The 56794-nt window shown below is 65.3% G+C and carries 52 protein-coding genes (1 of these 52 cut by a window edge); 24 read left to right on the forward strand and 28 right to left on the reverse strand.

Annotation, left to right across the window (positions count from 1 at the left end; genetic code table 11):
• Positions 1–234: 234 nt before the first annotated feature.
• Positions 235–522: a DUF3653 domain-containing protein gene (locus IMX13_RS03775; protein ID WP_193395777.1), complete on the forward strand. Its 288-nt coding sequence runs from the start codon at positions 235–237 to the stop codon at positions 520–522.
• 64 nt (positions 523–586) lie between these two features.
• Here the strand turns inward: IMX13_RS03775 and IMX13_RS03780 are convergent, their stop codons facing one another.
• The 9 genes from IMX13_RS03780 to IMX13_RS03815 all read right to left on the reverse strand — a co-directional run bounded on the left by IMX13_RS03780 (position 587) and on the right by IMX13_RS03815 (position 10996).
• The gene (locus tag IMX13_RS03780; protein WP_193395778.1) at positions 587–1210 is read right to left on the reverse strand and encodes a nucleotidyltransferase family protein; all 624 of its coding nucleotides are present in this window, start codon (positions 1208–1210) and stop codon (positions 587–589) included.
• Positions 1186–2247: an XdhC/CoxI family protein gene (locus IMX13_RS03785; protein WP_193395779.1), complete on the reverse strand. Its 1062-nt coding sequence runs from the start codon at positions 2245–2247 to the stop codon at positions 1186–1188. Before IMX13_RS03785 ends, IMX13_RS03780 begins: the two co-directional genes overlap by 25 nt.
• An 8-nt stretch (positions 2248–2255) precedes the next feature.
• Entirely contained in the window at positions 2256–4460 is a 2205-nt protein-coding gene (gene paoC / locus IMX13_RS03790) for an aldehyde oxidoreductase molybdenum-binding subunit PaoC (RefSeq protein ID WP_193395780.1), read from the reverse strand.
• Complete coding sequence (locus tag IMX13_RS03795) at positions 4460–5410, reverse strand: xanthine dehydrogenase family protein subunit M (RefSeq protein ID WP_053515781.1); 951 nt, start codon at positions 5408–5410, stop codon at positions 4460–4462. Before IMX13_RS03795 ends, paoC begins: the two co-directional genes overlap by 1 nt.
• Positions 5407–6054: an aldehyde dehydrogenase iron-sulfur subunit PaoA gene (paoA, locus tag IMX13_RS03800; protein WP_065182255.1), complete on the reverse strand. Its 648-nt coding sequence runs from the start codon at positions 6052–6054 to the stop codon at positions 5407–5409. Before paoA ends, IMX13_RS03795 begins: the two co-directional genes overlap by 4 nt.
• Before the next feature lie 1577 nt (positions 6055–7631).
• On the reverse strand, positions 7632–7931 hold the full coding sequence (locus IMX13_RS18840) for a hypothetical protein (protein WP_227255271.1): 300 nt from the start codon (positions 7929–7931) through the stop codon (positions 7632–7634).
• 590 nt (positions 7932–8521) lie between these two features.
• Positions 8522–8737 (reverse strand): hypothetical protein, encoded by a 216-nt coding sequence (locus tag IMX13_RS03805; protein ID WP_193395781.1) that lies wholly within the window; start codon positions 8735–8737, stop codon positions 8522–8524.
• 427 nt (positions 8738–9164) lie between these two features.
• Positions 9165–9494, reverse strand: coding sequence for a hypothetical protein (locus IMX13_RS03810; protein WP_227255272.1), 330 nt, complete (start codon positions 9492–9494; stop codon positions 9165–9167).
• Between the two features lie 305 nt (positions 9495–9799).
• Positions 9800–10996: a GAF domain-containing sensor histidine kinase gene (locus IMX13_RS03815; RefSeq protein WP_193395782.1), complete on the reverse strand. Its 1197-nt coding sequence runs from the start codon at positions 10994–10996 to the stop codon at positions 9800–9802.
• Positions 10997–11194: 198 nt separating this feature from the next.
• Here IMX13_RS03815 and IMX13_RS03820 point away from each other — a divergent pair, with 198 nt between their 5' ends.
• The 4 genes from IMX13_RS03820 (at position 11195) to IMX13_RS03835 (ending at position 15450) form a co-directional block, all read left to right on the forward strand.
• On the forward strand, positions 11195–12046 hold the full coding sequence (locus tag IMX13_RS03820) for a helix-turn-helix transcriptional regulator (protein WP_193395783.1): 852 nt from the start codon (positions 11195–11197) through the stop codon (positions 12044–12046).
• Positions 12047–12249: 203 nt separating this feature from the next.
• The gene (locus IMX13_RS03825) at positions 12250–14556 is read left to right on the forward strand and encodes a TonB-dependent siderophore receptor (protein ID WP_193395784.1); all 2307 of its coding nucleotides are present in this window, start codon (positions 12250–12252) and stop codon (positions 14554–14556) included.
• A gap of 53 nt (positions 14557–14609) precedes the next feature.
• The gene (locus tag IMX13_RS03830; protein WP_193395785.1) at positions 14610–15071 is read left to right on the forward strand and encodes a hypothetical protein; all 462 of its coding nucleotides are present in this window, start codon (positions 14610–14612) and stop codon (positions 15069–15071) included.
• Positions 15052–15450: a hypothetical protein gene (locus IMX13_RS03835; protein ID WP_111186954.1), complete on the forward strand. Its 399-nt coding sequence runs from the start codon at positions 15052–15054 to the stop codon at positions 15448–15450. Before IMX13_RS03830 ends, IMX13_RS03835 begins: the two co-directional genes overlap by 20 nt.
• A gap of 99 nt (positions 15451–15549) precedes the next feature.
• Here the strand turns inward: IMX13_RS03835 and IMX13_RS03840 are convergent, their stop codons facing one another.
• The 5 genes from IMX13_RS03840 to IMX13_RS03860 form a co-directional block, all read right to left on the reverse strand.
• On the reverse strand, positions 15550–16647 hold the full coding sequence (locus tag IMX13_RS03840) for a hypothetical protein (RefSeq protein ID WP_193395786.1): 1098 nt from the start codon (positions 16645–16647) through the stop codon (positions 15550–15552).
• 176 nt (positions 16648–16823) lie between these two features.
• Positions 16824–17810: an MDR family oxidoreductase gene (locus tag IMX13_RS03845; RefSeq protein ID WP_193395787.1), complete on the reverse strand. Its 987-nt coding sequence runs from the start codon at positions 17808–17810 to the stop codon at positions 16824–16826.
• Between the two features lie 78 nt (positions 17811–17888).
• Positions 17889–18527: a TetR/AcrR family transcriptional regulator gene (locus IMX13_RS03850; protein ID WP_193395788.1), complete on the reverse strand. Its 639-nt coding sequence runs from the start codon at positions 18525–18527 to the stop codon at positions 17889–17891.
• Positions 18528–18646: 119 nt separating this feature from the next.
• Positions 18647–19273, reverse strand: coding sequence for a LysE family translocator (locus IMX13_RS03855; RefSeq protein WP_193395789.1), 627 nt, complete (start codon positions 19271–19273; stop codon positions 18647–18649).
• Positions 19270–20298, reverse strand: coding sequence for a glutathione S-transferase C-terminal domain-containing protein (locus tag IMX13_RS03860; RefSeq protein ID WP_193395790.1), 1029 nt, complete (start codon positions 20296–20298; stop codon positions 19270–19272). The genes IMX13_RS03855 and IMX13_RS03860 overlap by 4 nt, the downstream gene beginning before the upstream one ends.
• Here IMX13_RS03860 and IMX13_RS03865 point away from each other — a divergent pair.
• From IMX13_RS03865 to IMX13_RS03875, 3 genes are all read left to right on the forward strand, one after another.
• Positions 20297–21292 carry a LysR substrate-binding domain-containing protein gene (locus IMX13_RS03865; RefSeq protein WP_227255273.1) on the forward strand — a complete coding sequence of 332 codons (996 nt, stop codon included), beginning with the start codon at positions 20297–20299 and terminating at the stop codon, positions 21290–21292. The genes IMX13_RS03860 and IMX13_RS03865 overlap by 2 nt on opposite strands.
• Positions 21293–21761: 469 nt before the next feature.
• Positions 21762–22118 (forward strand): hypothetical protein, encoded by a 357-nt coding sequence (locus IMX13_RS03870; RefSeq protein WP_193395791.1) that lies wholly within the window; start codon positions 21762–21764, stop codon positions 22116–22118.
• Between the two features lie 187 nt (positions 22119–22305).
• Positions 22306–22584 carry a hypothetical protein gene (locus IMX13_RS03875; RefSeq protein ID WP_053515798.1) on the forward strand — a complete coding sequence of 93 codons (279 nt, stop codon included), beginning with the start codon at positions 22306–22308 and terminating at the stop codon, positions 22582–22584.
• 12 nt (positions 22585–22596) lie between these two features.
• Here IMX13_RS03875 and IMX13_RS03880 read toward each other — a convergent pair whose 3' ends face one another.
• Both IMX13_RS03880 and IMX13_RS03885 read right to left on the reverse strand, forming a co-directional pair.
• The gene (locus IMX13_RS03880; protein WP_193395792.1) at positions 22597–23415 is read right to left on the reverse strand and encodes a trypsin-like serine protease; all 819 of its coding nucleotides are present in this window, start codon (positions 23413–23415) and stop codon (positions 22597–22599) included.
• A gap of 116 nt (positions 23416–23531) precedes the next feature.
• Complete coding sequence (locus tag IMX13_RS03885; RefSeq protein ID WP_193395793.1) at positions 23532–25214, reverse strand: ABC transporter ATP-binding protein; 1683 nt, start codon at positions 25212–25214, stop codon at positions 23532–23534.
• A gap of 138 nt (positions 25215–25352) precedes the next feature.
• Between IMX13_RS03885 and IMX13_RS03890 the strand changes: the two genes are divergently transcribed.
• The 4 genes from IMX13_RS03890 to IMX13_RS03905 are packed head-to-tail and all read left to right on the forward strand — an operon-like array spanning position 25353 to position 31260.
• Positions 25353–27716, forward strand: coding sequence for a TonB-dependent receptor (locus IMX13_RS03890; protein ID WP_227255274.1), 2364 nt, complete (start codon positions 25353–25355; stop codon positions 27714–27716).
• A gap of 5 nt (positions 27717–27721) precedes the next feature.
• Positions 27722–29185 (forward strand): DUF3526 domain-containing protein, encoded by a 1464-nt coding sequence (locus IMX13_RS03895; RefSeq protein ID WP_193395795.1) that lies wholly within the window; start codon positions 27722–27724, stop codon positions 29183–29185.
• Positions 29182–30540, forward strand: coding sequence for an ABC transporter permease subunit (locus tag IMX13_RS03900; protein ID WP_193395796.1), 1359 nt, complete (start codon positions 29182–29184; stop codon positions 30538–30540). Before IMX13_RS03895 ends, IMX13_RS03900 begins: the two co-directional genes overlap by 4 nt.
• A 9-nt stretch (positions 30541–30549) precedes the next feature.
• On the forward strand, positions 30550–31260 hold the full coding sequence (locus IMX13_RS03905; protein WP_053515807.1) for an ABC transporter ATP-binding protein: 711 nt from the start codon (positions 30550–30552) through the stop codon (positions 31258–31260).
• Here IMX13_RS03905 and IMX13_RS03910 read toward each other — a convergent pair.
• The 3 genes from IMX13_RS03910 to IMX13_RS03920 form a co-directional block, all read right to left on the reverse strand.
• Positions 31257–33098: an asparagine synthase-related protein gene (locus tag IMX13_RS03910; protein WP_193395797.1), complete on the reverse strand. Its 1842-nt coding sequence runs from the start codon at positions 33096–33098 to the stop codon at positions 31257–31259. The genes IMX13_RS03905 and IMX13_RS03910 overlap by 4 nt on opposite strands.
• Before the next feature lie 13 nt (positions 33099–33111).
• Positions 33112–33813 (reverse strand): lasso peptide biosynthesis B2 protein, encoded by a 702-nt coding sequence (locus tag IMX13_RS03915; RefSeq protein WP_180875187.1) that lies wholly within the window; start codon positions 33811–33813, stop codon positions 33112–33114.
• A 78-nt stretch (positions 33814–33891) separates the two neighbouring features.
• Positions 33892–34053 carry a hypothetical protein gene (locus IMX13_RS03920; RefSeq protein WP_180875215.1) on the reverse strand — a complete coding sequence of 54 codons (162 nt, stop codon included), beginning with the start codon at positions 34051–34053 and terminating at the stop codon, positions 33892–33894.
• A gap of 192 nt (positions 34054–34245) precedes the next feature.
• On the opposite strand from IMX13_RS03920, the gene IMX13_RS03925 reads away from it, so the two are divergent.
• Positions 34246–35172, forward strand: coding sequence for a hypothetical protein (locus tag IMX13_RS03925; RefSeq protein ID WP_193395798.1), 927 nt, complete (start codon positions 34246–34248; stop codon positions 35170–35172).
• Between the two features lie 131 nt (positions 35173–35303).
• On the opposite strand, the gene IMX13_RS03930 is transcribed toward IMX13_RS03925, so the two are convergent.
• On the reverse strand, positions 35304–36305 hold the full coding sequence (locus IMX13_RS03930; RefSeq protein WP_193395799.1) for a glycoside hydrolase family 43 protein: 1002 nt from the start codon (positions 36303–36305) through the stop codon (positions 35304–35306).
• A 105-nt stretch (positions 36306–36410) separates the two neighbouring features.
• On the opposite strand from IMX13_RS03930, the gene IMX13_RS03935 reads away from it, so the two are divergent.
• From IMX13_RS03935 to IMX13_RS03985, 11 genes are all read left to right on the forward strand, one after another.
• Positions 36411–37340: a 2-dehydro-3-deoxygalactonokinase gene (locus IMX13_RS03935; RefSeq protein WP_193395800.1), complete on the forward strand. Its 930-nt coding sequence runs from the start codon at positions 36411–36413 to the stop codon at positions 37338–37340.
• A gap of 104 nt (positions 37341–37444) precedes the next feature.
• The gene (locus IMX13_RS03940) at positions 37445–38587 is read left to right on the forward strand and encodes an aldose epimerase family protein (RefSeq protein WP_193395801.1); all 1143 of its coding nucleotides are present in this window, start codon (positions 37445–37447) and stop codon (positions 38585–38587) included.
• Positions 38588–38703: 116 nt separating this feature from the next.
• Positions 38704–39852 carry a cellulase family glycosylhydrolase gene (locus IMX13_RS03945; protein WP_193395802.1) on the forward strand — a complete coding sequence of 383 codons (1149 nt, stop codon included), beginning with the start codon at positions 38704–38706 and terminating at the stop codon, positions 39850–39852.
• Positions 39853–39927: 75 nt separating this feature from the next.
• On the forward strand, positions 39928–42639 hold the full coding sequence (locus IMX13_RS03950) for a TonB-dependent receptor (protein ID WP_193395803.1): 2712 nt from the start codon (positions 39928–39930) through the stop codon (positions 42637–42639).
• Positions 42640–42732: 93 nt separating this feature from the next.
• Positions 42733–43455, forward strand: coding sequence for a FadR/GntR family transcriptional regulator (locus tag IMX13_RS03955; RefSeq protein WP_053515824.1), 723 nt, complete (start codon positions 42733–42735; stop codon positions 43453–43455).
• Between the two features lie 10 nt (positions 43456–43465).
• Positions 43466–44101 carry a 2-dehydro-3-deoxy-6-phosphogalactonate aldolase gene (locus IMX13_RS03960; RefSeq protein ID WP_193395804.1) on the forward strand — a complete coding sequence of 212 codons (636 nt, stop codon included), beginning with the start codon at positions 43466–43468 and terminating at the stop codon, positions 44099–44101.
• Complete coding sequence (gene dgoD, locus IMX13_RS03965; protein ID WP_065182278.1) at positions 44098–45246, forward strand: galactonate dehydratase; 1149 nt, start codon at positions 44098–44100, stop codon at positions 45244–45246. The genes IMX13_RS03960 and dgoD overlap by 4 nt, the downstream gene beginning before the upstream one ends.
• 5 nt (positions 45247–45251) lie before the next feature.
• Complete coding sequence (locus IMX13_RS03970; RefSeq protein WP_111186937.1) at positions 45252–46016, forward strand: SDR family oxidoreductase; 765 nt, start codon at positions 45252–45254, stop codon at positions 46014–46016.
• Positions 46013–46948 (forward strand): SMP-30/gluconolactonase/LRE family protein, encoded by a 936-nt coding sequence (locus IMX13_RS03975; protein ID WP_193395805.1) that lies wholly within the window; start codon positions 46013–46015, stop codon positions 46946–46948. Before IMX13_RS03970 ends, IMX13_RS03975 begins: the two co-directional genes overlap by 4 nt.
• Positions 46945–48504 carry a sodium/sugar symporter gene (locus IMX13_RS03980; RefSeq protein WP_180875196.1) on the forward strand — a complete coding sequence of 520 codons (1560 nt, stop codon included), beginning with the start codon at positions 46945–46947 and terminating at the stop codon, positions 48502–48504. Before IMX13_RS03975 ends, IMX13_RS03980 begins: the two co-directional genes overlap by 4 nt.
• Before the next feature lie 5 nt (positions 48505–48509).
• On the forward strand, positions 48510–49562 hold the full coding sequence (locus tag IMX13_RS03985) for a sialidase family protein (RefSeq protein WP_193395806.1): 1053 nt from the start codon (positions 48510–48512) through the stop codon (positions 49560–49562).
• An 11-nt stretch (positions 49563–49573) separates the two neighbouring features.
• On the opposite strand, the gene IMX13_RS03990 is transcribed toward IMX13_RS03985, so the two are convergent.
• The 8 genes from IMX13_RS03990 to IMX13_RS04025 form a co-directional block, all read right to left on the reverse strand.
• Positions 49574–49996: an H-NS histone family protein gene (locus tag IMX13_RS03990; protein ID WP_193395935.1), complete on the reverse strand. Its 423-nt coding sequence runs from the start codon at positions 49994–49996 to the stop codon at positions 49574–49576.
• A gap of 77 nt (positions 49997–50073) precedes the next feature.
• Entirely contained in the window at positions 50074–51555 is a 1482-nt protein-coding gene (locus tag IMX13_RS03995) for a porin (protein ID WP_193395807.1), read from the reverse strand.
• A 32-nt stretch (positions 51556–51587) separates the two neighbouring features.
• Positions 51588–52628 carry an alpha/beta hydrolase gene (locus tag IMX13_RS04000; RefSeq protein WP_193395808.1) on the reverse strand — a complete coding sequence of 347 codons (1041 nt, stop codon included), beginning with the start codon at positions 52626–52628 and terminating at the stop codon, positions 51588–51590.
• 59 nt (positions 52629–52687) lie between these two features.
• Positions 52688–53947: a serine hydrolase domain-containing protein gene (locus IMX13_RS04005; protein ID WP_193395809.1), complete on the reverse strand. Its 1260-nt coding sequence runs from the start codon at positions 53945–53947 to the stop codon at positions 52688–52690.
• Positions 53948–54067: 120 nt separating this feature from the next.
• Positions 54068–55018, reverse strand: coding sequence for a DUF2268 domain-containing putative Zn-dependent protease (locus IMX13_RS04010; protein WP_193395810.1), 951 nt, complete (start codon positions 55016–55018; stop codon positions 54068–54070).
• A 19-nt stretch (positions 55019–55037) separates the two neighbouring features.
• Positions 55038–55721, reverse strand: coding sequence for a hypothetical protein (locus IMX13_RS04015; protein WP_111186930.1), 684 nt, complete (start codon positions 55719–55721; stop codon positions 55038–55040).
• An 11-nt stretch (positions 55722–55732) separates the two neighbouring features.
• Positions 55733–56329: an NADPH-dependent FMN reductase gene (locus tag IMX13_RS04020; protein WP_193395811.1), complete on the reverse strand. Its 597-nt coding sequence runs from the start codon at positions 56327–56329 to the stop codon at positions 55733–55735.
• An 81-nt stretch (positions 56330–56410) separates the two neighbouring features.
• Positions 56411–56794: the final stretch of a hypothetical protein gene (locus IMX13_RS04025; protein WP_193395812.1), read on the reverse strand. The gene runs 840 nt beyond the window's last position; the window shows 384 of its 1224 coding nt (coding positions 841–1224); its start codon lies off the right edge, out of view; the stop codon is at positions 56411–56413.

Below are 56794 nucleotides of genomic sequence, written 5' to 3' on the forward strand. Positions count from 1 at the left end.
GTGTGGCGGAAGCTCGCCGCGACCGCGATGGCGCTATGTCTGACTGTCGGGTTTGCTCTGCCCCACAAGGCGGCAGCAGCGGTGCCGGGCTTCGATAAGGCACAAGCTGTATACATTATGCGAAATGCTCTATAGGACGTTGGTTAGCTTCGTCGGCTCCGCATGGCAATGGCTGAGGCTCTGGCTTGGCTCTTGCCTCCCTGCTGGCTCCCCCGACAAGGATGAGCTTGCAGCATGATCGAGATCGATCCGCATAACCGAACTGACCTAACCGGTCCTTGGGCCGGTTTCGGCTTCCAAGCTGGGCACATGTTCACGCCTGAAGGTCACCAGCTGGAACCCTGCGATATGGCCTGGTGGTCTCTGACCCGCAACATTGCACGGGAATGGCGACTGATGATGGCCGATGCTCGCGAAAGTGCAACCGATCCAACACTGCCGACCGCCAAGCAATCCGCCACAACGAAATCCAGCGTGATCTACCTTACCGAAGCTCTCAGAATTCGCCGAGAACGGCGATAACCTCCAATGTGGTCTACATGAGCTGTGGCGCCATTGTCGGATTCCCGGCAGGTAAGCGCGCGACTCACTCAGTATCGATCCAGCCCGCATCGCGCGCACGCGCAAGATCTTCTGGCGTGTCGATGTCCAGGGCCAGTTCCGGTGCCTGTAGGACATGCACCGTATCGGCAGGAAGTTGCCGCAGGCGCGCTCCGAAGCCGCGGTCACCGGCTGCACCCACAGGGGTGAACCAGGCGCGCGGTACTACCGCGGGAACGCCAAGCGCACTCCCGTGACGGGTGCCCGCGCACGCTGATGCCGCGGCGCGGGCACCCGAAAGCAGCGCCTGCAGATGGGCGTGCTCGATTGCGGGCTGGTCGCATGCCACGACCATCACCGCGCTCACCGTCGGCAGCAGGTGTGCGCCGGCAACCTGCAGACTGCTCGCAAGGCCGCGTTCCCAGTGGTGGTTGGTTACCGGGGTGGCATCCAGCCCGGCAATGCTGGATGTCACAGCCTGTGCGTTTGCGCCTACTACGACCAGCACCTGCGCTGGCGCGAGCTCCAGCGCCAATCGGACCACGCGATGTACCAGGGTCTCGCCCTGCCGGGTTAGAAGCTGCTTGGGCTGGCCAAGTCGGGTGCTCCCGCCGGCAGCAAGCACGACGACCGCATGCGGGTCGGTCACCTGCCGTGCGCGCTTCGCCATTGCTGCAGCTGCGCGGCGATGCTGAGCGAAATCGCCTCTGGCCCTCGGCCGCCGATTTTCAGGCCAACCGGTGATCGAAGTCTCGGGGACAGGCGGTGGCGCTGATCCGGAGTCAGCAGTTTGAATAAGTCCTCGCGCCTTCGCTGCGGACCCAGCAGTCCAATGAACGCGACTTTGGTATCCGCCAGGGCCACCAGCGCCTCCCGGTCAAGTTCGAAATCGTGATGCATCACCAGTACCGCGTCGCACGGGTCGCCATGGAGGGCCTCGGCCGGGCTGGTCTGCAACTGTGCATCCGCGCCCTGCCCCGCTGAGGCCCAGCGCGCTCGCCGTTCGGCCACGCTGATCTGCCACCCCAGGCCACGCAGCAACGGAACCAGGAGGGGCGTTTCGGGACCGGCCCCCAGGATCAGGGCCCGCGGAAGCCGGGGCAGCGTCAAACGCCATGTGCCCTCGCCAAAGGACTGCGCCCCGTCCATCGGATGCAGCTGCCACGCCTGCTCGCAATTGCCTGCGCGGAAAACGATCTGCTCCGATGCGCGAAGCTCGCGCTGTAGTGGCACACCCTCGCGCAGCCATGCCTCGATGACAACGTCGATGCCGGCCATGGCACGTAATGGCAGGAGCGCAATCCGCAGCCGACCGCGGCACCCAAGTGCGGACCCACTCAGCAGGTCCTCGTCACTGCGCGTGTCGATCTCGATCCAATCGACCTGCCCTGCCACGCTTACCTGCTCTGCACGTCGCGCGAGCTCGGGCTCCAGGCATCCGCCGCTCAGCCAGCCGACCTGGCTGCCGTTGCAGAACAGCACCATGTCGCCGGCACCGGCGTAGGTGGAGCCATCGGTTTCCAGCACCAGCGCGAGCACGGCGTGCTGCCCCGCGCGCACGCGCGTCAAGGCCGTCTCGAGCACGCTCCGCGGGCTTCCTTCGGTGAGGAAGCCCGGCGCTGGGGGCAGGTCCCCGGCAAGATCGCCGGGCTCCCCTCCGCCTACCGCTGAAGCCTCCAGCGCGGGTGAGGCTACGGGTCGGTCCATGCGCAACCTCAGCCCACGTCGGGCAAGCCGGGCAACAGCTTGTCCAGGGTGATGGGATAGCTGCGTACGCGCACACCGGTTGCGTTGTAGACCGCATTGGCGATCGCGGCGCCGACCCCACAGATGCCCAGTTCACCCACGCCCTTGGCCTTCATCGGAGAGATCACCGGGTCAAGCGTATCGAGGAAGACCACTTCCTGGTACGGAATATCGGCGTGCACGGGAACCTCGTAGCCGGCCAGGTCGTGGTTGATGAACAAGCCAAGCCGCTTGTCGACCACCAGTTCCTCCATGAGCGTCGCACCCGCGCCCATCACCATCCCGCCGATGACCTGGCTGCGTGCGGACAGCGGATTGAGGATCCGGCCGCCATCGCATACGGCAAGCATGCGGCGAATGCGCGTCTCTCCAGTGTAGGCATGCACGGCGACCTCGCAGAAATGCCCTGCGTAGGTGCCGACGTCGTAGCCTTGTTTGAAGTCGCCGAAGGCAATGCCGTCCTCCGCCGACAGTGTCCCCGCCTCCGCCAGCTTGATGGTCCGCCCACCCGCCTGGATGCTGCCATTGGCGAAGTTTGCGGTGTCGCCGTCGAAGCCCAGTTTCTCGCCCACCTTGCGGCGCAGGCTGACGCACGCCGCGTACACGCCTGCGGTGGAGCTTGCCGCGCCCCACTGGCCGCCGGAACCGGCGGAGGCGGGATGACGAGAGTCGCCGAGGGTCACCTGGACCCGGTCCAGCGGCACGCCCATGGTCTCGGCTGCCGTCTGCGCGATGATCGTGTAGGAGCCCGTGCCGATGTCGGTCATGTCGGTTTCCACGATCACGCCGCCCTGGCCGTCGAGCCGCACCCGCGCCGCCGACTTCATCGTCGGTGCGCCGCGATAGCCCGCGGACACGCCCATGCCGACCAGCCAGTGCCCTTCCCTTACCTGCGCCGGCCTGGCATTGCGCTTGTTCCAGTTGAAGCGCTTGGCGCCTTCGCGCAGGCAGCGCACCAGGTTGCGGTCGGAGAACTTCTTGGACGGGTCGCCGGGTACGACCTCCGGCTCGTTGAGGATGCGGAACGCAATCGGGTCGAGGCCCAGCTTCTCGGCCATCTCGTCCATCGCCACTTCCAGCGCCATGTGGCCCGGCGCTTCGCCCGGCGCGCGCATTGCATTGCCTTCGGGCATGTCGAGCGTGGCGATGTAGTTGGCCACCAGGCGGTTGGCGCCCGCGTAGAGCTTGGGCGTCTGCAGGGTGCCGTTCTCGCCGTCCTCGCCGTTGATGTTGCCCGACCAGTTTTCATGGGCGATGGCGGAGATCCTGCCGTCTTTCGCGCAACCGATCCGGACGCGTTGAATGGTTGCGTGCCGGTGGGTGGTATTGTTGGCCATCAAAGGCCGTTGCAGCGCGATCTTCACCGGTCGCCCGACCTGCTTGGCCGCCAACGCGGCCAGCACCGCGTCGGCACGGATGAACAGCTTGCCGCCGAAGCCGCCGCCGATATAGGGCGAGTCCACGCGCACCTTGGCAGGATCGATGCCGAGGATCGCCGCCATGCCCTGCCTGGCCCAGTCGATCATCTGGTTCGCCGTCCACAGCGTGAGCGTGTCGCCCTCCCAGGCGGCGATGGTGGCGTGCGGCTCCATCATCGAATGACTTTCGTCGGAGGTGTGGTAGGTCTCGTCGAGTTTGACCGCGGCGCTCGCGTAGGCGGTGTCGAAATCGCCCAGCGCCTGCCGGTCGGGCTTGCCATCGCGCCCCTTTGCCAGCGGCGCGGACGGCGCCAGTGCGGGAAAATCAAAACGGCCCTTGCCGCGCTCATAGCGGGTGCGGATCAATGCCGCGGCGGCGCGGGCCTGCTCGAAGGTCTCTGCCACCACGCAGGCGATGGCCTGGTGGTAGTGGGCCACTTCGGGGCCGCCGAACAGCGGTGCATTGTTCCAGTTCGATTTGCCGACCGGCTTGGTCTCCGGTGCGGTGATGACCGCCAGCACGCCCGGGGCGGCGCGTGCGCGGGAGGCATCCATCGAAATGATGCGCCCCTTCCCGATGCCCGCGCCGACGATATAGCCGTAGGCCTGGTTCGGTGCCACGTCATGGCGCTCATACGCATAGGGGGCGGTGCCGGTGGTCTTGCGTGGGCCGTCGATGCGCGGCGTCGACTTGCCGACGACCTTCGCTTTGTCGAACAGGTTGTCACCGGCGGGGGCGTTGAATTCAAGGGGCATCAGTGCTCTCCTTCCACCAGCACGGCTGCGAGGGTGCGCTCGGCGAGAGCGATCTTGAACGCGTTCTCCCGCGTCGGACGGGCGCCGGCGAACACCTGCCGGGCCGCGGCCTTTACGCCGTCGCGCAGCAGGGGTTCGGCTGCCTCGATGCGCCACGGCTTCGGCGCAACTCCACCGAAGGCGAACCGCGCCGAGCCGTCTTGCTGCACGACCGCGGCGACCGACACCAGTGCGAACGCATAGGACGCGCGGTCACGTACCTTGTGGTACACGTGCCGACCGCCCAGGGGTTCCGGCAGCGTGACGTGGGTGATCAGCTCACCGCGCTGCAGCACGTTGTCCTGCTGCGGCCTGTCGCCGGGGGAACGATGGAAATCGGCGATCGGGATGCTGCGCGTACTACCGTCACCCCTGACGGTCTGGATCGAGGCGTCCAGCACCCGCAGGGCCACCGCCATGTCGCCCGGATAGGTCGCGATGCAGCTGTCCGAGGTGCCGATCACGCCCATCTGCCGGGAGAACCCTTCGAGCGCGCCGCAGCCTGATCCGGGCAGGCGCTTGTTGCAGGGAAGATGGGGGTCGTAGAAGTACGGGCAGCGCGTGCGCTGCAGCAGATTTCCGCCGGTGGTGGCTTTGTTGCGCAGCTGCCCGGAGGCGCCTGCCACGATCGCGCGGGTCAGCACCGCGTAGTCGCGGCGCACGCGTTCATGCGAGGCCAGTGCGGTATTGGTGACCAGCGTGCCGATGCGCAGGCCGCCCTCGTCGGTGGGTTCGATCCTGTCCAGGCCGATGTCCTGCACGTCGACCAGGTGCGTTGGCGTCTCGACCTCCAGCTTCATCAGGTCGAGCAGGTTGGTCCCTCCGGCCAGGAACTTCGCGCCCTCGGTACCGGCCACGGCTTTGGCGGCCTCGGCCGGGGATTTCGCGCGTTCGTAACTGAAGGCCCTCATGAGCGCCTCCCTGCAGAGGTCACGCCAGCGACCTCTTGCATTGCCTCGGCAATGTTGGAATAGGCGCCGCATCGGCAGAGGTTGCCACTCATGCGTTCGCGCATTTCCATGCTAGTGGCCTGGGGCAGTGCGCTGACGTCCGCCTGCACATGGCTGGGGACACCCCGCTTGATCTCGTCCAGTACCGCTACCGCCGAACAGATCTGCCCCGGCGTGCAATACCCGCACTGGTAACCGTCATGCTTGATGAAGGCGGCCTGCATCGGATGCAGGTCATCGGGGGTTCCGAGGCCTTCGATGGTGGTGATGGCATCGCCCTGGTGCTGCACCGCCAGGCTGAGGCAGGCATTGATGCGCTCACCGTTGACCAGCACGGTACAGGCACCGCATTGACCGTGGTCGCAGCCCTTTTTGGTCCCGGTCAGCTCCAGATGTTCGCGCAGGGCATCGAGCAGCGTGGTCCGCGTGTCGAGCTCAAGCTCCCGGCGCGCGCCGTTGACGGTCAACGCCACCGTGCTGATGACCGGCGGCCTGGGCGGCGGGGATGCCGCCAGCTCGGCGGCGAGCGATGACGCCCCCGGTGCGGCGGACATCGCCACGGTCGTGGCGCCGCCGGCGATCACCTGGCGACGCGTCAACTTCATTCCTTCATCCCAACTTGGCACAGTGACCTCCTGGCGTTCGGGGAAACCCCGTGGCTGGATGGACGCGCTCACACTACTCAGAGGGCACTATGCCCGTCTTCGGGGTACAGATTTGTGAAGCCGGTCGGAGGCATGCCGGCATCAACGGCCGAGCGTACTGGCCGGTCATCTTCAATGCCGTCTCTGGCAAGCGTGCGCCACAGACACTGATCTGCGCCACTGATCTGCCCCATCAGCGGAAGCCACGAGGGGATACTGAATCCCGATTGGAGATTCGTCTATGCCCGTCAACACCCGCCGCAGCTGGGTTGAGCTCAAACAAGGATTAAAACGTGGAGTCGCCTCGACGCTCGGATCTGATGCATCCGAGTCTTAACACGCCAACCTGCTGTGGATAGTCGAGATCCGGAATGGACTGCATCTGCCATGCGTAGGGCGGAAGTTTCAGTATTCGTCCTTGCAGTGGAGGAAATGTCTTCAGCTGCCGGCTTGAACCGGGAAGGCTCTAGTTTGGCCATGGAGATCGTGGCGCCGCGGTAGAGCTACGGTTCGATGAATCAGTGCCTCAGCTTTCCGCCAGATCTCTGCAACGAACACGATCACTCGGAAACTCCACCGTCAGGCCCATTTCGGCAGACAGCTGCTCTATCGCGTGCGCGGAAACTGACCTGCAGCGGCACTTCGCAGATGCGAAGCAAGAACTGGGTGGCACCGCCAGGGGCCAGCACCACATTGCTGCCGTGGGCTGGCAACGGCTTTGCCCCCTGGGGATGTGCCCCGTTCGGGCATCCTTCCTGGCTATCCACCTCGACCGCCAGCCGGAGACGATTGACGTGAAGGGGATCTCACATCAAAGAGCGGACACTGCAATCTCGCGGCTCTTCTCCGGTGCACAATCCTTTGCTCCCGTGTCCAGCCCCCCAAATGGCACGACCATGCACCCTCCCAACGCCTTCAGGGTCCATTCGATCCTGCCCCAGCTTGCGCTCAATGGCGCAATCATCCGACTGGATCAGGTGCGTTCAACCTGTAGAAGCTGTGGGCTGAGGTCGTCAATGACCAGGGGCGCAGGCTTTGAAACAGATCAGAAGGGAACCACCCTCACCTGCCCTGCATGCGGGGCCACAGGTCTGATGGACGAAATGGAGATCTGGCACCACTGGCTCGAGCAGTGCCGTCGTCAACAACTCTTGGCGCGCTCCAAGCAGATGATCCATTCGATATCGAGGACTAGAAGCGAGTGATGGACATGCCCGAAGGGCTGGATTGCCTCCGCCGCCGCGAAGGCTCCACTGAGGTCTGTCGCGGCTGCCTGAAAGTGATCGCGTGTGGGGCGCAAGGCTGTTGCTGCCGATCGCGCGCGGGCAGCTACCCGAGGCATGGATTCAGCTGCTGCCTGATTTCGCAGGATGTTCCGTCATTGCGCATGACCACGTTTGGGCCCGGAGGCATCGGCACCGCGCCGCGTGCAGCGTACGCAAAGTCTTTCGGCCGGCTGGGCTGGCCCTACGCCATGATCTCAGAGCGGCGGCGAACCCACCGGGAGAGTGATCCTCCAGTCCCGGAAACGGCGCGCTTCAGCCGTCGGCTGGATGTCTCCCGGCCAAACTTCCCATCGTAAAGGCGAATCCCGCCTCTTCCAGAAGCGCCCTCATGCGCAGTTCCACGCGACGAGGTGAGCGCAGCCCATTGGGCGCATAAAGGGCATACACGTAGCCAGCACCGTCAATGATCTCGCGGCGTACTGCGCACTCGGTCGATTCACTGGCTTCGCACCAGACAGACATCAGCCTGGCGGGGCTGATCGACTGTCCGTTCCGAAGACGGAAGAACAACCAGCGCACGCCTGGCGGTTGGGCTCGATCTACTCTAGCCATTGCGAGCCCCGGATCCGCCTCGACAGATCGCTGAGAACTTCAGGATCCAGGCGAGGGCGGTCATCTCTCGATGAGCGTGGCGGATCTATGCGCTCACCACCTCTCACCAGAGCGGGGAGATCGGACTGAAGGTCAATCCACCCCCCGGCAGGAAGGCGGAGCCACGTACCCGTTCGGTCGTAGATGCATATCGGGAAGTTCATAGCGTTGCTCCTGGATTTATCGAGCATACGCTTGCGCAATGTCAGGTCCGAATGCGACTACTCCAAGGCTGACGCATCGACTCTCTTTGCACAAATGAACACGCGTGCCTCGTCTCGCTGAACTTTCAGGAACGACTCAAGCCAGCAAAGAGCAGCGCCTCGATTGGCAATCACTCTTCCCAACTCTTCAGTCAAACACCGCGCACACTCCATTCCGCCAGGACTCTCGCCATGGCAGGCCCGGCACTGAGCCATCGTCGTCGTGCTGACCGGGCGCGACTGGTACATGATCTGAGACATCAAGGTCACAGCCTGATTGTGAGACGACATTCCAGCCTTCCTGTCGATGCCGAAGCAGCCGCGCTGGGCGCGGCCACCTCTGGGGCATCAACGCTGACTGTCGCGATCAACCCCCGCCTTTGGGTTCTGGCCAGGGCTTGGCTGTCCAGTCTCTGTTTCGCTTGGCTGCTGCTGTTGCTGCCCTTGCTGTCCGGCCAGATCCTCACCGCCGAGATCCTTGCCGTCCGCGTGGCCCTGCTGGCCGGGCTTCTTCTCGACACTCGAGTTGCGGCCATCATTCTGGTTCTGGGAAGTGTTGTTCATGTCTTGCTCCGATGCAGCCATCTGCTGCGACCCCACAGTGGGCTTCAGCGCGTTACGCAGCCGTGCCCGATTGGATCGAGTATGAACAAGCGCCATGAACAGGCCGCTGTCCTGAAGGGTGTACAGTGCATGTCCAACAGGAGCAAACCATGGAACGCACGAGGAACAAGGATTTCGTTGACGTCGAGCGTGAGCTCACCCATTGGGGCTTGGCATTCAACTCTGGCGCCCTGCCTGCTGTCAGCTTTCGCCATGAAGTTGACCCCGTTATCCGGCTCGCGTGTGACATCTACATCAGAGATCCGCACGGAATGCGCGAGGCATGGCTGGGCGCCCTCCAAGTCAGGCTTGCGGCTCGATCCAGTCTCCGCGGGCACCCCGGCGCAGCGGAGATCGCGACCCTATGCTGGTCACGACTCTCCTGCCCTTAGCAACGCCCCTCCTGCCCAGCCGCATCATTCCCTTCCCGCATCAGCTGATCATTCAGCACGTGGACGATGGACATGACAGCATCTGCAAGCGCCCGAGAGTCGCTGATCGAACCGTAGAAGTAGATCTTCGAGCCTTCAACCCGGACTTGCGCAAGCGAAAGCTGAGACGCCAGCGCCTCACACTTCATCAGGAACAGTTCAATCCAGCGAGCACCGGGGGCAAGATCCAGCAATGCAATGATGGCCTCGTCGGTAGATGAGTCGACATGCTCCTGTAGCCGTGGCACGTCGAAACCTACGATTCTTGGAAGCATGGAGGCGCTCAACGATCTGTCCTCTCGCTCAGGGGCAATCTCAGTATCGCCCACGGTACACAGATCTACAATCAAGCGTTCGAGAAGGGACTTCCCGACCAACCCAGCAAGGAGGCACGATCCACGCTGGATGCGCGAGAGTTTCCGTTGACAGAGCTATTGTCCGGCCAACAGGTGCCTGACGGTCTGCCTTCGCCCTCGCGCAGCGTACGAAGTGCTACGACGTGAGCTACCACAGCTTGCTTGAGCGAAAGTCCACCGCGGCCTACCTCCTGGATAGTGCATGCCGCGGCATCAAGCAGGGCCAGCCCCGGCGCTCAGGCAACATCCGCGCTTGGCATCCGGAACGTGAATACTGTTCCGGCACTTTCACTTGACACCACATCGAGTATCCCGCCATGAGACTTGGCAATCTCCGATGCGATGTAGATGCCCAGACCAAGACCTGGCCTGGGAAGCTCGCCCTTCTCACGCGAGAACGGGTTGAAAATGGTGCTGAGCCTGTCGGGCGCAATGCAGCCTGCGTTGTGCACATCCAGCGTGAGGCGATTGGATGCAGCGTGCACCCTCAGCGTGACAGGAAGCGACCGCTCGCCATGCTGCACTGCGTTCGTCAGCAGGTTGGCCAGCAGCTGCGACAGTCTGCCGGGATCGCAGACCACGCTGCCCTCGATCCGCATCTGCACATCGATGTCCTCGCGACCGGTGGCGATCGCCACCTCCGCTGCAACTCGTTCAAGGTCAGCTTGCAGCGTATCGCTTTCCCGGAGCGAGATCGGGATGCCTCCACCCAATCGGCCCCTGGCAAAATCAAGTACATCGTTTATGAGCCCATCCATCCGGGTCACGCCAGATGCGATGTGCGCAAGCATCTGCTGCTGACGCGCGGACGTCGCCTCATCCTCAAGTGCATCTGCTGCTACGCTGATTGCCTGGAGGGGGCTGCGAAGATCATGGCCCAGTACCGCGATGAACTGATCGCGCAAGTCGGAATCCCGCTGCGCGTCCGAAAGCGCCGTCTCCGCTTCCTGTAGGCGGTCCTCCTTGTCCAGATAGTTGCCGACGAGCTCGGCAAGCAGCTCCATGGACCGTCGGACATGGGCTTCATCGAAGTTGCCCGGCGAAGAATCAATGGCGCACAGGGTGCCGAAGAAACTGCCGTCCGGCCGATGAATCGGAACCGACGCGTAACTCTCAAGCCCGTAGATCCGAGGCGTGTGGTGCTTGGAGTACAGCGGGTGGGTACTGGCGCGTGCGAAAACCACGGAGGTTGATGACTGCCTGATCTCGTCACAGATGGTGGTTTCCAGAACCAGCTGCCCGCCTGGAACAAGCCCGAACCCGAGCGTGTCCAGGGTGGCGCAGGCGGTCCAGGTCGTCTCTGTAACCCTGGCAATCGCCGTGAATCTCGAGCCCGTGATATGGGCTACGGTTTCAAGGATGCGCGGCACTGCCTCGATACGACCGATCTCAGCGACGTCATTGAGCAGGTGGGGATCAGTCAGCGTATGCATATGTGGCAGGCGGGCACAGTGATGCATCATCCCATGAAACCGCCATCGCAAGCCGGCTCCGTTCAGAAGGGGGCGTCCAAAGCGGGCAATCGAGCGATGAGCGCGCAGCCGCGAGGATGCGCCTGCTTCATTGACAAGTGAATGGCCGCAATCCCTAATCGGGCGGCAGATCGCCGTCCGCCTATCGACCCCTCCATCATGTCCAGAGTATCCACCACTGATTTCGCAGCGCACGCGAGCGTCGACAGCCTTCACCAGGCAGTTGTAGCCGTTACTGCCGCTTCGGTGGCGCGGGACTGGGAAAATGAGCGCCACCAGCACCGCAAGGCACAGCTGATCTATTCGGTTCGCGGCGTCTTGACCTGCGAGGTGGAAGATGGCGTCTGGATCGTTCCTCCGCAGTGCGCAGTCTGGATACCGGGCGACCTTCCCCACTCGGCAAGGGGAGCGGGACACACAGAATGCTACTGCCTGTTTGTCGAGCCGGAGGCCGCACCGGACCTCCCAACGTTCTGCTGTACCGTTGCGGTTTCGCCATTGCTGCGCGAACTGCTGTTGAAGGCGGCTGATTTTCCTGAGCGGTATGCAGCTGGAGGCAAGGAGGAGCGCCTCATTGCCACATTGCTCGACCAGCTGGCAGAGGCCCCGGTTGAAGATCTGCATCTGCCGATGCCGCGCGATGCAAGACTCCGTCGCCTGGCCGAGTGCCTGCTGGCCGACCCGACCGACAAGACCCCGAAGGGCGTATGGGCGAGCCGCGTCGGCATGAGCGAGCGCAGCATGAGCCGCCTCCTGCAGGACGAGATCGGTATGGGCTTTGGTCGTTGGCGCCGGCAGCTGCACGTCATCCTCGCGCTCCAACGTCTGGCCCAAGGTGAAAGCGTTCAAACGATCGCACTGGATCTGGGGTACGGCAGTGCAAGCGGCTTTGTAACCATGTTTCGCAAGGCGATGGGAAAGCCACCTGGGCGCTACCTTTCAGAACGTTCCATGCTGGTGCCGCAGATCGCGCCGCCCACAATCACCTTGCCCGGCCATCTGCCGGGCTGAACGGGCTGGCCAACTCCCGTTCAAACCCCCGGCCTGCTCCACCTCTGGCCCGGTACGACCCCGCCCCTTCGTGTAGCCGACTCTCGCCTGCCGCCTGCCGCTGCCGACCTGGCCTGACTGAACAATAGTCTGGCCTGGGTTCGCCAGTGTTCCACTGGATTTCGTTGTTAAATGTGCCGCCCAAGCGCGAATGACTATTATTTATGACTGGCCAGCAGAGCGCCGATGCTCCCCATTACCCGATCAACGTGCTTGCAGGTGCGGATGGGAATTCTGCTCTGGAGTACAGGCGCGGGCGCCCGAGGGACGCCCGATACGCTGGCCTGGCCGTGGCAGTTGCATGGGCCCTGCTGGGCGCGCCGACCGCATTTGCAGGCGAATCCGTTCCGTCGGATCGCGCGGACGAAAGGACAGCGCCGGAAGAGACCGCGTTACCCACGGTTACAGTGCTGGCTCACAAGGACAAGTCGGCCACAGAGGGCACAGGATCGTATACGACGCGGGAGTCCTCTGCCGCCACGCGCATGCCGCTGTCGCTCAAGCAGACGCCGCAGGCACTGACTGTACTGACGCGTCAGCGCATGGATGACCAGCACCTGGACTCGGTGCAGGCAGCGCTGGAGAGCACTTCTGGAATCGCCACGTACCAGTCGGACAGTGAGCGTACCAGCTTCTATGCGCGAGGCTTCCTGATCAATAACATCCAGTACAACGGCATACCCACGGTGGTCGGCAGCACCGTCAATGGAAGTGGCAACGGCGCTGTTGATACAGCCTTCTACGACCGCGTGGAAGTCGTGCGTGGTGCATCGGGCCTGCTGACAGGTACCGGCAACCCTTCAGCCGCGATCAATCTTGTCCGCAAACGACCGACACGTGATTTCTCGGCGAGCGCTTCGCTGGGGGCCGGCAGCTGGGAGACCTATCGGGGCGTCGCCGACATCTCCACACCGCTGACCGCGGACGGTCGGATCCGGTCGCGACTGGTGGGGACATATCAGGACGGACATAGCTACCTTGATGGTTACAGGCCGCAGAGGAAGTCACTGTACGGCGTCATCGAGGCCGATCTGACCGCCGACACGACCTTCCGCCTGGGGTACGAATACCAGGACATCACGCCGAAGGAATCGACCTGGGGAGGCCTGCCACTTTGGTTCAGCGATGGTACGCAAGCGGAGTATCCGCGCTCCAGGAACTACGCGCAGGACTGGAGCTATTGGGACAACACCCTCAAGACGGCCTTCGCCGAAATCGAGCATCTCTTCGGAAACGGCTGGAAGTTCCAGGCCACCGCGAATCAATATCGGACCGAGCATGCCGCCGAGCTCCTTGGCCTGATCGGCCGACCTGATCGTGCCACAGGCCTGGGCGTGTTCCCCAACGGGGCCTATCCGGTAGCGCTGGCGTCCGAGGGGCGCAGTCGCCAAAACACGTTCGACGTCATGGCCGGCGGCCCCTTCCAGCTGTTTGGCCGACAGCACGATCTGGTCGTCGGCGCCACCCGCTCGCGGCGCAACGCATATCAGGAGGACGTCGCCCCCTTCTATGCAGGCATCTGGCCGGTGAACGTGTATGAGTTGAGCCCCTCATTCCGCAGGCCTGACTTCGATGCGATGTCCACAACGCCGACGCGAACCCGAATCAAGCAAGGTGGCGTCTACAGCGCGGCGCGACTCTCGCTGGCTGAACCATTGAAGCTGATCGTCGGGGGTCGCCTCAGTACCTATGAAATCGACGATGCGGCCGGTGGAGCACCGGTGCACTACAGAAGAAGTGGCGAGTTCACCCCGTACGCCGGCCTGATCTACGACATCAACGCGACGTACTCGGTCTACGCCAGCCACACAGGAGTGTTCAACCCCCAGACCGAGTATCGGGACAGCAACGGTAACGTGCTGACCCCTTCAAAAGGCAGAACAAGCGAAATCGGGCTGAAGGCAGGGCTTCTTGACGGGCGCTTGACTGCATCGATTGCCCTCTTCCACACCGAACTGGACAACGCCGCGCAATCGGTCGCCGGCACCTACACACCCAGCGGAGCGCAGGCTTACCGCGGCGCCGACGGGACCAGGTCTGGCGGTATCGAGCTGGATCTTCAGGGAGAGCTGTCCCGTGGATGGAACGTCTACGCGGGTGTCGCGCACTTCACTGCGAAGGACGGTGCCCACGAGCGCTTGAACACGCAGTTGCCCCGCACCACAGCGCAGCTTTTCACGACCTATCGGTTGCCGGGCCAATGGGACCGCTTGACGCTGGGCGGCGGCTTCAAATGGCAAAGCCGCTTCTACAACGCGCCCAACACAGGAACCAGTTCCCTGGGTGGAGAACAGGGATCCTATGCACTTCTCTCGGTAATGGGTCGCTACTCCATCACGGACAAATCCAGTGTGGCTATCAACGTCAACAACGTCCTGGACAGGAAGTACGCGCTTCAGAAGGGAGATTTCGACACCGTCGGCTATGGCGCGCCGCGCAATGTGATGGTGACGCTGGACTACAGATACTGATTCATCACTGTACCCGACAAGATCCATAGAGGCTCATCAGAGAACAATCCGCCATGCCCACTCAGCCCTCCTCGCCCACCGCCCCACCCCGGCCCGGAAGTGTTCCAGACAAAGTTGCATTGCTGTGGCTGACAACTGCCGCTGGCGCCATTCTCTTTGTCACCTTCCAGCTGTTCTTCTACGTCAACGACTTCGCCAGGGCCAAAGGAGCGGCACCGGCGATCACGTTTGATCACGATGCGCTCTGGGCATTTCCCGCCTATTACGGGTGCTGGATAGTGACAGTGCTTCTCGCACTGTCAAATACCCGAAGATCCTGGTGGATTGCGCTGGTACTGGGGAGCGCACTTGTGCTGCTGAATACGCTCGGCGGCGTCTTCGACGGTTTCAGGGACGGTTGGCACGTCACCTTTTCCGCAATCTTCTTCATCACGCTGCCGGGCCTGTTCGCTGCAGCGACCACCTGGCGACACATCAAACTGAAGGAAGCCGCCCATGTCGATGAACAGCAGTGATTTTCCCCTGGTCTGGATGGACCTCGCGCAAGGCCCCGAACACGAACATCAGGATGACTTCGACGCATTCGAGGAAAATCTGCGCCGGGGGGAGCCCTTCGTACTTCTCACTGATACGGCGCCATCGGAGGAGCATGACCACTCGCCAGCGGAGAAGAAACGCATGGCGCTGTGGATGAAGCAGCACAAGGCCGAGCTTCGCAGGCTGGTTCTGGCGATGGTCCTGGTCGAGCCCAATCCGGCCAAGCGCGTCGCCTACAAGGCGTTCTCGGTACCCTTTTCCAAGTTCTGGGGCTACCCTCTCCACATTGTCACCTCACGCGAGAAGGCAATAGAAGTTGCGAGGAATCTGCTGTCTCAATCAAACGAGACGCCCTGAGCCGCCTTCGTTGGGCGCTGTACCTGCGGCGCCGCAGCGCTCCTGACAGCATGCCTCCGAGTTCTTCAATGGAAGGTCCTGCTGAGCGCGCGAGGCCGATCAGAAGTAGAAACCGAGGTTCAGATTCAACCGAGAATGCCAGCGCGAAGGGCCTCCCTCGCTGATGCCGATGCCGTCGCCGCCGGCAAACCACATGTTGCGTCCGGCGATCCAATCGACATAGGTGAGCATGACGCCCTTCTGCAGGCTGCAACCGGTCACGTTCTGCCACGAGTTGCGTAGGCCCGCGCGGTGCCCGACCGGTCGGGTCATGCTGAGGTTGTTGTAGCAGGTGACGTCGTCCAGCCAGCCCTTCTGGCCGAACGAATAGGCGACGTTGGCGCTTGGCACATCCGCCTGCGCTGCAACCTGGAAGGGGGATTGGAACGCCGACATCGCGATGCGATCTCCGGGCACGTCATACCGGTACCGCGCCCACTGCAACTGCGCGGTCCAGCCATCGCGCGGCCACTGTGCATGCAGAGCTGCACCCTGGTGACCGTAATGGCGTCGTGTCTGTGTGTTCTGCACTTTGCCGGCGAACGCGGATGCGCCCAGCAACAGGTCCCCGCCAGCCCAGTCGCGCGCATTCTCCACGCGTGCATGCAGCCGTTGCCGCTCGCGATACGGCAACGCCTCGGTCTGCGCGACATCGAAGGAGTAGCGATCGTAGCGAGCACCCGATCCGTATTCGTCTCCGGAGAACCAGCCCAGATGCCAGGTTGTGCTGCCGCTGCGGTGAATCACTACAAGGCCCGGATCGTAATCATCCTCGATGCCCAGGTAGTAGCCGGAGCCGAACCAGAAACTCTGCGAAACGGTAGGGAGCAGCCCGAATGGGACTTGCTGGATACCTGCCTTCAGCTGGGTAGCATCGGAGAACTGCCAGCCCGCGTAGGCGTGATGCACAGCGTCGAAACCATCGTACCAGCGGTATTGGGCAGAGAAGGAAAACGGCCCGGTCCCAGCGTCGAGGTCTGCACGCAGCAGTTCAAGCTGGAGGCGGCTGGTCGCGCCGTAGTCGAGCCAGCCGTAATTGAACCTTGCCGCGCCGCCCGGCTCGAAGTAAGCGCCGCCGTTTCGATCGCGTTCCGATGCCTCCGCTGTCAGCGAAGCGCTGACGAGCACGGCAGCGGCAATAGAGGAAATGGCTCTCACGATGGGGCTACTTGCCTCCCTGTTCCGCATGTGAAAGCGCGCAAGTGTAATGTCGCGGGCAGTGAAGAAGGCGTTGGTCGATGGTCGGCGCGGTGCAGGCCCGCGCCTTCAGGAAATGGCAGAGCCCCCGGCTAGCGGCGGCACGCCCTCATCAGGCAGCGGCAACGATCCTCACGTCAACGATTGCCATTGACCACGACGCGTCCGCGGATGCGTCCCGCCATCAGGGCTTCGGCAGTGGCTACAACCTCTCCCAGGCCGATGTGCTGGGAGATGGCGTCGAGCTTGGCCATATCCAGGTCCTTGGCAAGCCGTTCCCACGCCACGAGCCGCTCTGCGGTGGGCCGCGTGACGCTGTTGATTCCCAGCAGGCTCACACCGCGCAGGATGAAGGGCGCCACCGTGGCAGGAAAGTCCATGCCCTGAGCCAGCCCGCACGCGGCCACGGCGCCATCTTCCTTGATGGCGGCACACACATTTGCAAGTGTGTGGCTGCCCACCGAGTCAATGGCGGCACTCCACCGCTCCCGCTGAAGTGGCTTGCCTGGCTGGGACAGCACATTGCGATCAATAACCTCGCTGGCACCCAGGGACTTCAGGTAGTCGGTCTCGTCCAGCCGTCCGGTGGACGCCACGACGTTGTAGCCACGATCGGCCAGCAATGTCACAGCGAAGCTGCCTACGCCTCCGCTCGCTCCGGTAACCAGCACTTCACCGGCATCCGGAGAAAGGCCATGACGCTCCAGCGCGATCAGACTCAGCATGGCGGTATAGCCGGCCGTTCCGATGGCCATGGCTTGCTCGGGTTGCATGCCCTTTGGAAGCGGGATCAGCCAGTCGGCGTTGACGCGTGCCAGCTGCGAAAGCCCTCCCCAGTGCCGCTCACCCACGCCCCAGCCATTGAGAACCACCTGGTCGCCCGGTTGATAGCGCCGGTCCGCCGACTCGAGCACAGTGCCGGCCAGGTCGATGCCGGGCACCATCGGAAAGGACCGCACCACCGCACCGCCCTGGCCGGTGATTGCCATCGCGTCCTTGTAGTTCAGTGTGCTGTGCGAAACCTGGACGGTGACGTCGCCCTCCGGCAGGGCCGATTCAGGCACCTGCCTGACGTCGACCTGCAATTCGTTTCCCGTCTTGTCTATGTATACGGCGTTGAACATGGCCTTCCTCCTGGGGCAGCGGCAAGGTTGCTGCATGATTTGGACTGATCGGCTACAAGCCGGCAAAGGAACATGGACTCAGCGGGGCAAGCCCGCCAGGAACGCATTGGCGAAGATCGTGAGCGGCGCAGCGCTGCGCTCAAGCCGTGCTCGTTGGACAGCTCCCTCCCATCCGATCCAGAAGGCGGTGGCGATCTCGGAGCAGCGCGCGTCGGACGAGAGGTCAGCGCGCGCCCGGGCCAGTTCAAGGCACGCGGCCAGCCGGGATTCCCATCCGTTGAATACCTCGATCAATCGGGCACGGTAGGCCTGCGGCAGTGTCGAGATCTCCTGGCCAAGGTTGCCGACCAGGCAACCTCGCCGGAAGTCGAATCGTTCCAGGCCACTGCAGGCGTCGGCGACAAATCCCAGGATCCGCTCAAGCGGATCGCGTTCTTCGTCCAGCAGATGCCGGTCGAGCTTGCGGCAGAAATACTCGTCGTAGGCCTCGAGCACAGCCAAGCCGTAGGCCTCTTTGCTGTCGAAGTAGTGGTAGAACGACCCCTTGGGGACACCCAGCTGCCTGACGATTGCGTCGATGCCCGTTGCAGAGAAGCTTCGCTCCGTCAACAACGCGATCCCAGTGCGCACCAGCTCGCGCCGGGTGTCATCAAAGCCGCGATCCGCCCTCGGCGGGCGCCCCCGGCGGCGCGTAGCCGTAGTGACAGCAGGAGTCATGCCGCACATTTTAGACCGACCGTTTTCTAAATTCAAACGGGCAGGTCTTAACCCTCCAGAGTTGCCAGGCTTCGCCATTCTCAGAGCTGGAACCAGCACCCCGCCGATCATGATTGGGATCATGCGCTCGGCATGTCGGCCGGAGCGAGCACGAGCAACAGTGCTGATGCGAACAGCAGCGCGCCCATCACCCTGTCAATCCAGTTGCGTGCCACGGTTGTGTCCAGATGGCGCATCATTGAAACGCCCATCGCGCACCAGAGTGCGAGACAAAGTGCGGAGATCACCGTAAACGCTGCCGCCAGCACAAGGGAGGTCCGCAGGGGCTCGGCGCCATTGCCGACGACGGCAGTCACCGTCAGCACCAGCACCCAGCTTTTGGGATTGACGAACTGAAAGCAGAACAGCGCCACCACGCTGCCGTGCCGGACACTGGTCGGCGTGGGCACGTGCTTCTCAGGTGGCCGGAGTGTTTCCAGGACCAGGCGGGCGCCCATCCAGCACAGGTACGCCCCGCCAGCAAGGGTCATCAGGGCGTACAGGTGCGGCACGGTTTGGAATGCGGTGCTTGCTCCGGCCGCCACGAGCGCCCACATGCCCAATCCTCCGGCAACGATGGCGGCGATCGCTGGCAGCGCGCTCACGAATCCGGTTCGCGCGGCGATGCGCATGACCAGCAGGTTGTTGGGACCTGGCGTGATGGTGGCAACGGCGATGACACCTGCGCCGATCAGGAGAGCGCTCATCGCACCGCCTCTCCGCACTGAAGCGTCATGGGATCGACCTCAATCGCTTGCCCGGAGGCAAGCGTCACCCGCGCCGGTCCGAAGCGCTCGCGACCGTGCGCAGCCGACCAGTCCGCATCGGGTGCGGCGGCAATGATGCCGAACGGGTTGACGCTTCGATCGTGCCAGTAATACCCGTTGCGGATCACATCGAGATCGACCGTAGCGGCGACACCGCGCCAGGAGTACAGGTCTCGCGCGTAGGCCCACAGGTGCGGGTAGTCGATCAGTCGCCGACGTGCACATTTGAAGTGGCCGTGATAGACGGCGTCGAACCGGACCAATGTCGGGAACAGGCGCCAGTCCGTCTCGGTGATGATCAGGCCAAACAGATAGCGTGCATTCGCAAGACGCCGCTCCAACTGATCCAGCATGGCGAACACACTCTCGACAGCTTCTTCGTAGGCGTCCTGCCGTTGCGCGAAACCGGCGCGATAGACGGCATTGAACAGCCCGGCCTGGAGCGCGGCGTTGAGGGCATCGATCCGGCCGCGGAAGGCGGGCGGGACGAGCGTGAACGCCCCCGCGACGTTCGCATCGGCCGCATCGAACGCGCGCATGATGTGCGACGACTCATTGCTGACGATCCTGCAGGCCTGACTGTCCCACAGCACCGGCACTGTTGCCCGGCCGGTGTAACGGGGTGCCGACAGGCGGTAAACCTCGTGCAGGTGCCGGACCCGCGAGCCGCATCCCGGGACGACCCAGGAGGCACCGCCGGCCACTGCGTAGCCCTGCATTCGCTCACCGCCCGCGATCTGCACCGGCACTGCATGCTCCAGGCGCTTGAGGGCACGCAGCAGCAGGGTGCGATGCGACCACGGACAACTGGACGACGCAATGAGCCAGTAGCGACCCGGTTGTGCGCGCAGTCGGCCCGCAATGCCATCCAGGCCCTGCCGGAACATGCTTTCCGGTCTCACAAAGCGACCATCGATCATCGTCGAATCGGCATCGACCCAGCGGCCATCGACCAGCATTCCCATGTTCATCCTCTCCGATCTGGACTCGATGCAACATCGTGTGATGGCAAGCTGGTCCAAGGGACGCCGCTTCTGGTCTATTATTGAGTCCACCATGAAGATGCCCCTCAACGGACTTCGGGCATTCGCCACCGTGTATGCCCACGGCGGGATTCGCTCGGCCGCGCGCGAGCTCGGCATCGTCCACTCGTCGGTGAGCCGCCATCTCGCGGAGCTGGAGCTCTGGCTGGGTGTACGGCTGGTCGGCGACGCTGCAGGCCGGCGAGGAATCACGTTTACACCGCAAGGCGAGGCATTGGGCCGAGCCACGCTGTCGAGCTTCCGCGATATCGAGCGCGCAATCACCGCAGTGCAGGAAGCACGCTCCGGGCGATCGGTGACCGTATCGACCACACCTTCATTTGCGGCACGCTGGCTGCTTCCGCGCCTTCCGCGGCTCGAGCAGGCGCATCCTCATCTTGAGGTGTCGGTGCTTGTAGACCAGAAGATCGACAACCTGCAGACCGGCGACATCGACCTGGCCATACGCATGGGCCGTGGACCCTGGCCCGATGCCAGGTGCGAGCCGCTGATGGACGAAGTCCTGTATCCGGTCATGAGCCCGGCGCTGTTCGAAGCTTCCGGCCAACCTGCGCAGCCGGCCGACCTGCTCGGGACGCGGCTGGTGCATGATCGTGATCCACATGCATCGTGGGAGGCATGGCGGCAGCTGTACGGTCCGGCCTCGATGGATGTGACTGCCGGCCCGCGCTTCTCATCGTCAGACCTCGTGCTTCGGGCTGCTGTGCAGGGCCAGGGCGTCGCGCTGGCGCGCCATCGCTTTGCATTCGATGACATCGCCTCTGGCGTGCTCGTAAGGCCATTCAAAGATGCCGCTGTGGCGCTCGGCCCGGCCTACTGGATTGCGCTTCCACTGCACCGCGATGTGCGCGGCGGTGCATCGACGGTGATCGCATGGCTGAAAGAACAGGCGGCGTATAGCGATACGGTGATCTGAGCGCCCAGCACCTTCAGATCCCTTCTGCCGCGTGTCGTGATTGCCCTGAATTCCAGGCTCCGGGACTCGAGCCATTACCACCACGACAGCCCACGCCTGAAATCACGCCAAACCCTTGTACGATGGGCGCCTCCCTGCCCCGGCCAGCTATGCAACAATGCCAGAAGCGTCGAGGGCGTTGTCGGCATCAGCCCCAAGCCCTTGGCTTCCCGCATGACCGGGAGTAATTCTTGGCGCGCCACCGAAAACGGGTGGCCGGGCTTCGAAACCCCGGTTCTACGCTGAAGTACACGCTTGCCAGCCGGCATCGCCCATCAGGTGGTGCCGGCTGGCAATCCGTCGGCCGGCTATGGCGGGCGGTGCGCGGAGGCCTTGCGCCTGCCGGTTTAGCGTAGACCGGGTTTCGAACCTCGCACCGTCCGCCACCTTTACGGGTGGCGGCTTCCGTTTATCTGTTCGGAGCCCTGCCATGACCAACGCCTACTCCCCTCCTACGCAGCCGATCCGCCTGCATCCCGCCAACGATCCCACACCGGATCCGAACGCCTTCGTTTCACTGTTGCACAGCATCGGCGCAGGTGCCGCGTCCAACGGCCGGCCCTGGCCGGAGGGTCATCTGCCGCAAGGGCGACGCATGGCGCTGTCCGACGCCGACTGTTCTCTCAACGGCCTGCGCGTGGTGATGGAAATTCTGCTTGCCACAGAGCGTTCCCGCCAGAACGGCGCGCCTGACCAGTACGTCGGCGACCGTGTGTTGGAAGGGCTGGTCATGGCCGGCCTCGGGCTGACCGCACACGCCAGTGGGCGTCTGTTGCCGGAAGGCTGAGGCCTCGTCCCGCGGGCGCTGGCGCTCGCGGGACACACAGTCACTCCCATTGGCAGTGACGTCCGCAGATGTTAGCCAGGCCTGACCGACAGGCGGCACCCGTTAACGTGACGCGTCACACCCAACCACGCACCGTTAACAGCCGCGCACTATCCTCGAAGCCCCTGAACCTTCACGAGGCGAGTCCATGACCAAGCTCCACACCGTGCTGATTACCGGCTGCCTGCTGGCCCTGAGTCCGCTGGCCTCGGCCGAAACCGTGAACCTGACCAACAGCGCCGAAGGCGCCAACCGCGATGCCGGCATTGCTGCGGTCAAGAAGAAGCTGCAGGACGCCTGCACCGATCGCAAGGGCTCGCCGGATACCGACTCGTTCGAGGTGGTCTTCGAGAAGACCAGCGACAACCCCAACGTGCCCAAGCCGTACTACGTGGACGGAAAGATGAAGTGCGAGCTGCCGGGTTGAACCCGGCGACCGCTATCGACCGGCGTCGTCCCCGGACATGACGCGGTCGATCCAGCCGGCGTAGCGTGAGATGCGCACGTTGAACACCACCTGGCCATAGAAGCCGGCCTCAAGGGCGTGCTCGGGAACGGCGGTGATCCAGGAACCCAGGCCGACCAGCTGCCAGTGGTCCTGCACATTGATGACCAGCGGGCCACCGCTGTCGCCGTTGCCGAGCACGCCTTCAAGCGGCAGGCCACGCGGCGGCGGATCGAAGCGGTACCAGAGATAGCGGTCGTTGCCGCCGGTGATGGCGTTGAACGCACGCCGCAGAGCGGTGCGATGCGACCCTCCGGGGATCAACCCCTCGGCGCCATTCCCGGTGGCGCCCTTCCCTATCAAGGTGGCCACCTGCGCAACCTCGCCCGCGCCCCGATAGAGGGCGACGGGCTCGACATCGGCAACGGGCGTTGCCAGCCGGATCAGCGCGATGTCATCCGATGCCGCCAGGAACGCGTGGATCTTCCCTGCACTGCCTGTTGCCAGGGCCTCTTCGCCCAGCGCGGCCGGCATCGGCCTGAAGCCGGGGTGCAGATACACACGCGCGACGGCGTAGTTGCGCCCACCGACGGTGACTTCGGCACCCATGCCGTCCATCGGTGCCGCGTGCGCGGCGGTGACCACCCAGCGCGGAGCGATCAGTACGCCGTGCCCCTCTCCCGGCAGGTCGGCCAGGGCCGGGAAGGCAGATCCATCGATGCGGTAACGGGCATCGTCCACGTCGTCACGGATGACGATGGCCCCGGCAGCAAACGGGACCGTTACAAGCATCAGGAAGAGCCAACGTTTCATGTATTTCTGCATCCCCGTGTTCAAGTGCCCACGCTAGCCCAAATGCACCTGCCTGGTGAGCGGCATGCGACCAGAGCCCGCGCCGGCCGACGAAGGCCGGCAAAGCGGGCGCGGAATCAGGGCTGCGCTGGCCTGCCAAGGGATTCGATCTGCGCCCCGCCCAGCTCCACCACCCGATCGGCGTCGGTGACGACACTGCGCCGATGGGTGATGGCCAGCACGGTCACCTCGCTTGCCAGCGCCCGGATATGACCCATGACTTCGCGTTCGGTGGCCTCATCCAGGGCCGAGCTCGCTTCGTCCAGCAACAGGATCGCCGGCTCGCCATACAGTGCGCGTGCGATGGCGATCCGCTGCCGCTCACCGCCGGAGAGCTTCAGGCCACGCTCCCCGACCGTGGTCTCGAAGCGCTCGGGCAGTGCCTCGATCAAGGCGAGGATGGCAGCCTTGCGTGCGGCGTGCCGCAGCCGCTCGTCATCGCGCGGGCGCCCCAGCAGGATGTTATCGGCCAGGCTTTCGTTGAGCAGCATCACGTCCTGCGGCACGACGGCGACGGCCGCGTGCCACGTCGCGCGATCGATCCGTGCCAGGTCGGTACCGTCCACCCGTATCCGGCCGTGCTGGGGCTCGATGGATTTCAGCGCCAGCTTGAACAGTGTCGACTTGCCGGTACCGGTCTCTCCCATCAGGAAGGTGATGCCGCCGCGTCCGGCGTGGAAGGTCGCATCGGTGACGCCGCGACCATTGTCATAGCGATGGCTCACTGCGTCGAACTGGAGCAGGCCGCTGCGGGCGGAGAACCGTTCGGCATGGGCCACCTGCGGTTCCTCGGGCGCGGCCCACAGGACAGAGAGCGGCGCCAGCATGCTCCACGAACGGGCGACGTCATCGATGGAGCGCGCGATCATCTCCAGCGGCAGATTGAGCTGGAGCAGCAGCAGATTGAACAGGACGATGTCGCCCACGCTCAGCTGGCCGCTCTGGTAGCGCGGCAGCAGCAGGGTGAAGGTGACGATGAACTCGATGACCAGGCCGATACCCAGCAGGGCAATGAAGCCTACGCGCTGCAGTACGTAGGCACGCCAGCTGTCACGCACGCTCTGCGCCTTCTGCTCGAAGCGCTGCACCATCCAGCCGCTGCCGCCGAACTGCCTGAGCGTTTCCATGGCATTCATGGCATTGCCGACGAAGCGAGCGTTCTGCTGGCCGGCCTCGACGGCCGCTTCGCGGTGGATGCGTGCACGTCGGGTAGCGAGGGCAGATAGCGCTACGGCCACCGTGCCGTAGCCCAGCACGATGGCGACGATCTGCATGTTGATCAGCGCGCCCAGGGTGACCAGGGTCAACACGATCTGCAGGGCACTGGGAATGAAGGCCACCAGGCCCAGCTGCACGACGATCTTGAGCGCCCCCCGCCCCTTTTCGCCGGCCACCTGCAGTTCCGCTGCGTTGTATTCCACGAAGAAGCTGCTGGTCTTCTTCAGCAGGCGCGCGAAGTAGCGGGTACTGGTGATGAAGCCCAGATTCTCGCCGCTGAGGAATGACAGGTACTGCACCGTGTTCTGCAGCACGCTGCCCACCCCGAGCAGCACGGCGTAGAGAACGAACCACCCGGCCAGGACGGCTGCGCCCTGCCCGGGGAGGCGGTCGATCAACCGCGAGAACAGATAGGGCGCCGCAACGGTGGCCAGGCCGGAGAGCAGCACGGTGCCGGCGATGAGCACCAGCAGCGTGCGATCGGCTTTCCAGTAGGCCGTCAGTATTTCGCTGACAGGCGCGGGCACAGCGAACGGCTTCATCACTCTCGGTCCCCGGCGTCTCGGCGGTCCACAGGGCAACGCAGTCCCTGTACAGTTGAATGCTATGATATAACATATCTCTCAAATGCACGTGACCGTGTTGCAGGCCGATATCGGATGAGAGTGATGGACCGGGGAATGGAACAGGTATTCATGGGCGGTAGGCGCGCGTTGCTGGCCGCGAGCATCGCTGCCGCGCTGCAGATCGGAGCGCAGGCCCAAGCACAGAACGCGGGCACCGACGACGATGCACCCACGGCCACCCTGGACAAGGTGCTGGTCATTGGCAGCAATATCCGCGATGCCGTCGGCGGTGGTGCGTCGCCGGTCATCGTGATCGACCGGGAGGCCATCGACCGCACTGGCGTGGCCTCCCTGCAGCAGCTGTTCGAGAAGCTGCCGCAGAACTTCGGTGGCGGCGCCAATGGTGCCAATGTGGCCAATCTCGGTGTTGACCGTGATACCGGCAACAACTTCGGCCAGGGCACCGCGATCAACCTGCGTGGCCTGGGTACGGGCACTACGCTGACCCTGGTCAACGGCCATCGCGTGACCTCATCGAACCGCTACCAGTATGTCGATGTATCGCTGATTCCACTCAGTGCGGTCGAACGCGTGGAGATCCTCACCGATGGTGCCTCTGCCATCTACGGCACCGATGCCGTCGGTGGCGTCGTCAACATCATCCTGCGCCAGGACTTCACCGGCTATGAGTCGTCGCTGCGGTACGGCACGGTCACCACCGGCAACATGGACGAGTACCAGGTGTCGCAGTCCGCGGGGTGGGCGTGGGACCGCGGCCGTGTGCTGGCAAGTTACGAGTTCCTGAAGCAGGGCAACCTGCCCGCCACCGACAAGGATTTCTCCCGGAACGTCACGGTCAGGCCCTACGATCTCTATCCCGGATCGAAGCGGCACAGCCTGTATGTCGATGGCGTGCAGGAGCTCAGCGATGTGCTGACGCTGAATCTCACCGGCTCGTTCGCCAAGCGCGAGATGGATACCACCATCTCCGGCACGGCCGACGAAACCCGGTTGTTCCCGCACACGCAGCAGTTCGATGTGTTCGCAGGCCTGACCCTGGAGCTCCCGCGCCAGTGGCAGGCGCGCCTGGACGCTGGATTCGGCAGGAACGAGGTGTCCTACGAGCGCACGACCATTACCGGCAGCACCGTCAGCACGGCGCCACCGACGGATACGAACTCTGAATCGCGCTACCTGGACGTGGTGGCCGACGGCGAGGTGTTCAGCCTGCCCGCCGGCCCGGTACGCGCAGCGGTCGGCGTCGGTTACCGCCGCGATGGCTATGAGCTGCTCGATCACCGCGGGCTGGAAAAGCCGCTCGATCTGCAGCGCACGATCAGGTCCGCCTTTGCCGAGCTCAACATCCCGCTGCTCAAGGAGATGCCCGGCGTTCGCAGCCTGTCGCTGACCGCGGCGGCGCGCTACGACGACTACAGCGACTTCGGCTCCACCCTGAATCCCAAGCTGGGGCTGCTGTGGGAAGCCGCCGAGGGACTCTCGTTCCGTACCAGCTACGGCCGCTCCTACCGCGCGCCGGTCTACCAGGACATGCAGCTGAACAACACCGTGGTCGTGGCGAACGTGCCGAACCCGAACGCGGCCAACGGCAGCACCGTCCTGATGATGCTCTCCAACGGCAATCCCGATCTCGGCCCCGAGCGTGCGAAAACCTGGACCGGCGGGTTCTCGTTCGCGCCGCCCTCCGTTCCCGGCCTCACGGTTGATGCCAACTACTATCACATCGACTATGCGGACCGGATCGGCAGCGGCTTCGGCGGCAGCTTCCCGTCCCTGTTCCTGCAGTCCACGGCCCCCTACGCGGACATCCTGACCGTCGATCCATCGCAGCAGCAGATCCAGCAGGCGCGCCAACTGGGCGTGTCGGGCCTGGGGCTGTTCGTCTCACGTGTGGGGCCGTATGCACTCCCTGCCGGCCTGGATGAGACCAGCAGCCAGGTGATCCTGGACAACCGCTTCCGCAACAACGCATACACCTCGCAGCGCGGCGTCGATCTCAACGCGTCCTATCGCGTCGATGTGGGCCAGACGCGGATCGCGATGAACCTGGCCGGGCAGTACATCCTCGAATCGACGCGGCGCGTGACCAGCACATCGCCCGAGCTGGACGCGGTCAACGCGGTGTACTACCCGGTCGACCTCAAGCTGCGCGGCGGCCTGACCCTGGACCGGGGCCAGGCCGCAGGCGGCGTCTTCGTGAACTACGTGGACAGCTACCGCGATCCGGCCAACATCGCCCACCCACACGTCAGCTCCTGGACGACAGTCGACCTGAACCTCAAGTACCACTTCGGCGCCCCGGCCGGCGACCACGAAGGCACGTCGCTCGCCCTCAACGTGCAGAATCTGCTCGACCGGGATCCGCCCTTCATCATCAACAGCATCAACACCGGCTACGACCCCACCAATGCGACCGCGCTGGGGCGCTTCCTGTCGGTGACCCTCACGCATCGCTGGTAAGCCGGATGAGCCCGCCCTCCCCCGCCCGCTTCCGGCCTGCGTCGACGCTTCGGCAAGCTGCCGGTGTCGCGGCAACCCAGCTGACCTTGATGTGGCGTGAGCGGCGCCTGCCGTGGCTCGCCCTGGTCCTGCTGCTGCTTGCGGGCGCATCCGTTGCCACGGGTGCCGCGCGCCTGTCCCTGCAGGCGCAGGAGCGCCAGGCCGTAGCAGCGGAGGAAGCGCGGCTGTGGGACGGCCAGGGCGTGATCGATCCCCATGCCGCGGCGCATGTGGGACGCGCCATTCCCGCACCGGTGCGACCCCTGGCCGCGCTCGATCCGGGACTGACCGATGTACTGGGCACCTCGGTGTTCATCGAAGGTCACGCACAGAACCCGGCCAGGCATCGCGCGATGGACGCGGGCACCGCCCTCAGCCGGTTCGACGGTTTCTCTGCCGCCTGGGCGCTGCAGGTAGTAGCGCCGCTGCTCATCATCCTTGCCGGCTTCGCCACGCTGTCCGGTGACGTCGCCCGCGAAACCCTTCGCCAGGAACTCGGCACCGGGGCGTCGCCTGCGGTGCTGATCATCGGCCGATTGATTGCTCTGGCAAGTGCTTCCCTGCTGCTGGTGCTTGCCATGCTGGCGGCGACGGTTCCCGCTGTGGCGGGACAGAACGCCGGCTGGATGGACATCGCCGCGCTGTTGGCCATGTGCGCGGCCTACGGACTCTATCTGCTGGTGTTCTGTGCCCTCACGGTCGGTGTCTCGGCGTTGTCCAGCTCGGCGCGGACCTCGCTGGTGGTGCTGCTGGGGTTCTGGGTGGTGGCCACCGTGCTGGTGCCACGAATGGCGCCAGCGGTGGCCGAATCGCTGGATCCCACGCCCAGCGCGCCGGCGTTCAGGGCCGCCGTGACGGAAGAGGCGGAGAACGGTGTGGATGGCCATGACCCTGCGGACAAGCGGCTGGACGCCCTGCGACACGCGCTGATGGCGCGCTACCAGGTCGACACGGTGGAAGAGCTTCCCGTCAACTTCCGGGGCGTGGCCCTGGAGTTCGCAGAGAGGAACTCGACGGACACCTACAACCGCCATTTCGAGCGGATCCATGCGACCTATCGGCAGCAGCAAGCAACACAGCGCGCATTCGCCGTTGTTTCTCCTGCCATCGCGCTGCAGTCATGGTCACGCGCATTCGCCCGCACCGATTTTGCGGCGCACCTGGCCTTCCTGCAGAGCGTGGAAGACTACCGCTACCGCCTGATCCAGGCACTCAATGCGGAAGTGAAGCAGCACAAGGCGCCGCAGGGGGAGAAGCACCGCGCCGACATCGCGACCCTCACCCGGTCCGTGGCCTACACGCCGGGGCAACAGTGCCTGGCCGGCATTGCCGCGGCACAGGCGGCGAACGTGGCCATTCTGCTGGGCTGGGTGCTGCTGGCGCTTGGACTGGTGTTCTTCTCGGCCCGGCGCCTGGGGACGACTCCATGAGCAGTCTTTCCGTTGCCGGCCATGAGGTGCGCAGGCTGCTGCGCGATCGGGCGCTGCCCACCCTGCTGACGCTGCTGCTGGCGCTGGCCGCCTACGCCGCGTGGAATGGCAGGGCGTGGGTCGAACAGCGTAACGCCGCCATCGGCGTGATCCAGCTCGAAGAGCAGCACACCCATGACCGCAGCCGGGTGTTCGTCGGCAAGGCGCCCTCGGTGTTGCCGCGCGTCCAACCCGTGCTACCGCCGGCTGCGATGGCGTCGGTGTCGATCGGGCAGGCGGAGGCCTATCCCTATACGGCCGATGTGGTGGCGCTGGGCGACCGCACCCAGCTTTTCAGGAACGTGTGGGCCGACATCGGCAATCCGGCAGCGCGGGCCGCAGGCCGGTTCGATCTGGCGTTCGTCATCGTCTTTCTGCTGCCCTTGGTCATCCTGGCAGCCAGCTATGACCTCTGGTCCCGCGAGCGCGAGCGTGGCATCGCTGCGCTGGTGCTGTCGCAGCCGGTCGCGGTGGGACGGCTGATCGCAGTGAAGGCGCTGGCCCGAGGCGGCGTGGTACTGCTGCCTGCGGGAGTGATCCTGGTCGGCGCGGCGGCGTGGTCCGGTGCGGAGAGCCTTGCCGGCCTCGGCCTGCTCTCGCTGGTCATCCTTGTCTATGGCGGCTTCTGGCTGGCGGTGGCGGTGCTGATCGGCTGTTTCGCCCGGCGCACCACGGAGGCGGCCATTGCGGCCGGCGGAGTGTGGTTGCTGATCGTGGTGATGGCCCCGTCGTTGACCCTCGCCGCAGTGAATCTGGCCGTTCCGCCGCCATCACAGATGCAGCTCGCGACCGACGTGAAGGCGCGGCTGGCCGCAACGGCCAGGCAACAGACACTCCATCGCCGCAGTGCTTCAACGGCTGTACGTTCTTCGACACCGGTGATTCCGGACCACGTGCGCGAGGCCTATGCCGACCTGCTGGCGACCGATCTCGACCTTGCGCCGCTGATCGAATCGCATGAGCGGGCGCAGGATGCACGCCGCCGGGTGCTGGACAACGTGCGGTTGCTGATGCCCGCGGTCGCAGTACAGGACGCGCTGGACCGCATCGCCGGCTCGGACGCGGATCGCGCGCTCGCCTTCCAGGACCAGGTCCATGCGTTCTGGCAGGCCCGTCGGTTGCTGCACAAGGCGTACCTGGATCGGGACGCGCCGCAGACACTTGCCGAATATGAAGCCCTGCCCCGCTTCCGGTTCGTGGAGCCGGCCGGCGTGGGCCGGCGTGGAGTGCGTGCCGATCTCGCGGCGTTGCTCGCCGCCACCCTGATTCTGCTGATCGCCGCCGGATCGATGCGTCGCCGGTTGGCGACCCCTTGAGGAGCCCACATGCTTTCTGCAAAGAACCTGGTCAAGGAACACGGCACCCACCGGGCACTCGACGATGTCAGCTTCGAGGTGGGACCCGGCGAGATCTTCTGCCTGCTCGGAGCCAACGGTGCGGGAAAATCGACCACGATCAAGCTCTTTCTGGGCTTCCTCACCCCCACCTCCGGATCCGCGGAAGTCGATGGACTCAGCGCGCACCGGCACCCGCAGGAGGTGCGACGCAGGCTGCTGTACATCCCCGAGACCGTGGCGCTGTACGACGAGCTGTCCGGTCTTGAGAACCTGGACTACTTCGCGCGTCTGGCCGGCGTGGACGACCGCTCACCCGCCCGGCTGCGGGATGCACTGAGTACAGCGGGCCTGGCGCCGGATGTCTTCGGACGACGCGTGGGCCTCTACTCCAAGGGCATGCGGCAGAAGGTCGGCATTGCCCTGGCCATCGTCAAGGACGCCAAGGCACTGCTGCTTGACGAGCCAACCTCCGGCCTCGACCCCACCGCGTCGGCCGAGTTCCATGACCTGATCGTGCGGCAGCGTGATCGTGGCACCGCCATCCTGATGGCCACGCACGATCTGTTCCGCGCCCGCGAGGTGGCCACCACGATCGGCCTCATGCAGGCCGGGCGGCTGCGCAGGACATTGGATGCCACCACCATCACCGCCAACGATCTTGAGAGCCTGTACCTCGAGGAGATGAGCCGGAGCGCCTAGGCGACTCCGGCTCCCTGCCCTGCGGGCCGCTCTGCCCAGCGCCTGAGCCAGGCTTCGATGTTGACCTGCGGGCCGAAGATGCCGAGCACCTGCGACGAATGATCCGGGCTGACCCGGCGGATGCCGGCGTCGGCCGAGGCGCTGTCGATGTACCCACGCTGGGCCAGCAGCCCATCGACAAGCAGGCTGCGGATGAACGCCTGATGGCCCTGGGTGACCGCGACCGAATGATCGTCGAGGTAGGACTTCACCTTCCGCGACAGTAGAGCGTCCGGCAGCAGCCCCTGCAAGGCACGCCGTGCGATCGTCCGGTCCTCCGCGTCCGCCATGAGCAGACGCAGCGGCATGCGCGCGAACAGTTCGACCAGCGGTTGTGCGCTGATCGGAGAGACACCGTGCCAGCGACCCGCGCCCTCGAACGGATCAAGGACGCTGGTCGGAAACACCATCCGGCTGATGTGCGCAAGCTTGTACGGTGACACCTCATGGCCTTCGTTGCGCGCATGGCGCAGCCAGGCCGGTGGCGTGACGTCCTGCTCGGTCCCGTCGACCTTCACCCATTCGCAGGGGTTGCCCCAGCGACCGTTGATGCTGGCCGGCCGCCTGAGCAGCCCATGGATCACCGCATCCTTGAGGACGCCATAAAGCGAATCGCCCGACTGTGCGGTTTCAAAGGCGACCCGGAAGAAGTGGCGGTCGATGCCGCGCCGCCAGGCATGGTCGATCGCCGCAGCGTTGCCCTTGAAGCGCAGGAAGACCGCGTCGCCGCCGACGCCGGTGAACTGCACGGTATCTGCGTCAAAGGCGACATCACGGCGATGCAGAAGGTAGCCCGAGCAATGTGCCGGCCGCGCCGTCCGCGGGAAGGTCATGATCTCTTCCAGCGCGCAGTGGGGTTGCCGTCGGTACTCGACGAACCCGCAGCGCCGGCCCGACGACTCACTGGCACCGGCCACCGCCATGCGGGCGAACATCCGCTCATCGGCACCGATGCCGTCGTCATAGTGGTGGACACAGTCCACTTCCGGCAGGGAAGGTGCGTGCAGCAGGCCGGCGAGGATGATGGAGGAATCCAGCCCACCCGACAGCTGCAGCTGGATACGCCGGTGCCGGCTGGCCAGGGCACCGATGCAGCCCAGCAGCGTGGAGCGCGCGAGCTGCACCGCCTCCTGCAGGTCTTCGATCGGTTCGTCGCGGGCCAGGCGCACGATGTCCCACTGGCACTGCCGGCTGACCGGCTCGCCATCGCGGATCGAAACGGCCTCCCCGGCCTCGATGGCGGTGACCTCCCTGAAGCCGGTCTGCAACCCGTCACGGAACGGAAACAGCAGCGAGTAGGACAGGAAGGGCCAGTCGATGCTGAAATCGCGCAGGCCCAGTGCAAGGCAGTCTTCCATGCTGGAGAAGACCGCCGTCAGCTGATCCGCCGTCGTCATGTAACAGGGAATTTCAGCGGTGGGATCACGCAGGACGAACCAGCTCGATGACTGCGGCTGGTAGCCGAACGCTACATAGCGGCCCCAGTAGTGCTGCACGAGGGTTTTTCCCTGCGTGCGGCAGGCCGCATCGGCGGCGGCCGCATCCAGTGGCACGCGCGCGGGCACGGTATCCCGGCCGAAATTCCTGTCGAACAGCGCGCCGAGCACGACCAGCGAGCCGCAGCGGCTGCAGTCCAGGTAGCCCGGGTTGTCACTCTGGACATAAATCGCGGCGCCGTGGTCGTTCATCACGCAGGTGACGCCGGCGTGCATGGCCTCGATGCGCTGCATCGCCTGCTGCGCCCGGGCGGTTGCGGAGTCGCAGGAGGTGTTCCAGAGCACGGCGATGTATCGATACATGCGTGAGGCGCCTCTACAGCACCAGGATGGGAACCATCCGGCGCAGGTTGAAGGGGATATCGGTCAGGACCTGATCGCCGTGCTGCAGCCAGCAGTGCGCCGCGAAGGGCTGGGTCCTGACCGCGAACACCCAGTCCGCGACGATTCCATGCCTGGACAGGAATTCGCGCATCGCCAGGCAGTAGAGAAAGCACTCGTCCGTCTTCCTGAAGGCCAACGGCCGCAGCCAGTCGAACACCCGGACGCGCAGGGCCAGCTCCTGCACGCCTACGTCCGTGCGCTGTGATCCCTGCGCACGCCTGCGCGCCGAGGACACTGTGTGGCTGAAAGGAAGGAACGTCCTGCTACATCCGGCACGCATGCACGCAGCCATGAATCTGCGGACGTCACGTGCGGTGATGCGCGGACAACCGCGAGGTTCACCGTCGCGTATCCAGTGGCGCGGCAGCGCGATCGAAGCACTGGTCGCGGCTTTGCCTCGCTGCGGATCGTCGGTGATCAGCCCGCGTTGCAGCAGCGACTGCAACAGATCCGGCATCCGCCGGCCGTCTGCCGGCAACGGCCAACCCAGCACCAGCCCGCCCAGGCTGGCAGCACGATGGCGGTCGAGCGACAGGTATTTTCCCGTCGCCTGGTCCAGGATCACCATTGCATCGCCGGTGACACAGACATGGGCCTGCTTCGACAGGAAATAGCGCGCCGCAGGCTGTTCCATTACGTGATCTCTTCAGTCCAGGCGGAGAAGCGGTGCATGCGCAGGGCATGCACCGCAGGTCATGCATGCCGCAGTGGATCAGGGCGAGGTGGTCGGGAACACGCCATCCCACAAGGTGCCGTGGTTGTGTGCCTTGGTTTCCGAAACCACCGAGCCCAGCTCGATCAGATCACCGCCCACACCCTGGTCTTCAGGGTTCTGCTGTCCTGCCACTACACCCAGCTCAATCAGCTCGTTCATGAACATCTCCTCTTTTCAGTGGATGTATCCGGGCGTCGTGCCACGGATACGGAGCAGCCAAGCCACCATCGCTGCGCGTGTTGCAGAGCGATTGCCGTCAAGGCATGCAAATGTTACGATATAACATCTTATTTCGGTGTGACGACTGTCGCTGTCCGGCAACGTCGACACGCCTTCTCGAAGGGGAAATGGATGAGCGACCCGATCAGTGACGATGGCCTTGAGCCCACCCTTCTGCTCAAAGGACCGTTCCCGCTGCCGAGGTTCATCCGCTTCATCAGGGAGCGATGCCCGCCCGGATGCTTCGATGAGGCGATGCTGGTGGAGGAATGGAAGAACGCCCGCGCCGACGCGCTGCGCCAGCTGAAGGAAGAGGCCAACGACGCCGACGCGGTCGAGGTGCATGCACTTCCTGCGGAGATGGCGGCGCTGGCCGACCACGCGCCACGCCAACCGTCGATGCACCGCATGACGAACAACGTGCCGCGCGCATGGCAGATGGTCGAGATCGACCGGCTGGTGGTCTTCCAGGAGTGCATCAATCTGCGCCATGTCGGCGAGCTTGCCGCGGCCTTCCCCGCCTCCCCCACGGCACAGGACATCATGGAGCTGGTTGCACGCAACGGGCGGCACGCTCACCCGCCGGTCCGCGCGTCCCGTTCCGAAGGCAGCTACACCTTTGCGTCCAGCTCCAACGACCTGCGCTTTCTGGACGTGGCGACGATCGACCCGTCCGCCATCGCCGGCTACGAACCCTTCGGTGCAGCCAGCCACGCGCTGGTCATCTATCTGGGCTTCAGCGACAACCTCGTCAGTGCCACCCGGATCGGCAACCGCCTGATCCTGACCAATGGCTCCCATCGCCTGTACCTGCTGCGCCAGCTTGGGCTCCGCCATGTACCGTGCCTGGTGACTGACGCCTCCGACAGCGACTTCAGTGACGTGCTGTTGCCGGCAGCAGTCAAGCAGGACCGTGCGTTCTATCTGGGCTCGGCACGGCCGCCGTTGTTCAGGGACTACTTCGATCCACGCCTTACCCGCATCGTGCCGGTGATCCGCAAGAACTATGCGCTGCGGGCCACGCTGGACCTGCAGAGGATCACGGTGCCGGCGGTGTAGCGCAAAGCATCGGAACAATCCAACACCTCCCACCTCCAGCCCTGCGGCGGCGTTTCATCACAGCCGCGCGGCCGCCCTGGCGCCAGACAAGGCTGCTGGAGAAGCGTGAGAGCATTCGACCGCCGACGCAATCACTTCACCCCGACTCCGCGCCCGGACGGCGCATCCAGGAGCGGCATGCCGTCCTGGCTCCAATGCACCGGCTGGATGCGCGGCGAGCGCTTGGCGGTGCAGCCCATGTCCGGCCCCGGGTTGGCGTGGTAGATGATCCACGGCGCGCCGTCGGCCATCTGGAAGAAACCGTTGTGCCCCGGCGCGTACACGTTGCCAGCAGGATGCTTGGCAAGGATCGGCTGCTTTACCTTGTGCCACGCGCTCGCATCCAGCGGATCGGCGCCCGCCTTGGCGTGCAGCAGTCCAATCGCGTAGTCATCCGACCAGCACGCACTGCCCGAATAGGTCAGGAACAGGTCGCCGCGTGGGCCCTGCAGGAACTCCGGGCCCTCCAGGATCTGCCGCCCGCCCTGTCGCTCCCACGCCTGGTCCGGCCGCGCGATGATGGTTTCGCTGCCCCGCAGGGTCCAGGGGTTGGCCATGGCCACGATGGCCAGCACGCTGTCCGGTCCCACGTAGGGTGAATACACAAAGTAGCGCTTGCCGCCGGTTACGAAAGTGGTGCCGTCGATGCCGGGGTGCGCCGTGGCCAGCCGTCCGCGATCGGTCCATGTACCCCGGGTCGGATCGGCATTGCTGTTCTCCAGCACGAACACCCCCCGATGGGCGTCTTCCTGGCCTTCGGGTGCATCGCCCGCTGCCGCCGTGTAGTAGATGTACCAGCGCCCATCAATGCGATGCAGTTCCGGCGCCCAGATCGACTTGGCATTCGCCCCCGTTGCCGGCGGACGCCACACCGTGACTTCGCGCGCGTCAGCCAGGTGCGCAAGGTCGCGGGTGGCGCGGATGGCGAGGCGATCACCGTGCGTGCCCATGTAATAGAACACGTCCCCATCGCGGGTGATCCACGGGTCCGGCCCGGAGTCCAGCAGCGGATTGTCCACCGCCGGCGTTGCGGCGGACGCGTTCGTCGATACCTGAAGCAGCGCTGCAAGCGCCATGGAAAGCGTGCCGTTCATTGCGTTCCCCTCCCGACTGGAACTGCGCCGGCAGGCTTGCCAGCGAGCGGCAACCAAACCATATAATCAGACAATAGGCAACACCATCGCCGCCAAGGAACCACCATGCAGCAGGACCACCCCGACAGCATCATCGGCATCAACTGGGGCAGCAGCAATCTGCGCGCCTATCTGATCGGACCCAACGGTGAGCGGCTTGATGCCCATGAAATGCCCGCGGGCGTGGCCACGCTGGACCGTGACGACATGGTGGTGGCCGCCAACACGATCCGCGCACGCTGGCCGGCTGCACGCCACGCCTATGCGGCCGGCATGATCGGGTCGAATGTCGGCTGGATCGATGCCGGCTACGTGGAGTGCCCTGCAGGTGTTGCCTCGATCGCGCAGCAGCTGGTGCCGACCCGGATCGGCGAGCTCTCCGTGAGCATCGTGCCCGGCATGGCCTGCGTGCGCCCCGTGGATGGCATGCCGGACGTGCTCCGCGGCGAGGAGACCGAGCTGCTGGGGCTGCTGCGCGACGGCGATGTCGGCCCCGATGCCATCGTGGCGCTGCCGGGTACGCATACCAAGTGGATCCAGCTGATCGACGGCCAGGTGCAGAGCTTCATGACCTCGATGTCCGGCGAACTGTTCGATCGACTGGCCAGTGGCGGCCTGCTTGCCTCGGTGCTGGACGGACCGGGTGAGCCAGGACCGGCCTTCGCCGAGGGTGTGCATGCAGGCGCCGACCGCCGACTGGGCCTGGGTGCGCTGCTCTTCGGTGTGCGGGCACGGATGATCCGCGGCACCCTGCCGCGCACGGCGACCAGCGCTTACCTGCGCGGACTGCTGGCTGGTGCGGAGATTGCAGACGCATTGGCGCTGTTCCCCGGGCTGAGGTCGGCCTCGGTGCCACTGGTGGGCTCCGGACCGGTCACCCGGCTGTACCAGGCGGCGCTGTCGGAAATCGGCATCGCCACGCACGCGGTGGCGTCCGCCGACGCCGTGGTGTGCGGCTTCTCCGCACTGCACGCGATGACCGTGACTGCGCGTTGACCACGGGGGGGCACGGCGGTCCGATCACGTGCTGCGTCGCAACGTGCGTATTGTCTGATTATATGTTTTTGTACGCATCACGACATCGAGAGGGGGCTTGAGCAATGCGTGCTGGCAAGGGGAAGACGGCAGGGCTGATCGGCGTACTGGCACTGTCTGCAGTGGGCGCAGGTCAGGCACAGGAACGCGCTGTGGTAGGCCGGACAGCCGATGGCACCGTGGTGGAGTCGATCCTGCTGCGTGACGGCACCGGCATGCAGGCCACGGTACTGACGCTGGGCGCTGCACTGCATTCACTGGAAGTGCCGGACCGTGATGGCGCATACGCCGATGTACTGCTTGGCGACGCGACGCTCAAGGCGACGCTCGACAATCCGCAGTACTTCGGCACGATCGTCGGCCGCTTCGCCAACCGCATCGCCAAGGGTCGCTTCACCCTGGATGGCAGGACCTATCAGGTACCGGTCAACAATGGGCCGAACAGCCTGCACGGCGGCACCCGCGGCTTCGACAAGGTGGTGTGGAAGATCGTCGACGCCGCCGCCGATCACGCCACCCTGCAGCATGTCAGCCCTGACGGCGACCAGGGTTATCCGGGCACGCTCACGGTCACCGCAACCTACGCATTGAAGGGCAATGGCCGGCTGGAGGTGGAGTACCGCGCCACGACCGATGCACCGACCATCGTCAACCTCAGCAACCACGCATACTGGAATCTGTCCGGCGAGGGTTCCGGCTCGGCGATGGATCACGAATTGACCATTCCGGCCAGCGCCTATACGCCGGTGGATGCGAGCCTGATTCCCACGGGCGTGCTGCAGCCGGTGCAAGGCACCGCCTTCGACTTCCGCGCGGCCAAGCCGATCGGGCGCGACCTGCGCCAGGGCAATGAGCCGCAGCTGCTGCATGGCCGCGGCTACGACCACAACTGGGTCATCAGCAGATCGCCCACGCGCGAGCCGCGCGAAGTCGCCCGCGTGCACGACCCGCGCTCGGGCCGCGTGATGACCGTGCTGTCCACGCAGCCTGGCCTGCAGTTCTATTCGGGCAACTTCCTCGACGGCAGCACCGTGGGCAAGAGTGGCCGTGTCTATCGCCAGGGCGATGCCATCGCGCTGGAACCGCAGCTGTTCCCGGACACACCGAACCAGCCGTCGTTCGGCTCGGCGCGGCTGGCCCCGGGCGAGACCTATGTGAACCGCATCGTCTACGACTTCTCGACCGACCGCACACCGCCCGCCCGCTGATCCCGCGCAGCTGGCACGCCGGTCGCTCACGGCACCGGCAATCCGACGCAGTACGCACCGCCCGCCTCCTGGCTCACGCCAGGACGGGCAGCTCATGAACCAAGGAGATGCATCTCATGCGAAAGTGGCTTTCCCCCTTGCTGGCAACGCTGCTCGCCGTCGCACCGATGGCGCATGCGACCGACGCCGCACGCTGGACCCCGGCCGAAGCCGACGCGTGGTATTCCAGACAGCAGTGGCTGGTGGGCGCGAACTACACCACCTCCAACGCCATCAACCAGCTGGAGATGTTCCAGGCCGAGACCTTCGATCCGGCAGCCATCGACCGCGAACTCCGCTGGGCGCACGAGCAGTTCGGCATGAACACCATGCGCGTCTACCTGCATGACCTGCTGTGGCAGCAGGACCCGCAGGGCCTGCTGAAGCGCATCGACACCTTCCTGTCCATCGCCGAGAAGAACGGCATCCGCCCGATGCTCGTGCTGTTCGACAGCTGCTGGGACCCGGATCCGGTGCTCGGCCCGCAGCGCCGCCCGATTCCCGGCGTGCACAATTCCGGCTGGGTGCAGAGCCCGAGCCGCCACATGCTGGTGGACCGCGCCAACGACGCGCACTTCCAAGCCTATGTGGAGGGCGTGATCGGTCACTTCGCCAACGACACGCGCGTGCTGGCCTGGGACCTGTGGAACGAGCCGGACAACCCCGGGGGTGGCAACTACATGGACAAGCAGCTGCCGGGCGAGCAGGAACGCATCGCCGAACTGCTGCCGAAGATCTTCGACTGGGCACGCGCGAAGAAGCCGGTGCAGCCGCTCACCAGCGGCGTGTGGATCGGCGATGACTGGTCGCCGGGCGCCGCATCGCTCACCGCGATCCAGCGCACGCAGCTGGAGCAGTCGGATGTGATCACCTTCCACAACTACGAGCAGCCGGAGGCATTCGTTGCCCGCATTGCACAGCTGCGCAGGTACGGCCGCCCGCTGATCTGCACCGAATGGCTGGCACGCGGCGCAGGCTCGAACGTGGACACGATCCTTCCGATCGCCCGCCGCGAGAACATCGGCATGATCAACTGGGGGTTCGTGGACGGCGCGATCCAGACCCGCTTCCCGTGGGACAGCTGGCAGCGCCCCTACACGATGGAAGCCCCCACCGTGTGGTTCCACGATCTGCTGAAGGCCGACGGCACGCCCTACCGGGCACGCGAAGCCGAGCTGTTCCGCAGGCTGGCCAAGACCCCGCGCACCTCCGTTCCCGCTTTCTGACCCTACTGGCGCCCGCCTTCGCATGAAGGCGGGCCACTCAACCGCGACTGCTTTCCGGAATCCGGAGATACCGCCATGACCGCTCGTTCTTCCCGCACCGTGCTTTCCCTGGCCATCCTTTCGGCCCTCGCCCTGCCCTCTCTGGTGCAGGCGCAGGAGGCCGGCTCGCAGGAGGCCGTCAACCTGGACACGGTCACCGTGACCGCGCTGCGCCAAAGCCTGCAGACCGCCCAGTCGATCAAGCAGGAGGCGGAGATGGTCGTCGATTCGATCGTTGCCGAAGACATCGGCAAGCTGCCCGACAACAGCGTGGCCGACGCCCTGCAGCGCGTTACCGGTGTGCAGGTGGCTCAAGGCAACCAGGGCGAGACCACCGGGGTGGTGATCCGCGGCCTGCCGAACGTGATCAGCACCCTCAACGGCCGTGAGATCTTCAGCAGCTCCGGCCGCGGCTACGCCTTCCAGAATCTGCCGGCCACCGCCATCAAGAGCCTGAACGTCTACAAGAGCAGCGAGGCGAGCCTGCCACTGGGCGGCATCGCGGGCCTGGTGGACATCCAGCTGCGCCGCCCGCTGGATTTCGACGGTGCGGAGATCGCCGGCACCGTGACCGGTACGCACAGCAAGTACGGTGGCGACATCGATCCCTCCGCCAGCCTGCTGCTGAGCAACCGCTGGGACACCGATGCCGGCGAAATCGGCGCCATGGTCAACTTCGGTTATGTCGGCAAGCGCTATGCGTACGATGCGGTGTGGGGTGACTTCCCGAAGGTGCTGGAGAATCCGGATGGCACGCCGGCGCGTACCGATGACGGCAACCTGATCGCCGCCCCCAATGGCTGGGGCACCAACTACAACCATGGCGACCGCAAGCGCAGTGCGTTCAACTATGCCCTGCAGTGGAAACCCAGCGAACGCACCGAGGTCTATGTCGAGGGCCTCTATGATTTCGTGCGAGACGACTATGACCAGGCGTTCCTGTTCAGTTTCCCGGTCGGGGTGGTGCCGCCGACGGGGCTGCAGGTCGGCGACAACTGCTATGCCAACCGCCTGGACGGGCCGCTGTCCGGCCAGACCATCTGCGACGCCACCGCAGGTACATGGACCGGCGACAGCTATGCCGCCAGCAGCACCCAGGCGCACAAGCAGCGCGGCCAGGACATCCAGAACGCGCTGGGCTTCAAGTGGCGCGGCGACCAGCTGCGGCTGTCCACCGAAGTGGCCCGTACGTCCGGCTACTACCGCGATGAGAACTTCATCATCGACACCTTCCTGGCCGGGCCGATCACCACCGTATGGGACGGCACCTCGGGCAAGCACCAGAACTGGCACCTGGCCGGCAACCCGGCCATGGATCCGTCGCGCTTCTACCTCAATGGCCTGTTCCAGACCTGGGGCGAGTCGCGCGGCGAGGAAAACAGCTGGCGCGGCGACGGAACGTTCGAGTTCCTCGACGGCCCGATCGCCAACCTCCAGTTCGGCCTGCGCTATGCCGACCGTACCGCCAGCGCCAAGGGCAGCGTGGAAATCAGCACGCCGCCGCCAGGCGGTGCCGGTACGGGCAACATCACCGCCTCGCCCAACCCGGCCAACCAGGTGGTGGGGCTGTTCCCGGCCAGCAGCTTCTTCTGCAGCAAGCGCGGCAACTCCGCACTGAGCCAGTCGTTCCTGACACCCTGCTACGACTACCTGATCGACAACGCCGACGCGCTGCGCCGCTACTACGGTCTGCCGGACGGACTGGCGGCGGAGAATCCCGGCCGCTTCTTCGATATCGAAGAACGCAAGAGCGCCGGCTACCTGCAGGCGAAGTACGACTTCGAGCTGGGCGGCCTGCGCGTGGATGGCCTGGTGGGCGTGCGTGCGGAGAAGATCAAGCGTGAACTCAACGCCTTCTCGTTCGACGCGGGCACGGGTGTCTACAGTGCCATCACCCGCAGCACGCAGGACACCAATGCCCTGCCCAACGCGAGCCTGAACCTGCACTTCAACGATGCCTGGCAGCTGCGCGTGCTGGCGGCCAAGACACTGAGCTATCCGGACTTCGGTGCCTTGAATCCGTCGATCTCGCTGAACCCCGGCACCGTCAACCGGGCGGGCGTGGCCAGCAGTGGCAACCCCGACCTGAGCCCGATCAAGTCGACCAACTACGACATGTCGCTGGAGTGGTACTTCTCCCCGGTGGGCTACGTCAGTGCGGGCGTGTTCTATCGTGACATCGATGGCTACATCCAGAACTACATCACCAATGTGGTCATCGCCGGCGAGGACTACGAGCTGTCATCCCCGCAGAGCGCTGGCAGCGGCCATCTGCAGGGTGTCGAGCTGGCCTACCAGCAGACCTTCGACTTCCTGCCCGGCGCCTGGAGCGGCCTGGGTGCGCAGTTCAACTACACCTACATCGAAGGCGATACCAAGTCTCCGGAGTTCCTTGGCGGGCCCGTGATCTCGCGGCCGCTGCAGAACGTCTCGAAGAACAACTACAACGCCGTGCTGTTCTACGAGAACTTCGGCCTGAGTGCACGCCTGGCCTACGGCTACCGCAGCCGGTACATCGATTTCTTCACCCAGCCCACGGTCGCCGGAACGGAAGACCAGGTCGAGCCGGCCAGCTCGCTGGACTTCTCGATCAGCTACGACGTGACCCCGCGCGCCACGGTGGTGTTCTCGGCCACCAACCTGCTGGGCAACAACCTGCACCAGTACTGGGGCAGCGGCAACACGCGGCCGCGCGACATCCGTTACCAGGACAAGACCCTGGGCATGGGCTTCCGGTTCAAGCTCTGATGAGGACGCTCCCCCACATGCCTCACACCCTGCACCCGTCCTTTTGTCGGATAATAGGAGTGACCGCAGCCTGCGGTGCACCAAGCCAAAGGGATGCCTGTGAAACCGATCGAGGTACGCAACCTCTACGACCAAGTGGCCCAGGAGATCGGGCAGCGGATCATCAGCGGCGCACTTCAGCCGGGCGAATTCCTGCCCAGGGAAGAGCTGCTGTCACAGACCTTGTCCGTCAGCCGCTCCGCCCTGCGCGAGGGCCTGAAGGTGCTGGGCTCCAAAGGGCTGATCGAAACCCGGCAGAAAACCGGTTCGCGGGTGCGCGACCCGCGTCACTGGAAGCAGCTGGACAGCGACATCCTGGCGTGGCGCTGCGCGCTGATGCCCACCCAGGACTTCGTGGAAAAGCTGGTGGAGATGCGCGAGGTGATCGAACCGGCGGCCGCGGCTTCCGCAGCCGAGCGGCGTTCGCCCGCGCAGCTGGCCAGGATCAAGAGCGCGTACCAGGCCATGGCCGATGCGCCGGACCAGGATGCGTGGGCCAAGGCCGACCTGATGTTCCACGAGAGCGTGCTGGAGGCCACCAACAACGAACTGCTGGCATCCCTGTTCTCGGTCATCGACGCGGCGCTGGGCACCTTCTTCCTGCTCTCGGCGCAGACCGCGCAGGACTTCAAGTACTCGCTGCCGCGCCACTTCGACGTGTACGACGCCATCCGGCAGAAGCAGCCGGACGCGGCGCGCGCCGCCATGCTGGACATGATTGCCGACTCCCGCGCCAATCTGAAGGGCGCGCGGCTGTCCAGAAAACCCCCACGCTGAAGGAAACACCATGAGCACCGCCTGGATGCAACCCCTCCCCTTGGTTGCCATCCTGCGCGGGCTCACCCCGCAGGAAGCGCCCGCCGTCGGCGCGGCGCTGGCCGAGGCCGGCTTCCACATTCTGGAAGTCCCGCTGAACTCGCCGCAACCGCTGCAGAGCATCGAACTGCTCGCAAAGCAGCTCGGCGATCGCTGCCTGATCGGTGCCGGCACCGTCCTGTCCACCGCGCAGGTGCAGGACGTGAACAACGCCGGTGGCCGGCTGGTGGTGATGCCGCACGCGGACGTGGAGGTCATCGCCGCCGCCCACGCCAGCGGAATGGTCTGCACGCCCGGCGTGGCGACGCCCACGGAAGCCTTCGCCGCCCTGCGGGCCGGTGCGGATGCGCTGAAACTGTTTCCCGCCGAACAACTGCCCCCCCCGGTGCTGAAGGCGTGGTCCAGCGTGCTTCCCGCCGGCACGCCGCTGCTGCCCGTCGGCGGCATCACCCCGGAGCGCATGGCCGCCTACCGCCAGGCAGGTGCCGCCGGCTTCGGTATCGGCTCCGCCCTGTATGCCCCCAAGACCCCCGCGGACGACGTCGCACGCCGCGCGCGTGCGTTCATCGACGCCTGGAACAGAACGAACACGGACTCCCCCGCATGAAGATCACTGCCATCACGACCTACCTGGTGCCCCCGCGCTGGCTGTTCGTCCGCATCGACACGGACGCCGGCATCTGCGGCTGGGGCGAGCCCATCGTCGAAGGGCGCGCGCACACCGTGGCGGCGGCCGTGGAAGAGCTGTCCGACTATCTGGTCGGCAAGGACCCCCGGCACATCGAAGACCACTGGAACGTGCTCTATCGTGGCGGCTTCTACCGTGGTGGTCCGATCCTGATGAGCGCACTGGCGGGCATCGACCAGGCGCTGTGGGACATCCACGGCAAGGCACTGGGCGTGCCGGTGCATGCCCTGCTGGGCGGCCCTGTGCGCGACCGCATCCGCGTGTACTCATGGATCGGCGGCGATCGGCCGGCCGACACCGCCCGTGCCGCCCGCGACGCCGTGGCACGCGGTTTCACTGCGGTGAAGATGAACGCCACCGAGGAAGTGCAGTTCGTCGATAGCCATGACAAGGTCACGCGGGTACTGGAGAACGTGCAGGCCGTGCGCGATGCGGTGGGCCGCGATGTGGGAGTGGCCGTGGACTTCCATGGCCGCGTGCACAAGCCGATGGCCAAGGTGCTGATGCGCGAGCTGGCGCCCTTCGGGCTGATGTTCATCGAAGAGCCGGTGCTTTCCGAGCACCTGGAAGCCATCCCGGAACTGGCCGCCCTTTCGCCTGCGCCGATCGCGCTGGGCGAACGCCTGTACTCCCGCTTCGACTTCAAGCGCGTACTGCAGACCGGTGGCGTGGACATCCTGCAACCGGATCCATCGCACTCGGGTGGCATCACGGAAACCCGCAAGATCGCGGCCATGGCCGAAGCCTACGACGTCGCCATCGCTCTGCACTGCCCGCTCGGTCCGATCGCGCTGGCGGCCAACCTGCAGCTGGATGCGGTCTGCTACAACGCCTTCATCCAGGAACAGAGCCTGGGCATCCACTACAACGCCAGCAACGATCTGCTGGACTACCTGGTGGACCGCGCGCCCTTCGAGTACAGGGAAGGCTTCGTCAGGATTCCCGACGGCCCGGGGCTGGGCATCGAGATCAACCAGGCCTACGTTGACGAGCGTGCCGCCGAAGGCCACCGCTGGCGCAACCCCATCTGGCGTCATGCCGATGGCAGCGTGGCCGAGTGGTGAGCGCCATGACCGATCAGGCACGTTATCCCAGCCTTGAGAACCGCGCGGTGCTGATCACCGGTGGTGCCACCGGCATCGGCGCCGCCTTCGTCGAGCACTTCGCGCGGCAGGGTGCGAAGGTCGTCTTTCTCGACATCGACGACAGCGGCGCCCAAGCACTGCTGGAAAGCCTGGGCGACATTGCGACTGCCCCGCGCTATCTGCATTGCGACATCACCGATATCGAGGCACTCCGGTCCGCCATCGCCCACGCGCGCATCCTGGCTGGACCGTTCTCGGTGCTGGTCAACAATGCCGCCAACGATGCTCGTCATGCCCTGGCCGACACCGGCATCGCGGACTTTGAACGCAGCATGGCGGTGAACCTGCGCCACCAGTACTTCGCCATCCAGGCGCTGGTGCCGGACATGCGCGCCCTGGGCGGCGGTTCGATCATCTGCCTGGGTTCGACGGGCTGGATGATCAAGAACAGCGGGTATCCGCTGTACGCGGTGGCCAAATCCGCGGTCCACGGCCTGGTCAACGGCCTGGCCCGGGAACTGGGGCAGGACCGCATCCGCATCAATGCGCTGGTACCGGGCTGGGTGATCACCGAGAAGCAGCAGCGGCTGTGGCTGGACGCGGAGGGCGAAGCACAGCTGCGTCGTGCGCAATGCCTGCCGGGCTATCTGCGCGCGGATGACCTGGCGCGCGCCGCCCTGTTCCTGGCCGCCGATGACAGCCGCATGTGTACCGGCCAGGACTTCATCATCGACGGAGGCTGGGTGTGAGCGGGTCCGCAACTGTCGCGGTGCCGGCCGCAAACACCCTGGGCGAAGGCGTGCTGTGGTGTGACCGCGAATCGGTGGTGTACTGGACCGACATCGCGCAGGCGCAGCTGTGGCGCTATCGCCCCGGTGACGGCGCGCTCACCCGCTGGCCGATGCCGGAGCGGCTGGCCGCACTGGCATTGTGCGAAGCCGAAGGCTGGCTGCTGCTGGCGTTGGCGTCGCGGCTGGCATTCTTCCATCCGGCGCGCGGCGAGCTGCGTGACGTGCTTGTGCTGCCCGACACAGGGGCGCGTGTGCGCGCCAATGATGGCGCCTGTGACCGCCAGGGCCGTTTCGTGTTCGGCATGCTGCATGAGCCCACGAACGGTCCGAAGCAGGCCGTCGCACCCTTCTACAGGCTCACCGCCGAGCTCGTGCTCGAGACGCTTCCGCTACCGACTGTGGCGATTGCCAACAGCGTAGCGTTCAGTCCGGACGGCCGCACGATGTACTTCTGCGACTCGCTGCAGAAGCAGATCCTGCGTTGCGATTACGGCGACAGCCCGGGTGCGGTAACAGTGTTCGCCGATCTGCGCGCCGAGGATGGCGAGCCCGATGGCAGTGTGGTCGATGCCGAAGGCGGACTCTGGAATGCCCGCTGGGGCGGTTCGCGCGTGGTTCGCTACCGGCCCGATGGCCAGCAGGACCGCATACTTTCCGTCCCGGTCGCGCAGCCCACCCGCCCGGTCTTTGGCGGCAGCACGCTGCGAACGATGTTCATCACCAGCGCGCACGACGGCCTGGACGCGGCCGCGCGCGCGCGCGACCCCTTCGCCGGCCATCTGTTCGCCACCGACGCCGGCATCGCCGGCGTTCCCGAGCCCCGGTTCGCCGGCAACCCCAATGACGTGCCGCCGTGCCCACAGCGCGGACCCATCGCGGAGCTTCCATGAGCCTTTCCCCCCTGGATATCAGCATCGTGCTGGCCTATCTGGCCGGCATCTTCATCCTCGCGCAGTGGGTTTCCCGCGAGAAGGCCGGCCGGCAGAAGTCGGCCCAGGACTACTTCCTGGCCAGCCGCAGCCTGCCGTGGTGGGCGATCGGTGCCTCGCTCATCGCGGCCAACATCTCGGCCGAACAGATCATCGGCATGTCCGGCTCGGGCTATGCCATCGGCCTGGCCATCGCATCCTATGAATGGATGGCGGCGATCACGCTGCTGATCGTCGGCAAATGGTTCCTGCCGATCTTCCTGCGCAACGGCATCACCACCATGCCGCAGTTCCTGCAGGAGCGCTACGGCAACCGCATCCGGACGCTGATGGCCGTGTTCTGGCTGGGCCTGTACGTATTCGTCAATCTCACCTCGATCCTGTGGCTGGGTTCGATCGCCATTGCCGGCGTGGCAGGCCTCAACCAGGACGTGGCGCTGGTGCTGCTGGGCGCCTTCGCACTGGCCTATCAGTTGTATGGCGGCCTGAAGGCGGTCGCGCTGACCGACATCGTGCAGGTCTCGCTGCTGGTTCTGGGTGGCCTGCTGGTCACCTTCATCACGCTGGGCCAGATCGGCAACGGCAGCGTCACCGACGGCTTCATGCAGCTGTGGCAGCAGCATCCCGAACGCTTTGAAATGATCCTCAGCAAGGACAACCCGTTCTACAAGGATCTGCCGGGGCTGTCGGTGTTGCTGGGCGGCATGTGGATCGCCAATCTCAGCTACTGGGGTTTCAACCAGTACATCATCCAGCGCGCACTGGCCGCCAAGGATCTGCGTGAGGCGCAGAAGGGCGTGGTATTCGCTGCGTTCCTGAAGCTGCTCATTCCGGCCATCGTGGTGCTGCCCGGCATCGCCGCGGTCATGCTCGCCCCCGGCCTGGAACGTCCGGACGCGGCCTACCCGACGATGCTGGCGCTGCTTCCCAGCGGCATCCTGGGCCTGGTGTTCGCCGCGCTGGTGGCCGCCATCGTTGCGTCGCTGGCATCGAAGATCAATTCCGTCGCCACCATCTTCACGCTCGACTTCTATGCCAAGCGCGCGCCCGATGCCTCGGAAGCCAGACTGGTGCGTGTTGGCCGGTTCGCGGCGTCCGTCTCGATCATCGTGGCAGTGCTGACCGCGCGCCCACTGCTGGGCGGGTTCGACCAGGGCTTCCAGTACATCCAGGAGTTCACCGGCTTCTTCACCCCCGGCATCGTGGTGATCTTCCTGCTGGGCCTGTTCTGGAAGCGTGCGAACGAAGCCGGTGCGCTGGCTGCGGCGGTCGGCTCCTTCGTACTGTCGCTGGCCCTGAAGCTGCTGTGGCCCTCGCTGCCCTTCATGGACCGCATGGGCGTGGTGTTCCTGGTCACGCTGTTGCTGGGCGTAGGCGTCGCGCTGGGCACCCGCGCCAGTGGCGATCGTGATCGTATCCGCACCGACGATGTGAGCTATGCCACCGCCCCATCGTTCAACGTCGCTTCGCTGGCGGTGCTGGCGATCCTGGTGGCCCTCTACGCAACCTACTGGTGACCTGGATGCGCCTGACTGTCCGACACGCATTCGTTCTGCGCAGTGGTATGCGCTGCCTCGCCCTGCTGGCCCTGAGCGGGTTCGCCTCTGTGCTGCACGCAGCGGAGATCACATGGACCGGCACCGCCACCGTGGCTGCCCGCAACGCGGGCTGGGGGCGATTGGCGCAGCTGCCGGATGGCCGCTGGCTGGCAGTGACCACGCGCTTCAATGAAGGGCAGCCGACCACCCTGCAGCTCTCGATCAGCAGTGACCGGGCCCGCAGCTGGGCGCCCTGGTCCGATGTGGCCGAGCCCGGCCGGATGATCGACAACGGCGAACTGCTGGTGCTGCCGGAGGGGCGTGTGCTGCTGGCGATGCGTTCGCTGGTCGAAGGCGTCTCCTACCGGCTGCATCTCTATGCCAGCGACGACCTGGGAGCACACTGGACCTTCCTGAGCACCCTCGCCGGCAACGAGGCACCGCACGGGCGCAAGGACCGCGGCGTGTGGGAGCCGGTGTTGACGCGCCTGGACGACGGCACGCTGTCGGTGGTGTATGCCGATGAAACCCGTGCCGACGAGCATCCGTCCTACAACCAGGTCGTTTCACAGCGCCTGTCCAACGATGGCGGGCGCACCTGGGGACCTGTGATGACGATTGCCGAACAGCCCGGCGGTGGGCAGCTCCGGCCCGGCATGCCGGTCATGGCACGCCGCCCCGCCGGTGGCTACCTGATGGTGTTCGAGACCTGCGGCGATGATCCGCAATGCCCGGTGTCGTACAAGGTCTCGACGGACGGGCGGACCTGGCCGGCCGGCCTCGGTACGCCGCTCGCCGACCAGCGCTGCGGCCCCCACGTCATGACCAGTACGCGCGGGGTGATGTTCGTGACCTCGTGCCTGAACGAAGTCAGCTGGAGCGAGGACAGCGGATCGAGCTGGCGCACGGTGACGCCTCCCGCATGGCCGCTGGGTTTCCGCCATTCCTGGCCCGCCGTGGTCGAGCTCGGCCCGGCGGAGATCGGCGTCGTGAACGTGGTGGACGGCGCAGTGCAGATCCGTTTCGGGAGCTACTAGGGGACGCCCCATCACTTCTGCTTGAACACACTCCTGCGCCCGATGACCACATCCTTGCCCGTCGTCGGCCTGGCCAGGCCCGGAATCAGGAAATCGGTCGCGCTGCGACCGTGCCGGGTCTTGTCCGCAAGCCAGCGCGGCATGCGCCCTCGGCCGGTCCAGGTGTTCCGTCGGTTCTCGGGGTCGCGGTATTTGGGTGCGACCTTGCCCGTCTTCCGGCGCCTGTGGGAAGCGCTGCCCGCAGGCACGGGCACCGCGCTGGCGCCGGCGAACAGTTCCTCGATTGAATAGCCGCATTCTGCGGCAGCGGCGACCAGCTCACGCCTGACGACGGCCGCGGAACGTCGCTGTGCGAGAAGTTGCAGCCGCCGCTCGGCGGCCGCGATGAGTGCCTTCAGCTGCCGCTCGTCCAGCGCCTTGATATCGATATGCATGGCACGCAGCGTGGTGGTGGCGCCGTGGCCTGTCAAGGGATGCTCCGCAGATGCCGCACCCGGATCGCCGACCGGGCTCAGAACGAGACCTGCGCCCGTACGCCGACAGTATTGCCGGAATCCGGCCCTTGGGCATTGCCCACCTTGTTGTCGGTTTTCCAGTGAACGTAGTTCAGCATCAGGCGTGACCAGTTGTTGAGGTACCAGTTGAGCCCGAGCGTCCATGCCGTGCCCTCGCCGCCGCGGGCAGCATCAAGGAAGTCGTAGCGGTCATAGCGGGCCGCCAGCTCGAAGGCGCCGATGCCGCCTTCCTGCACGGGGCGAAGTACGCGCGTGGTACCCCATACCCCGGAGCGGCTGCTGAATCCAGGGCGCTCACCGGTGATCAGCCAGCCTGCGTAGATCGATGTGGCCTGCTGGTCGACCGGGTCGACCGTGCGCGACTCGATGGTGCGCGTGGTGTGTTCGGCAAAGGCCCACACCGGGCCGTACACCCCGCCCAGTTCCAGGCCCCAGGCGCGGTTGTCGGTGACGTTGGCGATGGAACTGGCCGATACGCGCACGTTGCCGTTCCAGCCCAGTGCGATCGGCGAGGTCTTGTTGATGCTGCCGACGTCCTGGCCGAGATCCTCGTACCAGTACCAGCCGCCCAGGTGCAGGAAGCCGGCCTGGCCACGCAGCGGGTTCCAGTGCGCACGCAGCAGATACGCAATCGTGTCGCTGGCCGTGCTGTCATTGCCGATATCGTCGCCGGTCACCGCGACGCTGGCATGCCAGCCATCGCCGATCACCTTGGTGGTGACGCCCAGTCCGTAGTACCCGCTCTGCTGGGCGCCCACCGAGGCCACGGCATTGCGCTGCATGAAAGGCGTGTTCACTCCACTGGTGCCACCGTCGAGGCCACGGTCCTTGAGCTTGTTGCCCACGTAGATTTCCGTTGGCAGTCCTCCCATCCGCGTGTCCCAGGACAGGTAGGTGTCCTTCAGTGATACCTCGTTGCCAGCAAAGTCCGCATCGATCTTGTAGCCCAGCGGTCCCATCTGTCCCTCTGCGCCCAGGCGGCCGCTGGCCAGATCGGTGCCGGTGACGTTGCGCGCATCGAATCCAGAACCGTGGGTGGTGCTGAAATCCACCAGCACGCGGCCACGGGGATGGAAGGTGAACCGGCCATCACTGCTGCGCAGCTCGGGGCCACCCTTGCGCCAGCGCACATTGCCATCGCCTCCCCCACCGGTCGCGGCAAGCTGGGCCACCTGTGCCTGCAGAATGGCCAGGTCGTCCTGCCGGGTGTCGGCGATTGCGGCGGCTACCTGCGCGTCAACGTTGGCATCGCTGCCGGGCACTGCGGCAGCGCCCTGCGTTCCCCCTTCCAGCGCAGCCAGGCGTGCGCTCAGCTGCTGCAGCAGGGTTGCCTGTTCGCGCAGCTGTCTGGCCTGCTCCTGCACCTGTGCACGCAACCCGGCTTCGGTATCGCTGGCCGCGGCCAGCACGGAGGATGACGCCAGCAACAGGCCGCCGCCGGCAGCCGCGGCGAGCGCGGCACGCTTCAGTGAATTCATGGAGTTCTCCCGAATGAAGTACGGTGCGCGGCTCAGTCGCCCGCGCCATCGTCGTCCAGCGCAGGCTGGGGCTGAGGTGCAGCGGCCGGCATCGCCAGGCCACCGTTCGGGGGCAGCCGCGCAGGCGCTGGCCCGAGGTAGCCGTGGCTACGTGCCCAGTTGGCGAAGAGCCGCGGCCACTGCGCCACCAATGTGCCGGGCCGGCCCAGCCCCCAGCTGTGGCCTCCGGCCTCGAACAGATGCAGCTCCACCGGAATACCCGCTGCATGCGCGGCCTGGTACATCGCCAGGCTGTGGCCGACATCCACGATGCGGTCATCCACGGCCTGGGCCAGGAACACCGGCGGCATGTCCTTGCGGATGTGTTCTTCGACCGAATACGCCTGCTGGGCGTCGTCCTGGCTCGCCAGCTCCCGCTTCGATCGGGTCTGGTCCAGCGGCGCACGCATTGAAACGACCGGATAGATCATGCCGAGGAAATCCGGCCGCGCCGACAGCTGGTCGGCGGCATCCACCGGCGCATACAACGGGGCATCGAAGCGCGTGGCGACGATCCCGGCCAGGTTGCCTCCAGCGGAAAAGCCCAACGCGCCGATGCGCTCCGGATCGACCCCCAGGCTGCGCGCCTGTGCGCGCATCAGCCGCATGGCGCGCTGGCCATCCTGGAAGGGCGAGACAGGTGCCCATCCATCGGCAGGCAGCCGGTAGTAGACGACCGCAGCCGTGACCCCCAGCGACTGCAGCCACTGCGCCGTCGGCTTGGCGGCGCTGCCGATCTGGATCCGGAAGTAGCCGCCACCGCCGAAGATCACCACCGCGGAGCCGTTCGGCTTCAGCGGGCGATAGATTTCCATGCGCGCATCGCTGATGCCCGAGACCGCGCCCTTCGCGCTGCCTTCGATCCCGATCCGTTCCGGGCCACGCGCGCGTTGCTGCCAGTGGTCCTGCGGCCACAGCGGAACCACCTCGGGTGCAGGCACCGACGATGCCGCCGGCGCCGCACCCGCGAGCAAAGGATTCAGCAGCAACACAAGCACTGCCAGCCTGCGCAGTCTCCCCATGTACAGACTCATCTCACGCCCCTCCCGTAGGCCTTCACGGGACGAAGTGTGCGTCGAGCGGCGCTGGGCTCCTATAGCCGGATGGGACTAGCTGTGCTGCGTACTTCTGTGTGCACTGCAACATCATCCTGCGCCCCGCCGATGCCCGTGGCGGGCGCAGCCAACGCAGGCATCGACTTCGCCAGGCGAATGATCTCCGCTGGAAACGTGGCGTAATCGTCGACCGGGAAGGCATGGCTTTCCCTGCGCTGGATCAGCCGGACCGCGACGATGCGCTGCTCCGGTACGACCACCAGGTGCTGGCCAAGATATCCATTGGCGGCGTAGGCGCTGACCGGACCACGCTGGGATTGGAAAAGATCGGCGATCTTCAGCCCGCGGGCGGTGATCTCGGTGGCGTACAACGGCTGCCAATCGTCGCCCAGCTGCTGGCTGAGATGCGCCATCAGCGCGGACTTGCTGGCAAAGGTGCTGCCTTCCGCCGCCAGCAGCGCATGCTGAAGCCGGTCAGATACGCCGCGCTCCCGGAGCGTGCGCTGCGCATCATTCCGCAGCGTGTATCGCTCCCATTCCGGCAGCCGCCACCACAGTAGTCCGACGTCCGCAGACTGCGCACTCTCGACGGTCATCAAGGAGATCGCGTGTTCGCTCATCAGGCGCGTTCCGTCCTTGGCCACGCCGCCATCGAGCATCAGCTGACCAATGGCGGCCAGGTCCCGGGCTGACAGGGAGAGCCCGGCCATGCCCAAGGGCGTGCCCGCTTCATCCTTCATCCAGTCGTAGCGCGTGATCCCCAGGGGCCTGAAAAGGCGCGCCTCCAGATAGGCATCCACGGGCTGGCCGGCCAGGCGGGCAATGATGCCCGGCAGAAGATTGGTGGCCTTGTTGTTGTAGGAGAACGCGCTGCCGGGCGCGGACGTGATTTCCGCTGCCAGCGCGAGCTGCACGAGATCCGGCGCGGATTCCAGCTCGACCCCCGCGTTGGGAACGTTCTGCAGGCCGGAGGTATGCTCCAGCAACATCCTTACCGTGATGTCCCGCTTCTGGCCCTGGCGCCATTCCGGATAGATCGCACTGACCGGTTCGTCCAGCGACGCAAGCTTCCCGTCATCGAGCAGCAGGCCGATCGCCAGCGCCATGATCGACTTGGTGGCCGACATGAGGTGAATCGGCTCGCTGGTCGAGGCCACATCCAGCAGTGGAACACCGTCCTTCTGGATCAGCACAGCGTCGGAATGGGCAGCACGCCCGTTACGCTCGATATCCGCCAGCACCTCGGCAGGCGACTGCCTGGCCTCGGCGAAAGGACAGTACAGCGCGAACGCCAGCAATACGGACGCCACGTGTCGGATGGCAGACAAGGCAATGCTCCTTCCTGGGACATGCGGTCAGAGTGGCGATGGAGGCAGACCGCCTGCAGTGCCTGAAGTCATGGCTTCAGCACGACGTGCCTACCGCGCCGCGGTACTGCCGGGAACGCACGCCGGCGTCCAACCACTGGCGCTGAACAGCGCCTCTGCGGTTTCGGGCCTTACATCCAGCAGCTCGGCGATGGCCTTCTGCCTGTCGTCGGCGCGGTTGACGTACGCCCGCGCGATGCGCTGCCCGACCCAGTAACCCAGATCGCCGCGGCGGGTGTCGTCGCCAGGGCCGTTGTACAGCCACCGCGACAGGTCGGTGCTGTCGCGCTGCGCGACGAATTCCCGTTCCAGGGCGCATTCGCGCCCTGCGGTCCAGCGCTGCAGATGGCTGTTGGCGGGCTGCCCGGAGATCAGTTCACCCACATACTCTGCACCGCCCTCCAGCAGCGTCTGGTACAGCAGCGTAGGCGCCGGTACTTCAACAGCGGCGCCGTGCTGTTGCACGTGCACATACTCGTGCGCGATCAGGTGCACGAAGCGTTCCGTCACATCGGCCTGCATCCAGTCCGCGTTGCAGAGTGTCTCCAGGCCGATCACCACGCCGTCCGGCGTGGTAACGCCACCGGTGGTGCCCCGTCCGACGAGGAGGGTGACCGGAGGAAAACGGGCCGACGGCACGATCTCGCCGAGATTCCGCAGCGCACGGGTCACTCCGCTGCGGATGCCCGGCAGTGCCGCAGCACACGTGCGCGCCTTCACATACAGCGCCGGCTTCTGCTGGATTACATCGGCAAGCCGCTGCATCGAGCCGATACGCAGTTCGCTGAACTGATGCAGCGCATCGCTGCCCGGCTCCAGATAGCGGCGCTGCAGCAACAATGCATCCGGCCTGCCACCGCTGGCGTCCATCACCGCGAAGAAGCGTGTCACATCATCGGTTCGCACGATGGGCGCGCGCGCCCGGGTCTCCGCCTGTGCGGCCGTGGCCAACAAGGCTATTGCCAGCCCACCGGCGATCCATCTGCAGATGACCGATGCCATCGACCGCCGCGTCCGGCGTCTACTGCGCACCGGCTTCCGGGGCCAGCGTATGCACCACCCTGCCCTGTGCATCGAGGAACTCGATGGCACCATGGCCTTCGGCAGTGACGGTCAGGCGCAGGCGGGTCCGGTCCTGCTTGTCATTCAACGCGATGGCCGGCGTGCCGTCGGCGCCCACCACCATCTGGATGCGCGTCGGAACCTGCACCCCCGGCACCAGCTTGTTGCCCAGTGCGGCATCGCGGATCGGCGGCGGCGCCTGGTTGATCGAGAACCGGACCTCGCCATCGGGCGATACCCGCCAGCCGATCGCATCCATGGCCGGATGATCCAGCGCCAGCACGGCCATCCCGCCCTCGATGTCAGCGGTGCCGAATCCGCCGCGTTCACTGCCCTTGTCGTCGTACAGCACCATGCCCGCGACGTTGAACGCGCGCTTGTACTGGATGCCATCGATGATCGGTGCCGGCGTCTGCCCCGACAGCGTCATGCGGATCACGCCCTTGTCATCCACGATGTCGATGCGGCGGGCTGTGATCCGCTCGCTGTCAGGACGTTCGACGCGAGTCTGCGGCGAGCGGTCGACAATCAGCCGCTGCAACTGCTCGGACGACGGGCGCTTGGTGCTCTCGTCTGACTCGGCCCAGGCATTGCCGGTCAGCATCGCGGCCAGTGCAAGGGCAAGGCATCCAATCGGTTTCATGCGAGTGTGGTTCATGGCCTGCGCTCCCCGCGCAACTGGTGAATCCAGCTCTGGAACCCCTCCAGGAAGCGGTGCAACCGCTTGCGGGTGGCGTCATCGAAGTCATTCGTTGCGGTGTCGAGTGCCGATGCCGCCTCGGCAATGTACAGCTGCGGCGAGGTCATGACGAGTGCCCCCACCGCGGCCAGCGCGTGGCGCAGCTGCGATTGCGCCAGCCGTGTGCCCCACCGCCCCGGGGTGGCGCCCATGATGGCGACCGGCTTGCCGGACAGCACCTCACCCAGCGCGGCATCGTTGCGCGACAGCCAGTCCAGGGTGTTCTTCAACACGCCCGGCAGGGACTGGTTGTATTCGGGCGTGGCGATCAGCACGCCGTCGGCCGCCGCAACCGCAGCACGCAGGCGCATCACGCCGTCCGGACCACCCGCAGCGTCTGCTTCCAGGTCTTCGTTGAACAGCGGAATGTCAGCGATGCTGTCATGGACGGTCAGCGACAGGCCGGCCGGCGCCGAGCCTGTTGCAGCGTCGATCAGGTGCCGGTTGTAGCTGTTCCGGCGCAGGCTGCCGGCGAAAGCGAGTACGCGCAGGGGGGCGGAATTGTCAGGCATCAGAGGTTCCCAGGAAGGACCGGATGGAGAGCACTCGTCCGAATGCTCTGCCGATGATGCCAGACACCACACGTCGCAGCGCTATGGATCTGCGTCGAACACCACGGTGACGCTGCCCTGATACGTGGTGCCCGGGTGGTCCAGCATCTTCCGTACCGGCTCGCCGTTCACGGCGAACCGAAGCGTCGACGAACGCCCGATGATGACGGCATCTGCGGTGAATACAGGCGGAGGCTGGTTCACCCGCAGCGGCAGATCCACCACCTGGCGGCCACTCGCGCGATCACGGAAACCCGGCAATGTCAGGCTGACATCCAACGGAACGTCATCGGCATCAACGCTCGTGTTGCGGATCCCGCAGCGTCCGTCTGCCTGCAGGTGCTCGCACTGCATCGAGACACTGAACTGGCCGGAACTGCTGATGTGGAACGGAACTTCCTGCTGCAGCCGCGCCGGTGCGATGCC

It is taken from the genome of Stenotrophomonas sp. B2 (assembly GCF_014947095.1).
Lineage (GTDB): Bacteria > Pseudomonadota > Gammaproteobacteria > Xanthomonadales > Xanthomonadaceae > Stenotrophomonas > Stenotrophomonas maltophilia_P.

What these genes read in the sequence shown, in the direction of transcription:
- IMX13_RS03775 (WP_193395777.1), top strand. Translation starts at nt 235, where the DNA reads ATGATCGAGATCGATCCGCATAACCGAACTGACCTAACCGGTCCTTGG.
- IMX13_RS03780 (WP_193395778.1), bottom strand. Translation starts at nt 1,210, where the DNA reads ATGGCGAAGCGCGCACGGCAGGTGACCGACCCGCATGCGGTCGTCGTG.
- IMX13_RS03785 (WP_193395779.1), bottom strand. Translation starts at nt 2,247, where the DNA reads ATGGACCGACCCGTAGCCTCACCCGCGCTGGAGGCTTCAGCGGTAGGC.
- paoC (WP_193395780.1), bottom strand. Translation starts at nt 4,460, where the DNA reads ATGCCCCTTGAATTCAACGCCCCCGCCGGTGACAACCTGTTCGACAAA.
- IMX13_RS03795 (WP_053515781.1), bottom strand. Translation starts at nt 5,410, where the DNA reads ATGAGGGCCTTCAGTTACGAACGCGCGAAATCCCCGGCCGAGGCCGCC.
- paoA (WP_065182255.1), bottom strand. Translation starts at nt 6,054, where the DNA reads ATGAAGTTGACGCGTCGCCAGGTGATCGCCGGCGGCGCCACGACCGTG.
- IMX13_RS18840 (WP_227255271.1), bottom strand. Translation starts at nt 7,931, where the DNA reads ATGGCTAGAGTAGATCGAGCCCAACCGCCAGGCGTGCGCTGGTTGTTC.
- IMX13_RS03805 (WP_193395781.1), bottom strand. Translation starts at nt 8,737, where the DNA reads ATGAACAACACTTCCCAGAACCAGAATGATGGCCGCAACTCGAGTGTC.
- IMX13_RS03815 (WP_193395782.1), bottom strand. Translation starts at nt 10,996, where the DNA reads ATGCATACGCTGACTGATCCCCACCTGCTCAATGACGTCGCTGAGATC.
- IMX13_RS03820 (WP_193395783.1), top strand. Translation starts at nt 11,195, where the DNA reads ATGTCCAGAGTATCCACCACTGATTTCGCAGCGCACGCGAGCGTCGAC.
- IMX13_RS03825 (WP_193395784.1), top strand. Translation starts at nt 12,250, where the DNA reads ATGACTGGCCAGCAGAGCGCCGATGCTCCCCATTACCCGATCAACGTG.
- IMX13_RS03830 (WP_193395785.1), top strand. Translation starts at nt 14,610, where the DNA reads ATGCCCACTCAGCCCTCCTCGCCCACCGCCCCACCCCGGCCCGGAAGT.
- IMX13_RS03835 (WP_111186954.1), top strand. Translation starts at nt 15,052, where the DNA reads ATGTCGATGAACAGCAGTGATTTTCCCCTGGTCTGGATGGACCTCGCG.
- IMX13_RS03845 (WP_193395787.1), bottom strand. Translation starts at nt 17,810, where the DNA reads ATGTTCAACGCCGTATACATAGACAAGACGGGAAACGAATTGCAGGTC.
- IMX13_RS03850 (WP_193395788.1), bottom strand. Translation starts at nt 18,527, where the DNA reads ATGACTCCTGCTGTCACTACGGCTACGCGCCGCCGGGGGCGCCCGCCG.
- IMX13_RS03855 (WP_193395789.1), bottom strand. Translation starts at nt 19,273, where the DNA reads ATGAGCGCTCTCCTGATCGGCGCAGGTGTCATCGCCGTTGCCACCATC.
- IMX13_RS03865 (WP_227255273.1), top strand. Translation starts at nt 20,297, where the DNA reads ATGTTCATCCTCTCCGATCTGGACTCGATGCAACATCGTGTGATGGCA.
- IMX13_RS03860 (WP_193395790.1), bottom strand. Translation starts at nt 20,298, where the DNA reads ATGGGAATGCTGGTCGATGGCCGCTGGGTCGATGCCGATTCGACGATG.
- IMX13_RS03870 (WP_193395791.1), top strand. Translation starts at nt 21,762, where the DNA reads ATGACCAACGCCTACTCCCCTCCTACGCAGCCGATCCGCCTGCATCCC.
- IMX13_RS03875 (WP_053515798.1), top strand. Translation starts at nt 22,306, where the DNA reads ATGACCAAGCTCCACACCGTGCTGATTACCGGCTGCCTGCTGGCCCTG.
- IMX13_RS03880 (WP_193395792.1), bottom strand. Translation starts at nt 23,415, where the DNA reads ATGAAACGTTGGCTCTTCCTGATGCTTGTAACGGTCCCGTTTGCTGCC.
- IMX13_RS03885 (WP_193395793.1), bottom strand. Translation starts at nt 25,214, where the DNA reads ATGAAGCCGTTCGCTGTGCCCGCGCCTGTCAGCGAAATACTGACGGCC.
- IMX13_RS03890 (WP_227255274.1), top strand. Translation starts at nt 25,353, where the DNA reads ATGGAACAGGTATTCATGGGCGGTAGGCGCGCGTTGCTGGCCGCGAGC.
- IMX13_RS03895 (WP_193395795.1), top strand. Translation starts at nt 27,722, where the DNA reads ATGAGCCCGCCCTCCCCCGCCCGCTTCCGGCCTGCGTCGACGCTTCGG.
- IMX13_RS03900 (WP_193395796.1), top strand. Translation starts at nt 29,182, where the DNA reads ATGAGCAGTCTTTCCGTTGCCGGCCATGAGGTGCGCAGGCTGCTGCGC.
- IMX13_RS03905 (WP_053515807.1), top strand. Translation starts at nt 30,550, where the DNA reads ATGCTTTCTGCAAAGAACCTGGTCAAGGAACACGGCACCCACCGGGCA.
- IMX13_RS03910 (WP_193395797.1), bottom strand. Translation starts at nt 33,098, where the DNA reads ATGTATCGATACATCGCCGTGCTCTGGAACACCTCCTGCGACTCCGCA.
- IMX13_RS03915 (WP_180875187.1), bottom strand. Translation starts at nt 33,813, where the DNA reads ATGGAACAGCCTGCGGCGCGCTATTTCCTGTCGAAGCAGGCCCATGTC.
- IMX13_RS03920 (WP_180875215.1), bottom strand. Translation starts at nt 34,053, where the DNA reads ATGAACGAGCTGATTGAGCTGGGTGTAGTGGCAGGACAGCAGAACCCT.
- IMX13_RS03925 (WP_193395798.1), top strand. Translation starts at nt 34,246, where the DNA reads ATGAGCGACCCGATCAGTGACGATGGCCTTGAGCCCACCCTTCTGCTC.
- IMX13_RS03930 (WP_193395799.1), bottom strand. Translation starts at nt 36,305, where the DNA reads ATGAACGGCACGCTTTCCATGGCGCTTGCAGCGCTGCTTCAGGTATCG.
- IMX13_RS03935 (WP_193395800.1), top strand. Translation starts at nt 36,411, where the DNA reads ATGCAGCAGGACCACCCCGACAGCATCATCGGCATCAACTGGGGCAGC.
- IMX13_RS03940 (WP_193395801.1), top strand. Translation starts at nt 37,445, where the DNA reads ATGCGTGCTGGCAAGGGGAAGACGGCAGGGCTGATCGGCGTACTGGCA.
- IMX13_RS03945 (WP_193395802.1), top strand. Translation starts at nt 38,704, where the DNA reads ATGCGAAAGTGGCTTTCCCCCTTGCTGGCAACGCTGCTCGCCGTCGCA.
- IMX13_RS03950 (WP_193395803.1), top strand. Translation starts at nt 39,928, where the DNA reads ATGACCGCTCGTTCTTCCCGCACCGTGCTTTCCCTGGCCATCCTTTCG.
- IMX13_RS03955 (WP_053515824.1), top strand. Translation starts at nt 42,733, where the DNA reads ATGCCTGTGAAACCGATCGAGGTACGCAACCTCTACGACCAAGTGGCC.
- IMX13_RS03960 (WP_193395804.1), top strand. Translation starts at nt 43,466, where the DNA reads ATGAGCACCGCCTGGATGCAACCCCTCCCCTTGGTTGCCATCCTGCGC.
- dgoD (WP_065182278.1), top strand. Translation starts at nt 44,098, where the DNA reads ATGAAGATCACTGCCATCACGACCTACCTGGTGCCCCCGCGCTGGCTG.
- IMX13_RS03970 (WP_111186937.1), top strand. Translation starts at nt 45,252, where the DNA reads ATGACCGATCAGGCACGTTATCCCAGCCTTGAGAACCGCGCGGTGCTG.
- IMX13_RS03980 (WP_180875196.1), top strand. Translation starts at nt 46,945, where the DNA reads ATGAGCCTTTCCCCCCTGGATATCAGCATCGTGCTGGCCTATCTGGCC.
- IMX13_RS03985 (WP_193395806.1), top strand. Translation starts at nt 48,510, where the DNA reads ATGCGCCTGACTGTCCGACACGCATTCGTTCTGCGCAGTGGTATGCGC.
- IMX13_RS03990 (WP_193395935.1), bottom strand. Translation starts at nt 49,996, where the DNA reads ATGCATATCGATATCAAGGCGCTGGACGAGCGGCAGCTGAAGGCACTC.
- IMX13_RS03995 (WP_193395807.1), bottom strand. Translation starts at nt 51,555, where the DNA reads ATGAATTCACTGAAGCGTGCCGCGCTCGCCGCGGCTGCCGGCGGCGGC.
- IMX13_RS04000 (WP_193395808.1), bottom strand. Translation starts at nt 52,628, where the DNA reads ATGAGTCTGTACATGGGGAGACTGCGCAGGCTGGCAGTGCTTGTGTTG.
- IMX13_RS04010 (WP_193395810.1), bottom strand. Translation starts at nt 55,018, where the DNA reads ATGGCATCGGTCATCTGCAGATGGATCGCCGGTGGGCTGGCAATAGCC.
- IMX13_RS04015 (WP_111186930.1), bottom strand. Translation starts at nt 55,721, where the DNA reads ATGAAACCGATTGGATGCCTTGCCCTTGCACTGGCCGCGATGCTGACC.
- IMX13_RS04020 (WP_193395811.1), bottom strand. Translation starts at nt 56,329, where the DNA reads ATGCCTGACAATTCCGCCCCCCTGCGCGTACTCGCTTTCGCCGGCAGC.